Here is a 55,257-nt window from a genome sequence, read left to right as displayed (position 1 = left end):
AAGCCGAACCTCAGGACGTCCGGCGCGCGGAAGTCGCCGTGCACCCCCCGGTCGATGAGGGCCCGCATGACCGGGTAGCCGTCCGGGTGGTGGAAGCAGACCTGGCTGCCGCGCGCGTCCGGCTCGGCGGGCGAGACCAGCTTGAGCGCGTCGCCGACCAGGTCGACGAAGAGCGAGGTCAGGGCGACGCTCTTGGCCCGCACCTGCGCCATCGGCACCCGCTCCCAGATGTCCAGCGCCGCCTCCAGCGCGGCGAAGGACACCACGTGCGGCGTGCTGACCGCGAAGCGCCGGACGCCCTCGGCCGGGCGGTAGCCGGTCTCGAAGGCGAACGGCTCGGCGTGGCCGTGCCAGCCGGACAGCACGTTCTCGGCGGTGGCGTGGTGGCGCGGGTTGACGTAGAGGAAGGCGGGCGCGCCGGGTCCGGCGTTGAGGTACTTGTACGTGCACCCGACCGCGAAGTCGGCCTGCGACACGTCCACCTCCATGGCGCCCACGCTGTGGCACACGTCCCAGACCATGAGCGCCCCGGCCGCCTGGACCTGGGCGGTCACCGAGGGCACGTGCCGCCGGGCGCCGGTGCGGTAGTTCACCTCCGACAGCAGCACCACGGCCGCGTCGTCGAGGCGGCCCTCGGCCCAGTCGCGCACCTCGTAGTCGCCGAGCAGCCGGGCCAGGCCCTGGGCGATGTAGTGGTCGGTCGGGAAGTTCCGCGGGTCGGAGACGATCACCTTGCGGCCGGGGCGCAGCCGTACGGCGGCGGCCAGCGCCTGGTAGGCGGCGATCGTGGTGGTGTTGCCCACGACGACCTGGCCGGGGCCGGCCCCGATCAGCGGCGCGAGCCGGTCGCCGGCGGTCAGCGGCTGGTCGTACCAGCCGGCCGCGTTCCAACCGCCGACCAGCTGGCCGCCCCACTCGTCCTCGACCGTGCGGCGCACCCGTTCCGCGGCGCGGCGGGGCATCGCGCCGAGCGAGTTGCCCACGAGGTAGACGACCCCTTCGGGCAGGACGAACTCGTCCTTGAACGGCCGCAGCGGATCGTCGGCGTCGAGGGCGAGGCAGGCGTCGCGGTCCAGCACCGGTTGTGCTCCTTACGGGGGTGAGATGGTGGCAATTATCCGGTTTACACCATTCTGGTACTCGCGGACGTACCAGTTCTGCACCGGATTGTGCGCCGCGTCCAGGCGGAGCGATCCTCGTGGGCCGTCCAGCTCGCCCACCCCGGCCAGCGCCTTCGTCAGGTCGCCGCCCGCGGCCGCCGCCCGGTCGATCAGCCGCATCGCGTCCCAGCTCTGCAGCGCGACCGCGGACGGGTTCCGCCCGGTGCGCGCCCGCCACCCCGCCACGAACGCGGCGTTGGCCGGGTTCCGCAGCGCGGGCGACCAGAGCCCGACGCTGACCATGCCCTCGGCGTCCCGGCCGACCGCGCGCAGGACGTCCTCGTCGGCCAGGTTCTGGCAGGCCAGCAGCTTGATCCTGGCATCGTAGCCGAACCGCTTGAACGCCTTGACGAACGCGACCGCCTCCCCGCCCGCGTAGAAGGCGTACAGAAGCCGCGCCTCGCGCGGTATGCGCGCCAGGTACGGCTCCAGGTCGGCCTGCCCGCCGAACGGCGTCAGGATGCGCTTGAGCGGCCCGGCGCCGTATCCCTCGGCGAAGCCGGTCAGGGTCTCGGTGCCCGCGGAGTAGTCGGAGGCCATGAGCACCACGTCCTGGCCGGCGTAGTGCTCGGCGGCGTACCGGCCGGCCGCGTAGCCGTGGGCGCGGTTGGTGTAGGACACCCGGAAGACGCCGGGCCCGCCGAGCTGGTCGGCGCCCGCGTTCGCGATCACCACCGGGGTGCCGGCCGCCTCCTTGACCACCGAGACGGCGACCGGGGAGGCGAGCAGGCCGGTGAGCACGTCGGCCCCGCCGTCGATCAGCTTCCTGGCCTGCTCCGCGCCGATCTCCGGGCTGCTGCCGTCGTCAGCCACGACCAGCCGGGCCGGCCGGCCGCCGAGCAGGCCGTGGTGGTCGTCCAGGTAGAGCCGCATGGCGGTCTCCATGTCGTCGCCGAGGGGGGCGTACACGCCGGTCTGCGAGATGATCGCGCCGACCCGTACGGGCTCGTCCTCCGCGGCGAGGGGCACCGAGCCGCCGCAGCCGGCGACCATCAGCGCGACCAGCCCCAGCACGGCAACGCGCATGGGAGCCCCCTTCAGCCCTCGCCCGACGCCCCGGGCACGCGCGGCACGCGGGCGTCGGTGGCCAGCTAGCCCTTGCCGGGGTGCAGCGCCCCGCACCGGTCACACGTGCGGGCCTTCTCGTCGCCGTAGAACGCCTCGAAGACCGGCGGCAGGTCCTTGACGATGTCGCGCACCTGGAGCTCGACCTCGTGCACCTTGGCGCCGCACTCCGCGCAGTACCACTGGAACTTCTCCAGCTCGCCCTCGGGCCGGACGCGCTCCACCACCAGCCCGACGGACCCGGCCTCCGGGCGCTGCGGCGAGTGCGGCATGCGCGCCGGCAGCAGCCACATCTGCCCCTCGCGGACGTGCACGGTCTCGGGGCCGTTCTCGGTCACCACGTTGACGTGCATGTTGCCGCGCACCTGGTAGAACAGCTCCTCGTACGGATCGACGTGGAAGTCGGTCCTGGAGTTGGGCCCGCCGACCACCATCACGATGAAGTCGCCGGCCCCCTCGAAGACCACCTTGTTGCCGACCGGCGGCTTGAGCAGGTGGGCGTGCTCGTCGATCCACTTGGTGAAGTCAATGGGGGGAATCATGGTCGCTCCTGTGGATGGTAGGCGACGGCCTGCATCTCGATGAGCAGGTGCGGGTGCGGGAGCTGGTGCACCGCCACCGTGGTCCTGGTCGGACCCTCCTCGTCGAAGAATTCGGCGTACACCTCGTTGTAGCCCTTGAAGTCGTTCATGTTTACCAGGTACGTGGTGATCTGTACGAGATCCGCCAGCGACCCTCCGGCGGCCATGAGCAGGTCGCCGACGTTCTCGATGACCGCCCGCGTCTGGGCGCGGATGTCCAGGTCGGTGACGCCGAACCGGTCGGCGCGGGCGCCCGCGAAGGTGCCGTCGGGCCTGCGGGAGCTGGTGCCGGAGACGTACAGGAAGTCGCCCGCGCGCTTGACGTGCGGGAACCGTCCACGGGGCACGGCCTTGCCGGGGACGCGGATGGCCTCGCGGCTCACGTGCCGAACACCGCCCGGACCGAGCCGAGCCCCTCGATCCTGGCCTCGAACACGTTGCCCGCCTCGACCGGCACGACCGGGCCGAGCGCGCCGGTCAGGACGACGTCCCCGGCGCGCAGCGGGTGGCCGGTGGCGGCCAGCGCGCCGGCCAGCCAGAGTGCGGCGTTCAGCGGGTTGCCCATGCACGCGGCTCCGGACCCGGCCGAGACCTCCTCGCCGTCGCGGGTCATCGTCATCGCCGCCGCGCCGAGGTCGAGGTCGGTCAGCCGCTTCGGCGTGGCGCCCAGCACGTACGCGCCTGAGGAGGCGTTGTCGGCGACCGTGTCGGTGATCGTGATGTCCCAGTCGGCGATGCGCGAGTCGGCGATCTCGATGGCGGGCAGCGCGAACTCCACCGCCCTGAGCACGTCCACCAGCGTGAACGGCCCCTCGCTCAGGTCCTTGCCGAACACGAGCGCGACCTCGGCCTCGGCGCGCGGCTGCAGGAACCGCTCCACCCGGATGGGCCGGCCGTCGAGCTCGGCCATGTCGGCGAAGAGCATGCCGTGGTCGGGCTGGTCGATGCCGAACTTGCGCTGCAGCAGCGGGTTGGTGGCGCCGATCTTCCGGCCGACCGGCCGCCGGCCCTCGTCCAGCGCCCGCCGGGTGTTGATGTCCTGCACCGCGTAGGCGTCGGCCACCGTGGTGATGAGATCCCTGAGCGGCGCGCAGGGCTTGCCGGTACGCGCGGCCTCGACGAGCCGCTCGGCGGCCTGCCCCCGGGTGTCGACGGCCAGGGACCATTCGTCATGCATCGGGTTGCTCCAGTTTGATGGTGATCGTGGTGGGCTCGGAGTAGAAGTCGAGCGACTGCGTGCCGCCCTCCCTGCCGATGCCCGACAGCTTCACGCCGCCGAACGGGGTGCGCAGGTCGCGCAGGTACCAGGTGTTGACCCAGACCAGCCCCGCCTCCAGGCGCTGGGCCACGCGATGGGCGCGGTCGAGGTTGGTGGTCCAGAGGGTGGCGGCCAGGCCGTACTCGCTGCCGTTGGCCAGGTCGATCGCCTCGGCCTCGCTGTCGAAAGGAGCCACGTGGCACACGGGACCGAAGATCTCCTCTCGATTGAAACGGGACCACTCCGACAACCCTGTCATTACCGTCGGTTCCACGAAATATCCGGAATCGCGGTGGTCGCCGAACGTCGGGACGCCGCCCCCCGTGAGCACCTTGGCCCCCTCCGAGCGGGCCAGGGCGTAGTAGGACAGCACCTTCTCCCGATGCCCGGCCGAGATCATCGGCTGTAGCTCGACTTCCTGGGCGCGCGCGGCCAGCCGGCCGCAGAAGTCCTCGAAGATCGACCGCTCGACGTACAGCCGCTCGGTGCACAGGCACACCTGGCCGCCGTTGGTGAAGACCGACTTCACCGTGCCCTCGACGGCCCGGCCCAGGTCGCAGTCCTCGAAGACCAGGCCGGCGTTCTTGCCGCCCAGCTCGAACGAGATCGGCTTGACACGGTCGGCGGCCGTCTTCATGATCTGCGTCCCGGTCGCGGTCGAGCCGGTGAACGTCACGCCGTCCACGCCCGGGTGCTCGACGAGGAGCTGGCCCGCCGGGCCGTGCCCGAAGATGATGTTGACCACGCCCGGCGGCAGGCCCGCGTCGGCGCAGATCTCGGCGAAGACCGCGGCCGAGCCGGGCGTGTGCTCCGACGGCTTGACGACCACGGTGTTGCCGGCGACGAGGGCGGGGGCCAGCTTCCACGTCATGAGCAGGAACGGCAGGTTCCACGGCACGATCACGGCGACCACGCCGAGCGGCCTGCGCACGGTGTAGCTGAGCACGCCGGCGAGATGGAAGGCGTCGTCGGGGCGCTGGGAGGCGATCTCGGCGAACGCGCGGAAGTTCGCGATGCCGCGCGGCACGTCGAGCGTGCGGGTCTGGCCGAGCGGCTTGCCGGTGTCGGCGATCTCGGCCGTGACCAGGTCGTCGAAGCGGACCTCGATGCCCTCGGCGAGGCGGCGCAGCCATCCGGCCCGCTCGGCCACCGGCAGCCCCGCCCAGTCGCGCGCCGCCTCCCTGGCCGCGCGCACCGCCCGGTCGACCACCTCCGGGTCGGCCTCGTGCACCTGCCTGATCACCCCGCCCGTCACCGGGTCGTGGACCGGGAACGCGTTGCCCGCCGCCACCGGCAGCCCGCCGATGAAATGGGTCAGCACAGCAGCCTCCTCTAGCCTCACTCCCGGTATAGATCGTCGGGCGACGGTCAGACAACAGTCGGGCGGGGGCGGGAACCGCGCGCGCCCGTCATGCCTCGGTGGCGCCGGTGACGCTGAGCCACCCCTGGGCCGGCCCCTGACGGACCTGTCCATACAGACATCTTCCGGTACCCCTCGGCCGCCCGGGATGATGACCAAATGGCGCGCACATGGGAATTGTGGGGAAATATCATTATTGCTGGGGTTTTTGCGCTTCCAGTGGCCTTCCTGGTGATCATCCTGCTCGCCCGCCGCCGGGCCCGCGCCGGGCATCCGGCGCCGCTGCGCACCTCGCTCGCCGACGTCGGCGTCGTCGTCGGGACCGCGCCGTGGGTGTGGATGATCCTCACGCCGTCCACCGGCCGGCCGGGGGTCGGCCTCGTCCCGTTCATGGACCTCGCCGATCTCGCCGGGGCCTCGTGGGAGACGGTGACGGTGCAGGTCGGGGGCAATCTGCTGGTGTTCGCCGCGCTGGGCGCCCTGCTGCCCGTACGGACCGCCGCGATGGCCTCCTACGGCCGGGTTGCGGCCGTCGCGGCGGCCTTTTCGGTCACGGTCGAGTTCCTCCAGTACGCCCTGCGACTGGGCCGGTTCTCCTCCGTGGACGACGTGATCATGAACACCGCGGGCGCGGTGCTCGCCGCGGCGGTTACTCGCCGCTGGTGGGCCCCGCGAATAGCGGCCGGGACCGTTCCACGATAACGGTCTGCATAAACGTCCTCGCATTCATCACACAGGCACGATCAGCTCAAAAGAAGCTCGGGACCAACCTCTGTATCTGTGCGATCGTGGACAAGACGGGGCAAGTTCTCTGGAGACGCCACAACCTGGTTGGTGACAGAGGGTGATCGAAACGTGTCTGAATCCCCGGTACCCCACGAGCCCCCTATTTATCGCCGCATCGCCGACGGCCTCCGCGCCCGGATCCTGTCCGGCGAACTGCGCGACGGGGACCGCCTACCGGGCGAGAACGCGCTCATGGCCGACTACGCAGTCGCACGCGCCACCGCCAGGCAGGCGCTTGCCGTACTGATCAACGAAGGGCTGGCGGTGCCCAAACGAGGTTCGGGGGTCTACGTGCGCCTGTTCAAACCGATCCGCAGACACGGCTCGCGCCGCCTGTCACGAGAGCAGTGGGGTCAGGGGCGTGCCATCTGGGACGCCGACACCCGGGGCCGTCCCTTCACCGTGGACCAGGTGGAGGTGGTGCTGGAGCGCGCGTCGGAGGAGGTGGCGGGCGTCCTGGAGAGCGGCGAGGTATGGGTGCGTCGGCGCCGCTACTCCGTGGACGGCCGGCCCGTGCAGCTGGCGACCTCCTCCTTCCCCGCCCGCCTGGTCCAGGGCAGCGCCATCACCCTGCCCGACACCGGGCCGGGCGGCGTCTACGCCAGACTCGGCGACCTGGGCCTGCCCCCGGCCCACTTCACCGAGGAGGTGCGGGCCCGCATGCCCGGCCCCCGCGAGACCGGGCTGCTCGACCTGCCCGGCGGAACCCCCGTCATCGTCATCGCCCGCACCGCGTACACGGCGGGCGGCAGACCCGTCGAGCTCAACGAGATGGTCCTGGACTCGGCGGCATACGTACTCCAGTACGACTTCGACGCCTAGTTCAACCCGATCTGTCAAGCGATAGGTTGACCTGTCCATCACGATCATTGATTTCTCTAGAGAGGTCCCTCATCTTCTAAGGAGATGGAACCGTTCAGGAGATGGAACCTTCGCCTGGGGCCCGGGAGAGGTGCGCGGATGTCCGTTGACCGGCATCTTGCCGAGATCGCCCGGGAGTACCCCAGGTGGACCATCTGGCGGAGCGACGCGGGCCGCTGGTGGGCCACGCGGCACCATCCGCTCGACGCGGCGCAGCGCGCGGCCGGAGGTGCGATGACCATCGACGCGGACGACCCGGACGGCCTGCGCGACCAGCTCCGGGACCAGGAGGAACGGACCGGCCGGCAGCCCCGCTGGTGGGCCGGCCCCGCTCCTCCCTGACGCGGGCCGTGGAGCGTTCCGCGGCTCGCACGCGAGCAGCCCGGTGCCGGGTCCAGCGTCTCGGCGGCCCCGGCACCGGGCCCCCAACGGGGCCACGAACGCGGAAGTCTCCGACCCTATCGGGGGCGGGGGCTTCCGCTCCCCGCCCCTTCACCCTCTAGCTGTGGTACTCGCCCAGCCGCAGGATGTGCACGTCGGTGTCGTCGGAGACGCTCTCCCTCGGCTTCTCCTCGTCCTCGACGATGACCCGCACGTCATCCTGCGTGAAGCGCTGCGTCGCGTCCTCATCGGCGTGCGGCGGGGCGGGCGCGGCCTCGATGGCGGGCTCCGGCGCGGGCGCCGGGACGGCCACCGGCTGCTGAGCGGCCACCGGCTGCTGGGCGGCGACCGGCGCGGGCGGCAGCGCCGACTCCGGCACGAGCTGCCCGGCCGCCGCCTCGGTGCGCATCAGGTCGCCGAGCACCGAGCCGATCTCGGTCAGCCGCCGCACGACCTCGGTGTGGGTGTTGGTCAGGTACTCCACCCGGCGCCCGGCGTGCTCGTCGAGCGAGGCCGTGCGCTGACGCGCCGCCGCCAGCATCGACTCGGCCTCCGCGTGCGCCCCCGACACCAGCTGCTCGGCCTGCGCGTGGGCGGCCGCCATCATGCGCTCCGCCTCGGCCTGCGCCCCGCCGAGCACCCGCTCGGCCTCGGCGTGCGCGTCGCGCAGCAGGCTCTCGGCCTCGCTGCGGGCCGACCCGAGCTGCTCCTCGGCGTCCGCGCCCGCCTGGGCCAGCATGCGCTCGGCCGCCTGCGTGGCCTCGGCCACCCGCCGCTCGGCCTCCGCCTGCGCCGAGGTCAGCATCTTGTCGGACGTCTCGCGCGACGTCGTCACCAGCCGCTCGGCCTCGGCCCTGGCGCTCTCCCGCACGGCGGTCGCCTCGGCCTCCGCGTCGGCGCGCTTGGCCGCGGCCTCCTCCTCGCCCAGCTTGAGGATCTGCGCGAGCCGCGGGCTGAGGTCCTCGTAGCTCTGGGGCGCCTCGACCATCCGCCGCCTGGCCTCCGCCAGCTCGACCCGGCCCTGCTCCGCCTGGTCGATCGCCCGTGCCAGCCGCTCTTCCAGATCCCGGATCTGGTTCCGGGTACGGATCATGTAGTCGTGCACCTGACGGCGGTTGTAGCCGCGCATCACGACTTCGAAGGTGTCCTCTTGCATCAGATCGGGAATGCTCTCGTGCTGGTTTGTCATGGGGGTTACCTAAGGGTTTGCGTGAGGCGGGGGAAAACTGCGGGTTGTGAGGGTCTGACGACGAGACGTCAGGAAACGACTTTCCTGCCATCTGCCCACGTCCGCAACCGGAACGCCACACCTGGGGCGGGAATTACGATTGGACGAATGTACATAGCAGCGTTGGACGACGGGGCAGTGCCGGACATCCACCCGGAGGCGTACATCGCGCCCGGCGCCGTCGTGGTCGGGAGCGTACGGGTGGGCCGGATGTCCAGCATCTGGTACGGCTCCGTTCTCCGAGGTGACGACGAGCGGATCGAGATCGGCGAGGAGTGCAACGTACAGGATCTGTGCTGCCTGCACGCCGACGCCGGCCAGCCCGCGATCCTGGAGGACCGGGTCAGCCTGGGCCACAAGGCCATGGTCCACGGCGCGCACGTCGAGACCGGCGCGCTGGTCGGCATCGGCGCGATCGTGCTCGGCGGCGCCCGGGTGGGCGCGGGCACGCTGGTCGCCGCGGGAGCGCTGGTCGGGCCGGGCAAGAAGATCCCGTCCGGGGTGCTGGTCGCCGGCGTGCCCGGCAGGATCGTGCGTGAGCTCACCGACGACGACCGGGCCTCCTTCGCCCGCACGCCGGACAACTACATGGCCAAGGCGGTCAGGCACCGGCAGGCGTCAGCAGTTTGATCAGGACCTGGTCCGACACCGAGGCGGTGTTGAGCGGGTCGGCGTAGTCCGGCAGCTCCGGGCGGAGGAAGCGGACGAAGTCGACGGTCAGCTTGAGGTCGGGGACACCCTTGATCTGCTTGGCGTTGGCCTTGGCGGCGTCCTTCTTCAGCGGGCCGTAGCTGTCCCAGTCGGTGTAGGCGGTGACACCCCATTGCAGCACCTCGGGGAGGTTCGAGGGCCAGCGTCTGGCGACCTTCCAGGCGCCGCCGTCCTCCTTGTAGAGCGCGACGGCGACCCGGCCCAGCCTGGCCAGGACGAGGTCCACCCAGCCGTCCTTGACCGCCACCTCCAGCGGCTTGGAGCTGCCGTCCTGGGTGAACTTGGCCTCGACCTGCCCGGCCGCGTCGGCGGTGCCGGTGGTGACGGACATCCACACGGGCTTGTCGTACGTGCCGGGCTGGCGGGCCATGAGCCCGCCGAGCGAGAACTTGCGCGCGGGCCTGCCGCCCTTCTTGCCGGTGACCTTGACCCGGGCGTGCATGACGATGTCCCCGGCCAGCTCCTGGTAGACGAAGGGGCCGCGGAAGGCGTCGTACCAGGTGGAGGTCTTCGGCTCCAGGTAGAGCGCGCCCTTGGCGGTCTTGTTCACGTCGAGCTTGGCGATCCTGTCGACGTCCTTCTCGGTGTCGCTCAGCTTGCTCCACACGGCCAGCTCCGCGGCGTCGGCGAACTCGCTGGAGGCCGATCCGACCTCGCCGCCGGGCGCGGGCGCCTGGGCGTTCTGGACGGTGAGCACGCCGGGTCCGGTGGGAGTGGGCGGCGCCGCGGCGGTCCCGCAGCCGCTCACCACACCCGCCACTGCCAACACCCCTGCCACCTTTGCCCTCATAGCGGACATTCTGCCGTGAAATGCCGACGGGTGACGTCGGGCGGCCCAGTACGATGACGGCCGTGCGCCCCTGGGATGCGTTCACCTCGGCAGAGGCGGAGGTCCGCGCGATGGTCGCGGACCCGCGCTGGCAGGGCCTGTCCGTGCCCGACCGCGCGCACGTCCTGGCGGCCAGGGTCCTGGTGACCCAGGACGGCGACCGCTGGCTCTACGGCGCGTACGCGCGCTGGCACCTGCACGACCCCGGCGACGGCCGCTGGCACCCCGCGCCGCCGCCCAGGGGCGAACGGGCGCGCAAGGTGGGGCACGCCACGGCCGCGCTGCCGGACCAGGTGGTGCCCACCGGGCCTGACTTCGCCGCCGAGCCCGGCTCGACCCAGGCGTTCATCGGGCCCGACGTGCTGCCGGTGGTGACCGAGCAGATCGCGGAGATCGTCCGTGGCGCCGGGCGCAAGTCGGAGCTGGACTACCCGCTGACCGCCTTCGGGGAGATCTTCGCCGCCGACGTGCCGAGCACGGTCGCCGCCGTCTGGGGGACGGTCATGTGGTGCGCGTACGCGCCGGCCTTCGACGGCAACGAGCGCCTGATCACCCTGTTCGGCGAGTACCTGCGCCGCTCGCTGCCCGGCGACGAATGGGTGCGCTGGCTGCCCGCCCCGCCGCTGCTCGACCTGGTCACGCTGGTGTCCGAGCGCACCCGCGCCGGCCGTCCGCGGGCCGCGCTGCGGCTGGCCGCGCTGATCGCCGACACCGCCCAGGTGCTGCTGTCGGACATCCGGTTCAGGCCGCGGGCGCTGGCGCTGCTCACGATGGTGGAGCCGGTGCTGCGCCGGCCCGGCCGCGACGACGCCACGGCCGCGCGGGGCGACGACGCCGTGCGCCGGGCCTGGCTCGACCGCTGCCCGCCGCGGCTGGCCCTGGCCCTGCTGCCGGAGACCTATCCCGGCGCGTACTTCGCCCACTCGGTGTACGACCTGGTCGAGGCGCTGGGCTTCGTCGAGGACGCGTCCGGGGCGGCGGCGGCGTACCTGGCCGACCTGTCGGACTCCAGGAGGATGTTGCCCGAGCGGCTGAACCACCGGTTGCGGCGGGCGTACGTGGAGTTGGAGCGTGCCGGGCTGACGGGCACGTCGGCGGCCGAGCGCACCGAGCCGGAGGGCTTCGCCGTGCGTCCGGGCGGTGCGCCCGCGCCGCAGGCGGCGGTGGTGACGCCGCCCGACCGGGAGAGCAAGGCGGCCGTGCTGGGCGCCGCGTACGCCACGTGCCTGGCGTGGGGCCGGCTGACCGGCGCCAAGGTGCCGCAGCACGGCCTGGCCGGCCAGAGCGCGCTGGTCCGTGAGCTGATCCACGAACGGGACGACCACCACATCGGTCACCCGTAACGCACTATTACCGTTATTTCACCCTTACTCCGCCTATATCCCTCTATCACTTCAGTGACCGGGCAATTCGCTGAATTGTGATCTCGGCCTCGGGAAATGATCCCTGTGGGGCCCCCGTGACACCGAAAGGAATGACTCCGATGGGCCATGTCGCGAGAAGGTCCCCCGCCGTAACCTCGTAGAGGGTGTGGGCTGCGGAAGGAAGGACGACGCGGTGGGGCACGACGACCTGGACTCTCGGGTCCACGACCGTGTCGCGTTGGACGAGATTGCGCTCTACGCCGAGGTGCTCACTGCCGTGGCTGTCAGCGAGCGGCGGCTGACCTTGGACGAACTCGACGACGCGCTCGGATTGCGGACTTCGGCGAGTCGCTGAAGACCATCGAAAATTACCTGTCCCGGGCTCCTGTGGGGTCCGGGACAGTGGTTCCCGGCTATTACAGGTAACTAGTCAATCGAGGGTGCGCCTCTCCTACGTATGGAGGAGGCGACCCCCTACGACTTGACCAGGCGGGCGATGGCGGCCGACGCCTCCTTCACCTTCGCCTCGGCCTCCGGGCCGCCCGTGTTGATCGCGTCGGCGACGCAGTGGGAGATGTGCTCCTCCAGCAGCCCGAGCGCCACGGCCTGAAGGGCCCGCGTGGCCGCGGAGACCTGGGTGAGCACGTCGATGCAGTAGGCATCGTCGTCGACCATGCGCTGCAGGCCCCTGATCTGGCCCTCGATTCGCCGGAGGCGCGTCAGATATGCCTGCTTGTCTCCGCTGTACCCATGCATGCTTCTACGGTACCCGTAACCCGTATGAGCTAGCGGAGATCTGACAGCAGCTTCTCCCACTGTTCGGCGACTTCTTCGGCCGAATGGCGGACGGCGGTGTCGAGGGCGCCCGCCGCGAGCGAGCGCCGGCGGCGTTCGTCGTCGATGAGCGCGAGCAGCGCGCCCGCGAAGTGCTGCGCCTCGCTCTCGCTCTCGGGCACCAGCACGCCGTTGTAGCCGGTCGCCACGAACTCCCTGGGGCCCCTGGCGCCCTCGAAGGCCACCACCGGCACCCCGCAGCCCATGGCCTCCAGCACGGTCATGCCCAGGTCCTCGCTGCGGGAGGGGTTGGCCACGATCGACGCCTTGGCGAACTCCCCCGCCAGGTCGGGCGTGACGCCCATGAAGTAGACGTGGTTGTGCAGGTTGAGCTCGCTCACCAGCGACCGCAGCCGCCGCTCCTCGGGGCCGCCGCCGTAGAGCCGCAGCCGCCAGTCGGGACGCTTGTCCGCCACGATCGCGAACGCCCTGATCAGCCGGTCGTACGCCTTGACCGACACCCACCGGCCCCCGGCCGCCACGATCCGGTTGTCCATCCGCGAGCGCGGCCACGGGCCGCCCGGCAGCGCGTCCGGCACGGAGTGGACGGCGGACCCGTCGCCGAGCAGCCTGCCCCACTCCTCCTGGGCCGACTCCGTGGCCGTCACGACCGCGTCGAGGCGCGGGTAGAGCCGCTGCACCGGCCCGGGGACGGCGGGCCGCCCCCACTCTCTGGCGATCTTGAGGGTTTCACGTGGAGCATGCCGCGCCACCTGGACGCCGATGCCCGGCCTGGTGGTGATCAGCACGTCGGACCTGAGCCCGCGCAGCAGCCGCCAGAGCGCCATCTCGGTGCGCATCTGGCCGCGCGGCAGCAGGTGGCGCACCCCCGGACGGGCGTCGACCAGGCTGCGCATGGCCACCTTGGAGCCGATGGGGAAGAACGGCTTCTCCTTCTGCCGCCGGACGCTGATGACCTCGACCTCGTGCCGCTCGGACAGGGCGGTGGCGAGGTTGAGCGTCGCGCGCACGTCGCCGCGCATGCCGTACGCCGAGGCGAGGACCAGGCTGACCTTCATCCGCCCACCTCGATGCGCAGCTCGTCGTCGGCGGTGTAACAGGGCCGGACGGGCACGCCGTCGATCTCGGCCGAGGGATAGTGCAGCCGTCTTCGTTTGCCGTCGACGTCGTCGAGCCAGGCGCCCAGCCGCAGCGGCGTGGGCACGCCCTCGACCTCCAGCGCGGGCTCCCAGGTGCCGGCCGTGTCGGGGTCGGCCTCGACCACGTTCACCAGCGACACCGCCGCGTGGAAGCGCACCCCCTGGACGGTGGCGTTGGCCGACACCCGTTCCCTGGTCGTCCTGCGGTCGAGGGTGAGCGTGGCCTCGCGGCGCGCGTCGTCGTCCTCCAGCCCGGTGTACGCCAGCAGCCCCGTCACCTCGAACCGGCCCTCCCTGAACCAGATCGCCCGCACCTCGGCCACCGGCGCGGCGTCGGCTATCTTCAGGGCCAGAAACCCGTTCCGCGTCCGGTACGACCGGTAGGCCAGCGTCCGCCGGCACAGCGCGTACGCGTCGAGGTGGTCGAGCGAGAACCCCGGGTCGACGCTGCGCAGCCTGCTGCGGCTGCCCTCGTGCCGCAGGTAGGCGTCCCAGCGGCCGGCGGTCAGCTCCAGCGGCGCCAGCGAGACGGCCAGCGTGGCCTCCCGCGTCCGGCTTCCGGTGCGGCCCAGGCGCACGTCGCGCTCGACCCCCGTGGCGCGATGGCGCAGCACGAGCTCGGTGCCGTCACGCAGGGGCTCATCGATGGCGAGTCGCAGGGAGAGCACGTCGGCCAGGGTGACTTCGGCGTCCGTGACCACGACGCGCATCACTAGCCCCCTCCCCGTCGAATAAGGCCATGCGACGTTGAGGTTACCGTGATTTTCCCGTTATGTGGATGGGAGATTTCCAGCGAGTAGGCCCGTGACGTGCGGAACTCCTCTACAGGCTCTGTAGAGGAGTCCGACTTTCCGTGGTCAGGAAGCGCCCTTGACCGATTTGATCAACAGCTGCGCGACGTCCACGACTTCCAGCGATTCCTTGGCCTCGCCGTTGTTCTTCTTCTCGTTGATCGCGTCGCCGAGCATCACCATGCAGAACGGGCACGCGGTCGAGACGGTGTCGGGATTCGTGGTGAGCGCCTCGTCGACCCGCTCGGTGTTGATGCGCTTGCCGATGCGCTCCTCCATCCACATGCGCGCGCCGCCCGCGCCGCAGCAGAAGCCGCGGTCCTTGTGGCGGTGCATCTCCTGGGTCTGCACGCCGGGCACCTTCGACATGATGTCGCGGGGCTGGGAGTAGACCTTGTTGTGGCGGCCGAGGAAGCACGGGTCGTGGTAGGTGATCTTCTCCTCGATCGGCGTGACCGGGGTGAGCAGGCCCTCGTCCACCAGCTTCGACAGCAGCTGCGTGTGGTGCACGACCTCGTAGGTGCCGCCGAGCTGCGGGTATTCGTTGGCCAGCGTGTTGAAGCAGTGGGGGCAGGTCGCGACGATCTTCTTGACGCCGGCCTCGTTCAGCGTCTCGATGTTCTGCTGGGCGAGCATGTTGAACAGGTACTCCATGCCCAGGCGGCGGGCCGGGTCACCGGTGCACGCCTCCATCGGGCCGAGCACCGCGAACTTCACGCCCGCGATGTGCAGCAGCTCGGCGACCGCCTTGGTGGTCTTCTTGGCGCGGTCCTCCAGGGCGCCCGCGCAGCCCACCCAGAACAGGTACTCGGCGTCCTCGGGCATCTTCTCCTCGACCAGCTCGACCTCGAAGTCGAGCTCCTCGATCCAGTCGGCCCGCTTCATCTCGGACATGCCCCACGGGTTGCCCTTGTTCTCCAGGTTCTTCACCATCACCCCCGCCTCGGACGGGAACGACGACTCCACCATGACCTGGTAGCGGCGCATGTCGAGGATGTGGTCGATGTGCTCGATGTCCACCGGGCACTGCTCGACGCAGGCGCCGCAGTTGGTGCACGACCACAGCACGTCGGGGTGGATGACGCCGTCCTCGCCGACGAGCGGCTTCTCCAGCAGCGCGAGCACGTCGGTGTCGGCGTGCTCGGTGCTCGCGGCCATCAGGTACGGGGCCACCTTGAAGGCGTGGTCGCGCTGGTCGAGGATGAGCATCTTCGGCGAGAGCGGCTTGTCGGTGTTCCAGGCCGGACACTGCGACTGGCAGCGGCCGCACTCGGTGCAGGAGTAGAAGTCGAGGAAGCCCTTCCAGGTGGTGTCGCCGATCTTGCCGCGGCCCAGGCGCTCGGCGTCGAGCTCCTCGTCCTCGAAGTCGACGAGCTTGCCGTCGACGCGCAGCTCGGACGCGGCCCCGAGCCCGTTGGGACGCCGGGAGAACAGCACGTTGAGCGGCGCGGTGAAGATGTGCAGGTGCTTGGAGTTCACCACGATGACCAGGAACACCAGCATGAAGCCGATGTGCAGGAGCAGCGCGATCTCCTCCAGCAGCGGGCTGGCCGGCAGCGCGTCGCCGAGCGCCAGGGAGACGAACGCGCCGGAGGAGTAGGGGAAGTTGCCGTTGGCCGCCGAGGCGCCGCGGGCCAGGAACAGCGTCCAGATGATGTTGAAGATCATGAACAGGACGAGCCAGGCGCCGCCGAGGTGCGAGCCGGAGAAACGCGACTTGCGGCCCAGCGTCTTGGGCGAGTTCTTGACCCGGATGATCGCGAAGGCGACCAGGCCGAGCAGACACGCGACCGCGATGAAGTCCTGGAGGAAGCCGAGCACGCCCCAGGTGCCGATGAGCGGGATGTGGAAGTCGGGCTCACCGGTGATCGCGCCCTGGATGATCGCGCCGTACGCCTCGATGTAGACGGTCAGCAGGATGAAGAACGCCCACATGACGAAGAAGTGGGCGGTGCCGGACGGCGTCCACTTCAGCAGCTTCTTCTGGCCGAAGACCTCGACGAGCTGGGCCTTGAGCTCGTCGGCGGCGTGCTCCTTGGCGTACTCGACGCGTTCGGGCGCGGGTGGCCCGGAGGTCGCCAGCCTGAACAGGAACAACACCCTGCGGCCGGCGACGGCCACCGCCAGGACGGTCATGACCAGCCCGATGATCGCTACCCAGAGCACGGGGTCCTCCCACAGACGACGATGGCTGCCAGCATACGGACACGTGTTTCCAGGAAGCTTACCGGCCAGTAACTTCCCGGGATGACATCCATACCCTATGGTCAGTGCCCTATACAGAACAATGCTCTACGCCGTGAAGTACCTCTGTATGGTCGGGGCGATCAGCTCGACCAGCTCCTCCGGATCGGCGCTGGCCAGCGGCTCCAATTTGATCACGTGACGGCCCATGATCACTCCGTACATCTGGCCAAAAGCCGCCTCGATGCGTAGGTGCGGAACACCAAGGCGGTCGGCCACCTGGAAGAGCAGCGCGTTGGTGATGAACTCCCGGAACATCGCCGCCGCCTGCTCGTTCGTGAGCGCCGAACGCATCAGGGCGATCATCGGCTCGCGGGTCTCCGGCTCGGCGGTCACCCGCAGGATCATCCGCACCAGCCGCTCGCCGATCTCCTCGCGCGGGCCGTCCAGCAACAGCGGGATGACCTCGTCGGGGGTGATCGGCAGCTGCATGGCCGCCGCGAACATGCCCTCCTTGGTCTCGAAGTAGTGGTGGACCAGAGCCGGGTCGACCTTGGCCTCCCGCGCGATCCCGCGCACCGTGGCCTTGTCGAAGCCCTTCTCGGCGAACACCCGCCGCGCCGCCGTCAGGATCTCGCCGCGCGTGTCGGCCGACCCGGGCCTGCGGCCGGGCCGGCGTCGTACGTTGTTCATGGCCGCGCCCCGCCGGTCACCGGCCCACCGCCAGGTACACCCGCATCGGCACCGACAGCACGCCCTCGGGGAAGGCCTTCCTGAGCTCCCCGCGCTGCCGCCCGACCAGCTCGTCGGCCGCGTCCGGCGACAGGGCCGCCATGTACGAGTGGGAGCGCAGGTCGAGCAGGAAGTCCTCGATGCCGACCAGCCTCGTCCACGGGATCCAGCGCTCCTGGACCACCTCGAAGGCCGCGGCGATCGGCGGCACCGACCACTCCTCGACCGCCGGCCCCCAGTACGTGGGCACCGCCTCGGCCAGCCGCGCCTCGTAGGCGGCCAGCCACTCGGCCTGCGCCGCGTGGTGCAGGTTCCAGCAGCCCACGATCGCGCCGCCGGGCCGCAGCACCCGCCTGGCCTCGGCGATCGAGACGACGGGGTCGAGCCAGTGCCACGACTGGGCGTACGTCACCAGGTCGGCCACCCCGTCGGCCAGCGGCAGCGCGTTGCCGTCGGCGATCACCGCGGCGACCGCCGGCGGCTCGCCGTCGATCCGCGTGACCAGCCGGGCCAGCATCTCCGCCCCCGGATCGACCGCGATCACCTGGGAGCCGCGGGCCCGCAGCGCGTGCGTCAGGATGCCCGTGCCCGCGCCCACGTCGATCGTGGTGGCGCCGTCGAGCTCGATCCCGGTCACCTCGGTGAGCGCGCGGTACATCTCGTCGGGATAGGTCGGGCGGCCCGCGTCGTAGGCGTCGGCCACGCTGTCGAAGACCCGCGCGAGGTCTCTGGTCGGCCCCACGTTCCTGGTCGGTCCCACGTTCATCGGGACGCCGCCAGGTGCAGGCGGGCGAAGGCCAGCGCCTCGGCCAGGTCGTCGACGCGCTCGGTGCGGCTGGCCGCCTTGCGGGTGTTGATCTCCAGCACCACCAGGCCGCCGTAGCCCGAGTTCGCCAGGCGTTCCAGCATCTGGGCGCACGGCTGGTTGCCCCTGCCGGGGACCAGGTGCTCGTCCTTGTTGGTCACGCCCATGCCGTCGGCCAGGTGGAGGTGGGCGAGCCGGTCGCCGAGCTTGGTGGCCATCTCCATGGCGTCGGAGCCGGACACCGCGGTGTGCGACAGGTCGAGGGTGACCTGCGGGAAGTCGTAGTCGATCGGGTTCCAGTCGGGCGAGTACGGCACCACGTCGTTGCCCCTGGCGCGCAGCGGGAACATGTTCTCGACCGCGAACGTGACATTCGTCTCGTCACGCATGCGGGCCAGGCCGTTCTCGAAGTCGCGGGCGTAGTCGCGCTGCCAGCGGAACGGCGGGTGGACCACGACGGTCGAGGCGCCGAGGCGCTCAGCGGCCTTCTGCGCCCTGACCAGCTTGGCCCAGGGGTCTCTGCCCCACACCCGCTGCGTCACGAGCAGACAGGGCGCGTGGATCGCCAGGACGGGCACCTGATAGTGCTCCGACAGCCGCTCGATCACGTCGATGTCCTGGCTCACCGGATCGGCGCCGACCATGATCTCGACACCGTCGTAGCCCAGGCGCGCGGCCAGTTCGAACGCGTCGGGAGTGCGTTCTGGATATACCGAGGCGGTGGACAATGCGATCTTCGCATTGGGCACGCGGATGACATCAGCCACGTTGCCAGCCTAAGCCGGAGAAGCGCCTCTGGCGCGTGAGCCCCACCAGATAGCCCTACCCAACCCCCCATCCCACCTCAAAGACACTCCCTGAAACCCCGCTACGGTTGGGGCCATGCCACGGATAGCCAGAGGCGCGATCCCCAGCCCGAACATCTGGAACGCTCCCCAGGTCTACGAGCTGGAGAACCGCGCCGTGGACCCGGAGGGGGCGGCCGACGCCGCGATGCGCGAACTGCGCCCCTGGGCCGGCGCCACCGTGCTCGACATCGGCTGCGGCACCGGCTTCCACCTGCCCGTCCTGGCCGCCGACGCGGCCGCCGTGATCGGCGTCGAGCCGCACGGCGACCTGGCCGGACTGGCCCGCCGCCGCTGCGCGAACCTGCCCAACGTCTCGGTGCACGCCGCCGCCGCCCAGGACCTCCCGCTGCCCGACGCCAGCGTCGACGTGGCCATGGCCCGCTGGGCCTACTTCTTCGGCCCCGGCTGCGAGCCCGGCCTGCGCGAGCTGTCCCGCGTCGTACGCCGCGGCGGCGCCGCGTTCGTCATCGACCTCGACGCCACCCGCGGCTCGTTCGGCCGCTGGTTCTCCCGCACGGTGCCGACGTACTCGGCGCGCGAGGTGGAGGCGTTCTGGGTCCGCCAGGGCTGGCAGCGGCGGCCGCTCGACCTCACGATGACCTTCGAGCGCCGGGCCGACCTGGAGGCCGTGCTGCGCATCGAGTTCACCCCCGAGGTGGCCGAGCAGGCCGTCGCGGAGACCCCGGGCCTGGAGCTCTTCTACCCGAACGTACTGCGCTGGCGCTACTTCTGAGCTCACGGCCTCACCCCGTTCGGCGGGCTCGGTCGCCATACGCCGCTCTGCTCGCTCCGCTCCCGCCGCTCCCTCGCGCGGGCTTGACCTTGACGTCGGCGTCAACGTTTACCGTGGGGGCATGCGCATCGGGGAGCTGGCGGAACGCACCGGGGTGAGCACCCGTTCACTTCGCTACTACGAGCAGCACGGCCTGCTCTCGGCCAGACGCGGCCCCAACGGCTACCGCGAGTACGCCGAGGAGGACGTCAAGCTGGTGGCCGAGATCCGGTCGCTGCTCTCGGTCGGCTTCACGCTGGAGGACACCCGTCCCTTCGTCGACTGCCTGCGCTCGGGCCATAGCTCGGGCGGTTCCTGCCGGGAGTCCGTCGAGGTCTACCAGCGCAAGATCATGCAGATCGACGAGGAGATCCGGGTGCTGCTCGCCCGCCGCGCCGAGGTCGCCGCCCAGCTCGCCCAGTCGTGTCCCGGCTGTTTCGTAAGGGGAGACAAATGATCACTTTGACCACCGACAACTTCGAGAAACAGGTGCTCAAGAGCGACAAGCCGGTGCTGGTCGACTTCTGGGCCGAGTGGTGCCCGCCGTGCCGCATGGTGGCCCCCGTCCTGGACGAGATCGAGGCCGAGCACGGCCTGGCCATCGGCAAGCTCAACACCGACGAGAACCCCGAGATCATGTCCCGCTACGGCGTGATGGGCCTGCCCACGCTGCTGCTGTTCGAGAACGGCGAGCCCGTCAGGCAGATCGTCGGCGCCCGGCCCAAGCGCCTGCTGGTGCAGGAACTGGGCCTCACGCGGTAGTCGAGGATTGTCGGCACGGGCCGCTAGCCTGCTCGACATGGCCAAGACAGCGCAGAAGCCCGGTTACCGCTGTGCCGAGTGCGGCTGGCGCACCGGCAAGTGGGTCGGCAGGTGCGGCGAGTGCCAGGCGTGGGGCACTGTCGACGAGGAGGGCGCGCGCGCCGGGGTCAACGTCGTCCAGGGCGGCGCGACCACCGGGCCCGCGCTGCCCATCGGCCAGGTCAAGGCCGAGGTGGCCGCGGCCCGCACCACCGGGGTGAGCGAGCTCGACCGGGTGCTCGGCGGCGGCCTGGTGCCCGGCGCGGTGGTGCTGCTGGCCGGCGAGCCCGGCATCGGCAAGTCCACGCTGCTGCTGGAGGCCGCGGCCCGCATCGCCGAGCGCACCACCGTCCTCTACGTGACGGGTGAGGAGTCGGCGGCCCAGGTGCGCCTGCGGGCCGACCGCATCGGCGCCATCCAGGACAACCTCTACCTCGCCGCCGAGACCGAGCTGTCGGCGCTGATCACCCACGTCGACAAGGTCGAGCCCAGCCTGCTGGTGGTCGACTCGGTCCAGACGGTCGGCTCGGCCCAGACCACCGGCGTGCCGGGCGGCGTGACCCAGGTGCGCGAGGTGGCCGCCAACCTGGTGCGCATGGCCAAGGAGCGCAACCTCGCCACGGTCCTCGTGGGTCACGTCACCAAAGAGGGCTCGATCGCCGGCCCCCGCACCCTCGAACACCTGGTCGACGTCGTGCTCAACTTCGAGGGCGACCGCCACTCCAGGCTGCGCATGGTCCGCGCGATCAAGAACAGATTCGGCCCCACCGACGAGGTCGGCTGCTTCGACCTGCACGAGCGCGGCATCGAGGGCATCACCGACCCGAGCGGGCTGTTCGTCTCGCGGCGCAGCGAGCCGGTCGCCGGCACCTGCGTCACCGTCACCGTCGAGGGCACCCGCCCGCTGCCCGCCGAGGTGCAGGCGCTCGTGGCCCGCACCGAGGCCCAGCAGCCGCGGCGCACGTCCTCGGGGCTCGACACCTACCGCGTCCAGATGATCCTCGCCGTGCTGGAGCGCCGGCTCAACGCCCGGCTCGGCGGCTGCGACGTGTTCACCGCCACCGTGGGCGGCATCAAGCTGGCCGATCCGGCCGTCGACCTGGCGGTCATGCTCGCCGTCGCGAGCGCCGCGGGCGACAAGCCGCTGCCGCCCGGTCTGGTGGCGCTCGGCGAGGTGGGCCTGGCGGGCGAGTTGCGCCCGGTCAAAGACGTGCGCAGGCGGCTGACGGAGGCGTCCAGGCTGGGGTTCAAGCGGGCGCTCGTGCCCGCCGGGTCCCTGGAGACGGGCGCCGGGAAGCGCACCGGGCAGCGGGCTCTGGTGCCCGTCGGGCCCGTGGCGTTCGCCCCCGGGTTCGAGGTCGTCCAGGCGGAGAACGTCTGGGACGCACTCACGCACGTCACATAGCACGGCTAAGCTGGGCGTGACCAATCGACACGGGGGTCAGGTGGACAGGAGTCTTGACGACCGCCGTCGCGACGCTTTGGCCGCCGTGGCGCCGGGCACTCCGCTGCGCGACGGCCTGGAGCGCATCCTGCGCGGGCAGACCGGCGGCCTGATCGTGCTCGGCCACAACAGGACCGTCGAAGAGGTCTGCAGCGGCGGCTTCGAGCTCGACGTCGAGTTCTCGGCCACCCGCCTGCGCGAGCTGGCCAAGATGGACGGCGCGATCGTGGTGAGCAACGACCAGAAGATCGTGCGCGCCGCCGTGCACCTCGTCCCCGATCCCGCGATCCCCACCGACGAGTCGGGCACCCGCCACCGCACCGCCCAGCGCGTGGCCAGGCAGACGGGCCTGCCCATCATCGCGATCAGCAAGTCCATGCGGATCATCGCCCTCTACCTCGACGGCATCCGCTACGTGCTGGAGGAGTCCGCGGCCATCCTGTCCAAGGCCAACCAGGCCCTGGCCACCCTTGAGCGCTACAAGCACCGGCTCGACGAGGTCTCCGGCACCCTGTCGGCGCTGGAGATCGAAGACCTCGTCACCGTGCGCGACGTGTCGGCGGTGGCCCAGCGCCTGGAGATGGTCCGGCGCATCTCCGACGAGATCAAGGGCTACGTGGTCGAGCTCGGCACCGACGGCCGGCTGCTGTCGCTGCAGCTCGACGAGCTGGTGGCGGGCGTCGACTCCGAGCGCGAGCTGGTCGTGCGCGACTACCTGCCGGCCCCCGCGAGCCGCCGCCAGAAGCGCCTGGTCGAGGCCCTGCACGACCTCGACCACCTGTCGGGTGCCGAGCTGCTCGACCTGTCGGCCGTCGCGCACGTGCTGGGCCACGGCGGCGCCGAGCGGCTCGACAGCCCGGTGAGCCCGCGCGGCTTCCGGCTGCTGGCCAAGGTGCCCCGGCTGCCCGCCACGGTGGTCGACCGGCTGGTCAACCACTTCGGCGGCCTGCAGAAGCTGCTGGCCGCCAGCATCGACGACCTGCAGGAGGTGGGCGGCGTCGGGGAGTCGCGCGCCCGCAGCGTCCGCGAGGGCCTGTCCCGCCTGGCGGAGTCGTCGATACTCGAACGTTACGTCTGAGGCCGCTCACCGCAGGTGGAAGACGCCCTTGCCGCTGCGGAGCGCGCCCATGCGGGCGGTGGCCACGTACGTGCCGGGCAGCGCGGAGGCCGGGGTCGTGCGGCAGTCGGTGCTCGACCGGCGGCGGTCCCACTCCAGGGTGCGCACGTACGGGATCCCGCGCTGCAGCTCCCTGACCTCGGTGCCCACCCCGCTGACGCAGTCGGCGGTGGACCAGATGCGGTCGGCGCCGGAGGTGATGCGGATCTCCATGGCCCGCGGCCCGACGTCGGCCGTGCACATCACCGGCCCGGTGTTGACCAGCGTGACGATGAAGGTCGGACGCGCCGCGCCGGTGTAGATCGGCTCCTTGCCGCCCTGGAGGCTCAGCACCAGGCTGTCCTGCGGGCACGGCTCCCCCGGCCGCCTCGGCTTGGCGGCCGGGCTCTCCTTGGGCGCGGGGGTGGGCGACGGGCTGGCCGTCCCCATGGCGAGCGTGCGCAGGCCCGCGAGCAGCGGATCGGCGGCGGGCGTCGCGCTCGGTGAGCTCTGCGCGCTGGACGAGCGTTCCGGCCCGGAGCCCCCGCTGGAGCATGCCCACGCCACCACGGCCACCACGACGAGGACGGCCACCAGCACGCTCATGCGACGCCGCCAGTAGACGTCACCGCCGTCGCCACCCATCGAATCCGGATCCATAGGCACAGCATGGTAATTGATCGGCTACCAACAGTGACGACACGCCGAGCGAGCATGTTTACGAATACGCTTGACCGCGTGGTTGAGCCGAACCTCCTGCACGCCCCCGTTCTGGAGTGGTACGAGGACAACGCCCGAGACCTCCCCTGGCGCGCCGACGACGCGACGCCGTGGGGAGTGCTGGTCAGCGAGATCATGCTGCAGCAGACCCCGGTCGTCCGCGTCCTGCCGGTGTGGCTGGAGTGGATGGCGCGCTGGCCCACTCCCAAGTCGCTGGCCGCCGAGCCGCCGGGTGAGGCCGTACGGCATTGGGGCCGGCTCGGTTATCCGCGCCGGGCGCTGCGCCTGCACGCCTGCGCCCGCGCCATCGCCGACGAGCACGGCGGCGAGGTGCCCGCCGACCACGCGACGCTGCTGGCCCTGCCGGGCATCGGGGAGTACACCGCCGCCGCGGTCGCCAGCTTCGCGTACGGCGGCCGGCACGCCGTCCTGGACACCAATGTGCGGCGGGTGTTCGCGCGGGCCGTACGGGCCGAGGAGTACCCGCCCACGGCCACCTCGGCGGCCGAGCGGCGGCTGGCCGAGGCGCTGCTGCCGGAGCTGGGGGCGGCCCGCTGGGGGGTGGCCGTGATGGAGCTGGGCGCGCTGGTCTGCACGGCCCGCGCGCCGCGCTGCGCCGACTGCCCGATCGCCGACCTGTGCGCGTGGCGATTGGCCGGCAAACCACCCCACACCGGTCCCGCCCGCAAGGGCCAGACGTACGCCGGCACCGACCGCCAGTGCCGCGGCCGCCTGCTCGCGGTGCTCCGCGCGGCCCACGGCCCGGTGCCGAAGGCGGCCCTCGACGTGGTGTGGGACGACGCGACCCAGCGCGAACGCGCCCTCGACGGCCTGGTCGCCGACGGCCTGGCCGAGGTGCTCGACGACGGCACGTACCGGCTGCCGCACTCCTGAGCGCCCGCTAGGCCATCCACGGGGGCACGGTGCGGTCCGTGCCCTTCGGGGCCAGGTCGCAGGCGTCGGGCGCGGACTCGCCGCTCGGGTTGTAGACCTCCACCCCCGGCGGCGCGACCACGATCGAGACGAACCCGTGCTCGGCGTCGGCGAACATCTGCCGGCTCACGTCGGCCGGCAGGACCATGGTGTCCCCCGCCCCGACCTCGAACCGCTCCCCGCCCAGCTCGACGACCGCGCCGCCGGCCAGCCAGGTCCACACCAGCTCGCGGTCGGCGGCGTGCACCGGGCCCTCCATGCCGGGGTTGGCGTCCACCCGCCACATGACCTGCCCGGCCCGGCCCTGGGTGGGCGAGGCGAGCGTGGTCATCAGGCCGTTGGGCGTGCGGACTTGACGGGCGTCGGCGGACATGACGACAGGCATCAGACAAACTCCTTCTCTGCGGTGGGCACGGCTGCGCGCCGCGCGTCCTCGGTGGCGATCAGGCGATCCACGGCGGGGTGCCGAGGTCGCCACCCTCTGCGCTGATGGCCCTGGCGCCCGCGGCCGCGGTGACGACGGCCGCGTAACCGGCCTCCGCGTCGGCCAGCACCCTGCGCACCACGTGGGCGGGCATGACGACGGTGTCGCCCGGCCCGACCTTGAAGCGCTCGTCGCCCAGCTCGACGGTGGCGCCGCCGGAGAGCCAGCTCCACACCTGCTCGCTGTCGAAGTCGTGCCGGGGGCCCTGCGCACCCGGCTTGGCGTCGACCCGCCAGAGCGAGCGGGCGGCCCCGCCCTGCGTCGGCGAGGCGAAAGTGGTCATGACCCCGGAGGGGGTCTCGGAACGCCGGGAATCCGCGTCACGAATGACAGACACGCTCTGACCCCTTAAGATAGGCAACTACGTTGTCTATATAGTTAACCAGGTTGTCTATCTTGTCAAGCGACACCCCAGGCTTCGAACTGCCTCTACGACTTCTGCTGGCCTTCCGCACGCTCATCGACGAGCTGCACACCGAGCTGGCCCGACAGGGCTATCCGGACCTCCGTCCGAACCACGGGTTCGTCATGCAGGCGATCGGCACGCGCGGCACGACCGCCGTCGACCTGGGCCGTACCCTGGGCGTGTCGAAACAGGCCGCGGGCAAGACGATCGAGACCCTCGAACGCGCCGGCTACGTCGAGCGCACCAGGGACGACTACGACACCCGGCGCAAGATCGTGCGCCTCACGCCCCGCGGCGTCGAAGCGCTCGACCGCTCAGCCCGCATCTTCGACGAGCTGCGCGCCCGATGGGCCGCGGAGCTGGGCGAGGACCGTCTGCGGGCCCTGGAGTCGGACCTGCGCAGGATGACGCCGGCGAACATGTGGCGGCTGGACACGCCAGGCTGGTTCGCCGGCCTCTGAGTGGATCCGCTGAGCCTCGACCGGCCCTGGCTTCCTGATCAGGCGGCCAGTTGCAGGCCGAGGCTGGTCAGGTTCGTACGGGCCCAGGCCAGCTCCTCGGCCAGCAGCGACACCAGCGCGCCCGGCCCCTTCGCGCGCCCCGGCACGAACAGGTTGTGCGTCTCGACCTCAATGTGCGCGCTCCCGCTGACCGCGCCCGACAACATCGCGGTCAGCGTGTCGTGCAGCACCGCGCCGGTGCTCGGCGTCTCGCCCGTGTGGTTGTGCACGTGCCCCAGCTTGACGACGGGCGCACCGGCCTCCGCCAGGCCCTTCAGCGCCGCGCCGGGCTCCTCGGCCCCGCAGGCGAGGTGACAGGCGTCCAGGCACACGCCCAGATGCTCGGAGTCGATGCCGCCCACCCGCACCAGCGCCTGCTCGGTCGTCTCCAGGACGCACCCCGGCCACGGCTCGAAGCCGACCCTGATGGTCTTCCCGGTCACGCTGTAGATGCCGCGCAGCTCGCGGGCCAGCCGCTCCAGGCGGCGCGTGGCGATGGCGTGCAGGTCGGCGGGCCAGTCGCGACGCCAGCCGATCGGGATCGTCGAGATGCTGCCGAACCGTACGTCGTCGGGCAGCAGGAAGGCCAGGATCTTGGCCAGCGCCATGGTGTAGCGGTAGCGCTCGGGCTTGGCCCAGTCGGGGCCGGGGACCTCCTGGTTGCGTCCGCCGGTGCCGTTGAGGCTGACGACCTCCAGGCCGCGCTCCTCCAGGGAGCGGCGCAGCCGTACGAGCTCGATGCGGTCGGCCGTGAGGTGGTCGGCGACGCCGGGCGACAACCACAGCCCGATGCCCATCCGCTCCACGCCCAGCCTCTTGCGCACCGGCACCGCGTAGCGGGTCAGGTGCGCGATCAGGTTCTCCAGGTCCTCGGCAGGGTGGATGCCTGCGTTGTAGGCGAGGTGAACGAGCGTTCCGTCGTTGTGACGCAGGCGCATCGGTTCCTCCACGGCTTGCTTGAGTGTTCCCGTCGCCCGCCTCAGACGCGCGAACCCTGTGAGCATGCCTGCTTCCGGGTGGCGCACGCGTCCGCCCTGAGTTGATTCCTTACTACTCCCCAGGGAGCAGCTCCGACTCTAGGAACACGCTCTTGCGGATCACTTGGATGAGACTTGGCGATGCTCTACGCAGTGTAGTACTACTACCGGTGGCGGCGTACCCACCCATCCAACAATTAAGCAACAACCCACCCCCCCTCGAACCCAACCCAGAGACAGCCCTGCCGGGAACCAAACAAGACGCCCACCCCCCTCATCGACCTCCAAAACGGACCCCGCCCCCGGAACACGCACCACACAACGACAACCGCCCACGTACAGGCCCAGCCCCCACCCCCTACAGGCCCTCAGCCATGTACGGCACCCGCACCAGCCCAAGCCCTCCGCCCTGCGGACGCCCAGCCCCGTACGGCACTTGGGCCCACCCGGCCCCGCCGCAAGGAGCCAACACCCGAAGCCGGTAACCGCGCCACAGAAGCCAGCGGCCAGCCACATACGGGCCCGAACCCCTCCCCTGCAGGCCCCCAGCCCCGTACGGCCCCCGGCCCCACCCGCCCCCGCCACAAAGAACCACACCCGAAGCCGGCAACAGCGCCACGGACAGCCGCCAGCCGCCCCAAGCCCCGCCCTCTACAGGCCCCCAGCCACGTACGGCACCTGCGCCAGCCCGACCCCGCCGCAAGGAACCAACACCCGAAGCCGGTAACTGCGCCACAAAAGCCAGCGGCCAGCCACATGCGGGCTCTACTCCCGCCTCTCTGGAGGCCCTCACCCGTGTACGGGCGCCAGGGCCCCCGCCACGCCGCAAGGACCACCCCCCGAACCCAATCAACGGCGCCGCAGAGAACCAGCGCCCAGAGAAAGGGCCGCAGAATGCTGGCACCCCGAAGACGTGCGGCGCTGCAACACCAGCGCCCGGTCGCAGGCCGCGGCCGGGCGTCGGGCGTCGGGCGTCGGGCGTCGGGCGTCGGGCGTCGGGCGTCGGGCGTCGGGCGTCGGGCGTCGGGCGTCGGGCGTCGGGCGTCGGGGGTCGGGCGTCGGGCGTCGGGCGTCGGGCGTCGGGCGTCGGGGGTCGGGCGTCGGGGGTCGGGGGTCGGGGGTCGGGGGTCGGGGGTCGGGGGTCGGGGGTCAATGGACGGCGGGCCAGGGTCGCTGGTCACTGGTCGGCGGCCGGGGGTCGCTGGTCGGGCGCCGCAGGGCGGGGGTCAGTGGACAAGGGTCGGCCCTCGGCGGTCGGCGGTCGGCGGTCAGTGGACGGGGATCAGTGGACGGCGGCCCAGGGTCGCTGGTCACTGGTCGGCGGCCGGGGGCCGCTGGTCGGGCACCGGCCACCGAGGGGCGGCGGTCAGTGGACGAGGGTCGGCCCTCGGCCCTCGGCCGTGGGCGGTCGGCGGTCGGCGGTCGGCGGTCGGCGGTCGAGGGTCAGGCGTCAGGCGTCAGGCGTCAGGCGTCAGGGTGATGGAACGCGAAAACCCCCGCCGGGGCGGGGGTTTTCGGTGGTGGTCGGTCAGTGCTGGATCGGTGCGGCGATCGCCGCCGCCGAGTCCGGGACCGTCGAGGCGGACTCGCCCTTGAAGACGAACGTGGCGTTGTCGCCTTCGCCCTCGATCGTCACCTTCACGACCTGCCCCGGACGGAGCTCGCCGTAGAGGATCTTCTCGGACAGGGAGTCCTCCAGCTCGCGCTGGATCGTACGGCGCAGCGGCCGGGCGCCCATGACCGGGTCGTAACCGCGGTCGGCGAGCAGCTGCTTGGCCTCCGGCGAGACCTCGAGACCCATGTCGCGGTCCTTCAGCCTGGCGTCGACCTGGGCGAGCATCAGATCGACGATCTTGATGATCTCGTTCGGCGTCAGCTGGTGGAAGACCACGATGTCGTCGACACGGTTGAGGAACTCGGGCCGGAAGTGCTGCTTGAGCTCCTCCTGGACCTTCGCCTTCATCCGCTCGTAGTTGGACTCGGTGTCGTTGGACTTCGCGAACCCGACCCCGATGCCCTTGGAGATGTCGCGGGTGCCGAGGTTGGTGGTCATGATGATGACCGTGTTCTTGAAGTCGACCACGCGGCCCTGGGCGTCGGTCAGGCGACCGTCCTCCAGGATCTGCAGCAGCGAGTTGAAGATGTCGGGGTGGGCCTTCTCGATCTCGTCGAACAGGACCACGGAGAACGGCTTGCGCCGCACCTTCTCGGTGAGCTGGCCGCCCTCCTCGTAGCCGACGTAGCCGGGAGGCGAGCCGAACAGCCTGGAGACGGTGTGCTTCTCCATGAACTCCGACATGTCCAGGCTGATCAGAGCGTCTTCGTCGCCGAAGAGGAACTCCGCCAGAGCCTTGGACAGCTCGGTCTTACCGACACCGGACGGACCCGCGAAGATGAACGAGCCACCGGGACGGCGCGGGTCCTTCAGACCGGCGCGGGTACGCCGGATGGACCGCGACAGGCCCTTGATGGCGTCGTCCTGGCCGATGATCCGCTTGTGGAGCTCGTCCTCCATGCGGAGCAGGCGCTGGGACTCCTCCTCGGTCAGCTTGAAGACCGGGATGCCGGTGGCGGTCGCCAGGACCTCGGCGATGAGCTCCTGGGTGACCTCGGCCACGACGTCCATGTCGCCGGCCTTCCACTCCTTCTCCCGCCGCTCGCGCTTGAGCTGGAGCTGCTTCTCCTGGTCGCGGAGCGCAGCGGCCTTCTCGAAGTCCTGCGCGTCGATCGCGGACTCCTTGTCGCGACGGACGTTGGCGATCTTCTCGTCGTACTCGCGCAGGTCCGGCGGAGCGGTCATCCGGCGGATGCGCATCCGGGAACCGGCCTCGTCGATGAGGTCGATCGCCTTGTCGGGCAGGTAGCGGTCGCTGATGTAGCGGTCGGCCAGCTGCGCGGCGGCCACCAGGGCGTCGTCGGTGATGGAGACGCGGTGGTGGGCCTCGTAGCGGTCGCGCAGACCCTTGAGGATCTCGATCGTGTGGCTGAGAGAGGGCTCGGCCACCTGGATCGGCTGGAAGCGGCGCTCCAGCGCGGCGTCCTTCTCGAGGTACTTGCGGTACTCGTCGAGGGTGGTGGCGCCGATCGTCTGCAGCTCGCCACGGGCCAGCATCGGCTTGAGGATGCTGGCGGCGTCGATCGCGCCCTCGGCGGCGCCCGCGCCGACGAGCGTGTGCAGCTCGTCGATGAACAGGATGATGTCGCCGCGCGTGCGGATCTCCTTGAGCACCTTCTTCAGGCGCTCTTCGAAGTCACCGCGGTAGCGAGAGCCGGCGACCAGGGCGCCGAGGTCAAGCGTGTAGAGCTGCTTGTCCTTCAGCGTCTCGGGCACCTCGCCCCTGACGATCTTCTGCGACAGGCCCTCGACGACGGCGGTCTTGCCGACGCCGGGCTCGCCGATCAGCACCGGGTTGTTCTTGGTCCTCCGGGAGAGGACCTGCATGACCCGCTCGATCTCCTTCTCACGGCCGATGACCGGGTCGAGCTTGCCCTCACGGGCCGCCTGGGTCAGGTTGCGGCCGAACTGGTCGAGCACCAGGGACGTGGACGGCGCCGACTCCTGGGGACCGCCCGCGGCGGCCGGCTCCTTGCCCTGGTAACCGTGGAGCAACTGGATGACCTGCTGCCGGACACGGTTGAGATCAGCTCCAAGCTTGACCAGCACCTGGGCGGCCACACCCTCACCCTCGCGGATGAGCCCGAGCAGGATGTGCTCGGTGCCGATGTAGTTGTGACCCAGCTGCAAAGCCTCACGGAGCGACAGCTCGAGGACCTTCTTGGCCCGCGGGGTGAACGGAATGTGCCCCGACGGAGCCGACTGGCCCTGGCCGATGATCTCCTCGACCTGCTGGCGCACACCCTCAAGGCTGATGCCGAGGCTCTCCAGAGCCTTGGCGGCTACGCCCTCACCTTCATGGATCAAACCAAGAAGAATGTGCTCAGTGCCGATGTAGTTGTGGTTGAGCATCCTGGCCTCTTCTTGGGCCAAGACGACAACACGCCTCGCTCGGTCGGTGAACCTCTCGAACATCTCGTCGCTCCTCACAGAGCGGTCAGTCAGGCCGGTAAATCCGGTCCCGTCATCCCGCATGCTAGCCCTGGCTCGGCGAACCGTGCCCACTGCCGCTGACACGCTCTATAGCAGAGACGTTCCCCGAGAGCAGGGCGTTCACCCTCTATCCAACTACTGTTCGGGGGTGACGTGTTCCCGATACGCCGCAAGCGAACGATGTTTAGGCGCTTCCCGGAAGCGCCTGGAATTCGACGCCCGCGGCCCAGGGCGGACCAACACGGATCGGCCGTCGGACGCCGGGGCGAAGCCGGCCTTGGGGTGCCCGCCGGCCACGCATCTCCGATGCCCGCGCCCGTATCTGTTACGTAATCATCGTATGTGCTGCTCCAAACCGCGTCCAAGCGCGGGCGCTACGCCCTGAGCACAACTCGGCACCCACCGCACCGCCACACGTATTCCCCATCGGGTCAGCCGGGTTACCGATCGCCGGTGCGCACGAGGGTCCTGCGACGGGACAATGCGCGGCACACAGGAGAGGCCACCGGTTTTCCGTCGCCCCCCACCGGCCGCACGCCCGCGTTTTGCCGGCCATCCGCGGCCCGGCCCACCGAGAGGCCCGAAGAGGGACCCGACAAGCCCCGAGAACCCCGCACAAGGCCGTAAGAAGACGGAAGTACCCGGTACCGGAAGAAGGCTTGCGACGACGCTTCGGGAAGGACCGCGCTGCCCGATTGTGCGGCGGAGCGTCACCGCTTTGCGCGTACGCCGCAGGAGCCGGGATGGGGAACATTGCGGCGAGTGACGGCATTGGCCCGTTCCCGCCGCGGGTGACGAAGACGACGGCGAGCCCGGCGGCGCCCGGGAATTGACACGGACGCCGGCCGCAAAGCCCGGCACGTTCCACTCCCGCGCGGCGCCTTGCCCGCGCGACACGAGTGAGCAATACGCCCACATTTGGGCGAATTAGAAGATCAACAAGAGGTCCGGGGATTCACGAACTCCCCACAAAAACGATCATGCGCTTATGGCGCTCGCCGGGGTCCTAGGCGAACGGCATAAGCGCATGGTCAGGAGATGGCTCTCTCGACGAGGCTCAGTGAGCCGCTTCGTACTTCTCCACGACGGTGGAGGCGATCCTGCCGCGCTCGCTGACCGGCAGGCCGTGAGCCTTGGCCCACTGCCGGATCTCCGAGCTCTTCTCGCGGCTCATCGCACGGTTGCCGCCGCGACCACGGCGACGGGCGGACACGGCTCCTGCCCTGCGGGCGTGCTGCACGAAAGGCGTGAGTGCGTCCCTCAGCTTCTTGGCGTTAACGTCGCTGAGGTCAATCTCATAGGAGGAGCCGTCAATAGCGAAGCTGACCGTCTCATTGGCCTCGCCCCCATCGAGGTCATCGATGAGAATCTCCTGGATCTGCTTGGCCATCTACGCAATCCTTTCCCGGAGCATTGTTTCATTCGCTCGCCCAAACATATACCCGGAAAGGCGCGGAGACAATTCAGCGCTACGGGGATTCGGCTGACCGGCAGATCAGTTCTGGTTCTCGGCCTGATCCTGGTGGTTTGCCCGTCGCCCGGCGACCTCCGATCGCAGCAACTTCACCGCGCCAAAGATGAAGGCGCCGCCGACCACGACCGGGGGGATGAGCGCTGACAATACGTCTGTTACGGCTTCCATTCGTCCTCGCCTCCAGGGCTAGCAGGGTTTCGGGGGCGCTAAATACGCATCCCGGCGCGACCTGCGGGACCTGCGGGAGCACGCCGGACGCTCATGACGCCTAGGTGACAACTCACCCGGAACCGACCATAGCCACACACAGTCGCCCTCAGGGAGCAGGGGCACCGACATCCGGCAACCCGGACGTCCCATAGCCTAATGCCAGTCTCTCCAGGCTCCTTACCGGATCAAGGGAAAATTTTGCGAAAAGGCATCTTCCCAGGTGCGGATGCCTCAACGAAGATCTTTTACCACCCGCGTTCCGGCCAGCCTGTCATGCGGCCCGCGCTCCAACGGCTTGTCGATCAGGATGAGCAGCCCGACGCCGAACAGCAGCATTCCGGCCAGCAGATTGACCACCGGAATGCCCATCAGCATGACAGGCCCGGGATAGACCAGGGCCCGTTTCAGCAGGGCGCCACGCGGAAGGTCGTCCGGCGCCAGGCGAATCTTCATGATCGCCTGGCCGAAGGTCCGCCGGCGCAGGCAATGGGCCCGCCAGTCATAGGCCGTATAACACAGGCCGGCCAGGAACCAGGCAAGGAGCCCGGGGAGCCGCCCGTCGAACGCCTCGACCATCCCGACAGTCCGGAAGACGCCCCACAGCGCGATGAACAGAATGTAATAGAAGACCCCGAAGACCAGCGCCTCAATGAAGCGGGCGGCGAGGCGTTCCCACCATTCCGCGGGCACGGCGCCCGGCCACGACGGTGTCCCGCCCATATCCCACCTCACGCGGTCGGCGGTCGTACCCCCCATTTTGGTACGCCCCGCACACACAAAACAGAGGCCGGCGGGAAGCCGGCCCCTGTTTTACGCTGACGCGGGATTACTTGATCTTCACGACCACCGTGCCCGCGAACTTGTCCGCGAACGTCTGCTGCAGCGGCTTGTCCCACAGCTGCGAGGCGCCGTTGACCGCGACGCACGCCCAGGCGAGCAGCGGGCCGAGGAACGGGATGAGGCTGAGGACGTAGCCGCCCCAGGTGACGCCGGCGCGCTTGATCGCCAGGTCGGACGCGAGCCCGCCCGGAGGCAGGGCCTGACCCACCGGCACGACCTTGATCCCCATGACCATCTTGCCGACCGTCTGGCCGTTCATCTTCGTCAGGAAGAACTCGTAGCAGACCCAGACGGCGGTCGTCACGATCGCCGACAGGAGGCCGATGGTGAAGGCGGACAGGATGCCGGAGGTCGAGCCGGTCGCCGAGTCGTAACCGATCGCGAGCAGGCCCAGGATGAGGCTGACCACGAAGTTCACGACGCCGAGGATGACGCCGTCGATGATCCTCGCGACCAGACGCTGCCACCACTCCGCCAGGGGGGCCGGAGCGCCCGGAGGCTGCACGCCGACGGGCTGACCGTAGGGCTGGCCGTAACCGGGCTGGCCGTAGGGCTGCGACTGCTGCTGCTGGCCGTATGCCTGGCCGTACTGCTGCTGGTCGCCGTACTGCTGGCCGTAACCCTGCTGCTGGTCGCCGTACTGCTGCTGGGCGTAGCCGCCCTGCTGGCCGTACTGGGCGTCCTGGCCGTAGCCCTGCTGCTGGCCGTAGCCCTGCTGGCCGTACTGGGCCTCCTGGCCGTAACCCTGTTGCCCCGAGGCGGCCTGCTGGCCGTAGCCGGGCTGGGCGTACTGCTGGCCCGAGGACTGCGGCTGCTGGCCGTAGCCCTGCTGGCCCGAGGCGGCCTGCTGGCCGTACTGGGCGTCCTGGCCGTAGCCCTGCTGCTGGCCGTAGTCGGGTAGCGACTGCGGCTGCTGCCCGTACTGCGGCTGCTGGCCGTAGCCCTGCTGGCCCGAGGCGGCCTGCTGACCGTACTGGGCCTCCTGGCCGTAACCCTGCTGACCCGGAGCGGCCTGCTGGCCGTAGCCGGGCTGGGCGTACTGCTGGCCGGAGGCGGGCTGCTGGCCGTAACCCTGCTGGCCGTACTGGGCCTCCTGGCCGTAGCCGGGCTGCGTGTACTGCTGGCCCGAGGACTGCGGCTGCTGGCCGTAACCCTGCTGGCCCGAGGCGGCCTGCTGGCCGTACTGGGCCTCCTGGCCGTAGCCGGGCTGCGTGTACTGCTGGCCCGAGGACTGCGGCTGCTGACCGTAGCCCTGCTGCTGGCCGTAGCCCTGCTGACCCGGGGCGGCCTGCTGGCCGTACTGGGGCTGCTGGCCGTAGCCCTGCTGCTGGCCGTACTGCTGCTGTTGCTGGCCGTACTGCTGTTGCTGGCCATAGCCCTGTTGCTGCTGCTGACCGTACGGGGGCTGGCCGAAGGCATCGTCCGCCCGGTAGCCGACCACAGTCACGTCCGGGTCGGGCTCACCGGGCCGACGGCCGTGGTGCTGACCGTACTCGGGGTTCTCGCCGGAATCGTCCTGTGGGTACGGCGGCTGTCCGGTGCTCACCGTGTCACCTCGCTTCGAGTGCGCATGTGGCACGTGTCAGGACACATGCCTGTGCTGCCCAACGTATCGACATAGGTATCAACAATCACCTTTCCAAGTGGTCAAGGTCCGCGTCACCCGATGTCAGATGCAGCAGCATGCGGGTGTTGCCAAGGGTGTTCGGTTTGACGTGTTCCAGATCAAGGAACTCCGCCACACCCTCGTCGTACGAGGCCAGCAACTCGGCGTAGACCTCGGGTGAGACCGGTGTGCCCTGGATGGGGCGGAAACCGTGCCTCGCGAAGAAGTCGACCTCAAAAGTCAGACAGAATACACGCCGCAGCCCCAGATCCTTCGCCTGCCGGACGAGTGCCGAGACGATCCGCCGCCCCACACCCAGCCCCCGGCACGCGGGATCGACGGCCACCGTACGGACCTCGGCGAGGTCCTCCCAGAGCACGTGGAGCGCGCCGCAGCCGACGACCTCCCCGTCCCGCTCGGCCACCCAGAACTCCTGGACGTCCTCGTACAGCGTGACCGTGGCCTTCTCCAGGAGCCGCGGCCCCGCGCCCGCGTAGGTGTCCACGAGACGCCTGATCGCACGCACGTCGGGCGTGCGCGCACGCCTGACCACGACCGCGGTCTCGGGGACTGCCACTTCGGCCACCTGCTCCATGGCTCTCCAGGGTACAGATCTCATTACGGCTCGGCCCTAAATCCCACGTCTCGGGCATCTCATCACATCCCGTGGTCAGGTGAACACGCGCCGACTTGGAGCTTTCCTCCAGACCTCAGCACCCCGAATGCTGGACAAAAGGTGCAGAAGCCCGCTTCCGTACGGCTACCCACGAGATCACCTTGTGACCCTTCAGTTGTGAAACCTCTACAGACTCGGCAGTTCCGGTTGAGCGTGAACCCGGAGTGCATTAGTGTCCAGCGACGATGTTCTCCGCGTAATGCGCGCGGAAAGACACGCCCAATTCCCGCAAGGGAAGCCGGGGAACCAACGGCGGCGAGCACTTGGCGCCACCACTTGGGGTGAATCCGACCATCTCGGTAGGGCTGCTCCGGCCCGAACCCGTCAGCTAACCCGGCCGGCGTCGATGAGAGGAGCTCGGTTGGTGAAGCGGACGTTCGACCGCTCGGGGAGGTCCGGGGGCAGGCACGCCCGCCCCCAGGAGCAGGCCGGGCGCGCACGCCGCCTCGGCGTCATCGGCGTCACCGTCGCCGCGATGCTGTTCGCCGTCCCCGTCGGTTCCGCCGCCGCCGACCCGAAGCCGTCGCTCTCCGAGCTCTCCGACCAGGTGGAGAAGCTGCACGAAGAGATCGAGACGCTGGCCGAGCAGTACAACGAGCAGCGCGAACGGCTGAAGGCCGCCCAGAAGGCCAACGACTCCGCCCAGAAGATCCTGGCCACCAGCGAGTCCGACCTGGCCGCCAAGCGCGCCAGGGCCTCGCTGCTCGCCCAGAACGCCTACATCACCGGCGGCCTGGACAAGGCCCTGGCCTTCGCCCAGTCCGGCGACCCCGAGACCTTCCTCGACCGGGCCGCGACCACGTACGCGCTCGAACAGCAGCAGGGCGAGGAGGTCAACCAGCTCGCCAGGGCCATGGAGGCCGCCGAGCGGGCCAGGGCCGGCGCCAAGACCCGCATCGCCGAGGTCCAGAAGATCGTCACCGATCTGGAGGGCAAGCGCTCGAAGATCACCAAGCTGGTCACCAAGGTCGAGAGCAACCTCTACCGGCGGGCCGTCGGCGAGGCGGGCCGTCCCGGCACCCGGGCCGTACGCGTCAACCTGCCGGTCATCGGCTCCGGCAAGGCCGCCCAGGCCGTCAAGTGGGCCCTGACCCAGCAGCTCAAGCCGTACGTGTGGGGCGCCGAGGGGCCGCGCTCCTACGACTGCTCCGGCCTGGTGATGGCCGCCTACCAGCGTGTGGGCATCTCGCTCCCCCACTACACCGGCGACCAGTGGACGGCCGGCACGCACATCACCAGCCGCGACCAGCTGCGCCCCGGCGACCTGGTGTTCTTCTACACCGACCTGCACCACGTCGGCATCTACATCGGCGGCGGCATGATGGTCCACGCCCCGCGCACGGGTGACGTCGTGCGGGTCGCCCCGATCGGCGGGCGGCCGTTCGCCGGCGGCGTGCGCATCGCGGACTGACCGGCGCCCCACTTCACCCAGCGCCGCTAGATGAGCTGGCGGCGCGCCGCCCATGCCACGGCCTCGATCGCCGTGGCCACGCCGATGCGGTCGCAGATGCCCCTCAGCCTGCGCCGTACGGTCCGTCCGCTGATGTCCAGCCGCCTGCCGACCCGATCGACGGTCACCCCCCTGGCCAGCTCGGCCAGTAACGCCAAATCCGCGTGGCTCAGCTCGACGCCTTCTGTGAGCACATCCACCGGGAGCCCTCCCCCCAACAGCAGAACTCGGACCTTTCAGGCGAAGCAAAGCCGCTCGTCTCGGTGAAGGTAAACGCATCGCGGAAAGGTCGTCAAGCGCCACAATCGGCGCCCTTGACCAGTGCTATTGACATGATCACTTATATGTGACGTACTCCGCATATGTTGGCACGCCGTGGTCCGCTATGAACGGTCCAAACGATCAATTCGGCGGCCCGGTTCCACCTCCGATGAGCGCCACCGACGTGCTGGGTTTTGATCCCTCGGATCCGCAATTTGTGCGCGATCCGTACGTCCGATATCGCGAGCTGCGAGCCGCCGGGCCGATCTTCAGAACGCGCGGCGGGCTGCTCGTCGTGACCACGTACGAGTTGTGCGCGGCCGTGCTGCGCGACCCCGGGTTCGGTCACGGAACGTCCCCGCCGGCGCAGGAAGAGGCAGGTCAGCCCGGCAGGTCGTTCCTGCTCATGGACCCGCCCGAGCACACCCGGTTGCGTGCTCTGGTCAGCCGCGCGTTCACGCCGCGCATGGTGGCCCGCCTCAGGCCGCGGATCGAGGAGATCACCGCCGACCTGATCGGGCGGCTGCCGGAGGAGCCGGAGCTGATTTCCGGCTTCGCGTACCCGCTGCCGGTGATGGTGATCAGCGAGATGCTCGGGGTGCCGCCGGAGGACCACGACCGCTTCCGCGGATGGAGCGAGGCCCTTGCCCGCGGACTTGACCCGATGCTGACAGACGCCCTCATGTCGGAAACGGAGCGTTCCAGGAACGAGTTCCGCGACTACTTCCGCCACCTGATCGCGCGGCGGCGCGAGCGTCCCGGCGAGGACCTCCTGAGCGCCCTCGCACACGTCGAGGAGCTCACCGAGGCCGAGTTGCTGGCGACCTGCGTGCTGCTGCTCGTGGCCGGCCACGAGACCACCGTCAACCTCATCGCGAACGGCGTGCTGAACCTGCTGCGGCACGGCCTGCTGCACCTCGCCGCCGAGCGGCCGAGGGAGGTGGTGGAGGAGGTGCTGCGCTTCGATCCGCCGGTCCAGCTCACCTCCAGGATCGCGCTGGAGGACCGGGAACTGGGCGGGACGCCGGTGCCCGCGGGCTCGGCCGTGCTCGTGCCGATCGGCGCGGCCAATCGCGACCCGGCCGCGTTCGCCGATCCCGACCGGTTCGACCCCTGCCGCGAGCCCGGCCGGCACCTGGCTTTCGGGCTCGGCCTGCACTTCTGCCTGGGCGCGACGCTGGCCAGGATGGAGGGCGAGATCGCGCTGTCGGCGCTGGCCGCGGCGGCGCCGAAGATGGAGGCCGCCGACCCGGAACCGCCGTACAAGGAGAACGTGGTGCTGCGCGGGCTGGCCCGGCTGCCGGTGCGGCTCAGACGGTAGCGTCGTAGCGTTCCCTGGCGGCCTCGACGTCCTCGATGTGCTCCTCGGCCCACGCCTTGATGGCGATGACCAGCGGCATCAGGCTCTGGCCCAGCGGGGTGAGCGCGTAGTCGACGCGCACCGGCACCTGCGGCGTGACCCGGCGCGTCACCAGGCCGTCGCGCTCCAGGCCGCGCAGGGTCTGGGTGAGCATCTTCTGGCTGACCCCCGCGATGTGCCTGGCCAGGTCGCTGTAGCGGCGTTCGCCGGAGGCCAGCGAGCTGAGCACCAGCGTGACCCATTTGTCGCTGAGCCGGGCGAGCAGCTTGCGGGAAGGGCATTCGGCGAAGTAGGCGTCGAAGGCGAGTCTCGCCTGGTCACGCCGCTGCGCCGCCGTCGTGGTCGCCACCGTTTCACTCCTCGCTGTGTGTTACGCACTTCCAGGTGCCTACTTACTGAAAGAGAGTAACTCTTCCTAGGGTCGCGGCATGACGAACATGCGTGCACTCATCGGCGGCTCCGGCGCTCCCCGGCTGGTGTCCGCGCCGCTGCCCGATGCGGGGCCCGGCCAGGTGCGGATCAAGGTGGCCGCGGCCGGGGTCAACCCCTTCGACCTGGCCGTGGCGTCCGGGGCCCTGGCCTCGTACGGGCTGGCCAGGAAGCTCGACTCGTACGGGATCGGCTTCGACGCCGCGGGGACCGTGGACCAGGTGGGCCCGGGGGCCTCCTTCAGCGTGGGAGAGGAGGTCGTGGGGCTCTGCGCGCGGCTGGAGCTGCCGTACAAGGCGCAGGCCGAGTACGTCGTGCTGGACGCCCCGGCGGTGGCCCGCGCCCCGCGTGACGTGAGCCCCGTGCACGCGGCCACGCTGCCGCTGAACGGGCTCACCGCCTGGCAGGCGCTCGACCGGACCGGCGTCGGGCCGGGCGGCACGCTGCTGGTCACGGGGGCGGCTGGAGCCGTCGGAGGCTACCTGGTGGAGCTGGCCGCCGTGCGCGGCGTCAGGGTGGTGGCCGCCGCCGGCGCCGCGGACGAGGAGCTGGTACGCGGCTTCGGGGCGGAATGGTTCGTCCGCCGCGAGGAGGACCTGGCCGAGGCCGTACGGGCCCATGTGCCCGGCGGTGTGGACGCCGTGGTGGACGCGGCCGTGCTGGGCCTGCCCGCGCTCGACGCCGTACGGGACGGCGGAGCGTTCGTGGCGCTCGCGTCGGGGGTCGCGCCGGTGCCGCTGCGCGGGACGGACGTGGCCACCGTGCTGTTCCGCTCGGACGCCCGGCAGCTCGCGGAGCTGGTGCGCCTGGTCGAGGCCGGACGCCTGACGCTACGGGTGGCCGGGACGTACCCGCTGGAGAAGGCCGCCGACGCCCACGCCCGCCTGGCCGAGGGCGGCCTGCGCGGACGGCTGGTGCTGCTGCCCTGACCGCCCTGACCGGCGCCCCGCACCTGCGCGGGGCGCCGTACGGCGGCTCAGTGGGTGGGCTTGACCAACGGGAACAGGATGGTCTCGCGGATGTTCTTGCCGGTGAAGGCCATGATCATCCGGTCGATGCCGGCGCCCATGCCACCCGTGGGCGGCATCGCGTACTCAAGGGCCTGCAGGAAGTCCTCGTCGAGCTGCATCGCCTCAAGGTCGCCGCCCGCGGCCAGCAGCGACTGCTCCACCAGGCGGTGGCGCTGGTCGATCGGGTCGTTGAGCTCGGAGTAGCCGGTGCCGAGCTCGGTGCCGAACCCGATCAGGTCCCACTTCTCGGTCAGCAGCGGGTTGTCGCGGTGGAGACGGGCCAGCGGCGAGGTCTCCAGCGGGTAGTCCATGACGAACGTCGGCTGCACGAGCGTGTGCTCGACCAGCGCCTCGAACAGCTCCTGGACGAGCTTGCCCGACCCCCACTTGGCGTCCCAGTGGACCTCGCGGCGGTCGGCGATCTTCCGCAGCTCCTCAAGCGTGGTCTCGGTGGTGATCTCCTCGCCCACGGCGTCGGACACCAGGTCGTAGAGCCGGACTCGCGGCCACTTCTCCAGGCCGAGGTCGATCTCGACGCCGTCGTGCACGACCACGGTGGTGTCCAGGGCGGCCACGACGGCCTTCTGGTACATGCGCTGCGTCAGGTCGGCGATGTCGTTGTAGTCGAGGTAGGTGCCGTAGGCCTCGAGCATGGTGAACTCGGGGTTGTGCGTGGAGTCGGCGCCCTCGTTGCGGAAGTTGCGGTTGATCTCGAAGACCTTCTCGACGCCGCCGACCACCAGCCGCTTGAGGTAGAGCTCGATCGCGATGCGGAGGTAGAGCTCCATGTCGTAGGCGTTGATGTGGGTCTTGAACGGCCGGGCCGTCGCGCCGCCGTGGATGGGCTGCAACATCGGGGTCTCGACCTCGAGGTAGCCCTCCTCGTGCCAGAAGTCGCGCACCGCGCGCACGGTCGCGCTGCGCACCCGCGCCATCTTCCTGGCCTCGTCGTTGACGATGAGGTCGACGTAGCGCTGGCGCACCCGCGCCTCGGGGTCGGTGAGGCCGACGTGCTTCTCCGGCAGCGGGCGCAGGCACTTGGCGGTGATCTGCCAGCTGTCGGCGAGGATCGACAGCTCGCCGCGGCGCGAGGTGATGACCTCGCCGGTCACGCCGACGTGGTCGCCCAGGTCGACGTCGCGCTTCCAGGCGGCCAGCGACTCCTCGCCGACCTTGTCGAGCGAGATCATGACCTGCAGGTCGGCGCCGCCGTCGCGGAGTGTGGCGAAGCAGAGCTTGCCGCCCACGCGGTTGAGCATGACGCGGCCCGCGACCCCGACCGTCTCACCGGTGGCGGTGTCGGGCTCCAGGCCCTGGTGTTTCTCCTTGACCTCGGCGTTGGTCGCCGTGCGTGGGAAGTTCACCGGGTAAGGGTCGACGCCCTCGCTGCGGAGGCGGTCGAGCTTTTCCCTCCGGATGCGCATCTGCTCTGGAAGTTCCTCGCTCACAACAACAAAGCGTAGGGGATACGGCGAACTGCAAGCGCTCGTGACGGTTCCCTGCAGGGGCGCTGCAAGGACCCTTTTGTACCAATGACTCACGAGCTCCGGGGGGAGCCGGCAAGGAGCCGGCCCGAGGGGAGCTCCGGGAGAGATCATGATGAAGAAGATCGCGACGGGCATCCTCGCCATCGCCGCCACCAGCGCCGTGGCCCTGTCGCTTCCTTCGGCCGCCAGCGCCACCACCGCCGACTTCGACGACTACTCCGACTACTGGGGCCCGGTGTACGCCAAGCAGCACCTGGCCAAGGCCCAGGGTCACGTCAGCGTCGAGTGGGACGAGGAGGACTCCAACGACGTCCACGTCACCGGCCGGCTGTACGACCTGGACGACCGCGACTACGACGAGGGCGGCAAGTGCGCGTACGTGAAGTTCCAGGCCGAGGACTCCGACGGCGACTGGTCCACGGTCTACACCAGGAAGTACTGCGGGTCCCCGGGCTACAAGAAGTTCCACTTCGAGGAGAACGACGTCTTCACCCTGCGCGTCAAGGTCTGCCAGGTTCCCGAGCAGGGCACCTTCGCCACCAGGTGCGGCCCGTGGAGCGAGCTCTACAGCGCCGAGGACGCGTGACCCTCATAGGTGACATCACGACCGACAGGCGGCCCCCTTCTCGAACGGGGGCCGCTTGTCACGTTCTAAGCGGTATTGCGGTGATAAATCAGGCGCAAGCCGATGAGGGTCAGCCACGGCTCGTGCACGTCGATCGAGCGCGACTCGCCGACCACCAGCGCCGCGTGGCCGCCGGTCGCCACGACGGTCACCTCGTCGGGGTCGTCGGCCAGCTCGGCGGCCATGCGCTCGACGATGCCGTCGACCTGGCCGGCGAAGCCGTAGATGATGCCGGCCTGCAACGCCTCGACCGTGTTCTTGGCGATCACCGAGCGCGGCCTGACCAGCTCGACCTTGTGCAACTGGGCGCCGGCGGCGGCCAGGGCGTCGACCGAGATCTCGATGCCGGGGGCGGTGACCGCCCCGACGTACTCGCCCTTGGCCGACACCGCGTCGAAGGAGGTGGCGGTGCCGAAGTCGACGATGATGCACGGGCCGCCGTACTGGTCGATGGCGGCCAGGGCGTTCACGATGCGGTCGCTGCCCACCTCTTTGGGGTTGTCCATGCGCACCGGCACGCCCGTGCGCACGCCGGGCTCCACGATGACGGCGGTGACGTCGCCGTAGTAGCGGCGGCACATCTCCCGCATCTCGTTGAGCACGCTCGGCACGGTCGAGCAGATGGCGATGCCGCTGATGTCGGCGCCCTTGAGCAGGGGTGACTGGGCCAGCAGCCCCTGGAGGACGACGGCGATCTCGTCGGCGGTGCGGCGGGCGTCGGTGGCCAGCCTCCAATGCTCGATGACGTCCTCGCCCTCGAACAGCCCCAGCACCGTGTGCGTGTTGCCGACGTCGATCGTGAGCAGCATCAATTACCCCCGCAAATCCAGTGCGATGTCCAGGGCCGGCGCCGAGTGGGTGAGCGCTCCCACCGCAAGGTAGTCAACGCCAGTTTCAGCCACATCACGAGCCGATTCCAAGGTCAATCCCCCACTCGCTTCAAGCGCAACCCTGTTTTTCGCCCGACTTTTCACGATTTGTACGGCATGTACGGTGTCCTCGACCGTGAAGTTGTCCAGCAGGATCTCCTCCGCGCCTTCGTCCAGCAGGGGCTCCAGCTGGTCGAGCCGGTCGATCTCGACCTCGATCGGCACCTCGGGGAAGCGCTCCCGCACCGCGCGGTACGCCTCGGCCACGCCGCCGGCCGCCACCACGTGGTTGTCCTTGATCAGGGCCGCGTCCGACAGCGACATGCGGTGGTTGACGCCGCCGCCGCAGCGCACGGCGTACTTCTCCAGGGACCGCAGACCCGGCAGGGTCTTGCGGCTGTCGCGCACCCGCGCCCGCGTGCCCTCGATCGCGGCCACCCACCTGGCGGTCAGCGTGGCCACCCCGGACAGGTGCGTGAGCAGGTTGAGCGCGGTGCGCTCGGCGGTCAGCACGGCCCGCGTGGGGCCCTCGACCGTCATCAGCACGTCGCCGGCCGCCACCCGCTCGCCGTCCTTGGCCCGCCGCTCGGTCCGGCCGGCGCCCAGCCGGAGGAAGACCGCCTCGGCCACGGCCAGCCCGGCCACCACGCCGTCCTTGCGGGCCACCACGTCGGCGGCCGAACGCTGCTCGGCCGGGATCGTGGCCAGGCTGGTGACGTCGCCCGCCTCCTGCAGGTCCTCTTCGAGCGCGCGGTCGATCAGCGCGTCGACCTCGGCCGGGTCGAGCCCGGCGGCGGTCAGCTCCTGCGCCAGCCGCGGCGGCATCGCCTCGCCGTGCGGGGTGTACGTCATGCGAAGGCCCTCCTCGGTCAGGGTCACGTCCAGGTGACCCAGCCACTCATTGTCGTCCCGGCTCTCGTGGTCCTCGCGCCAGTGGGAGCCGCGCGTCTCCAGCCTGGCCGCCGCCACGCCGGTCAGGACGGCGGCGACGGTGAGGAGGTTGCTCGCCTCCCATGACTCGGTGCAGGCGGGCACCTCGACCGGCGTCCAGAGGGCGTCGCGCAGCGCCTTCGACGTGGCCTGCAGCGACGCGCGGCTGCGCAGCACCCCGGCGCCGGCGCTCATGTGCGCCTGGATCCTGGGCCTGACCCTGGGGTCCACCAGGCCCGTCGCGGCCCGCCCGGCGACCGGCTCGCCCGGCTCGGGACGCGTCCGGTGGATGTCCTCGGCGATGCGCTCGGCGAAGACCAGGCCCTCAAGGAGCGAGTTCGAGGCCAGCCGGTTGGCGCCGTGGACGCCGGTGCAGGCCACCTCGCCGCAGGCGTACAGACCCTCGATCGAGGTACGGCCGGACAGGTCGGCGCGGACGCCGCCGCTGGCGTAGTGGGCGGCCGGGGAGACGGGGATCGGCTCGGTCACCGGGTCGATGCCGTGCTCCCGGCAGACGGCGTAGATGGTGGGGAAGCGGCTCTCCCACTTGTCCCTGCCGAAGTGGCGGCCGTCGAGGAAGACGTGGTCGCGGCAGGTCTCGCTCATGACCCTGGTGATCGCCTTGGCCACGACGTCGCGCGGGGCCAGGTCGGCCAGCTCGTGCACGCCCTGCATGAACCGGTTGCCCTCGTGGTCGACGAGGAAGGCGCCCTCGCCCCTGACCGCCTCGGAGATCAGCGGCTGCTGGCCGGTCGAGCCCTCCCCCAGCCACAACACGGTCGGGTGGAACTGCACGAACTCGATGTCGCGCACGACCGCCCCCGCCCTGAGCGCGAGCGCCACGCCGTCGCCGGTGGACACCACCGGGTTGGTGGTCGCGGCGTAGACCTGGCCCATGCCGCCGGTGGCCAGCACCACCGCCCGCGCCAGGACCGCCCCGACGCCGTCACGCGCGCCCTCGCCCATGACGTGCAGGGTCACGCCCCTGGCCCGGCCGCGGGCGTCCTTGAGCAGGTCGAGCACGAGCGCGTGCTCGATCACCTCGATCGATCTCGCGCGCACCGCCTCGACCAGCGCCCGCTGCACCTCGGCGCCCGTGGCGTCGCCGCCGGCGTGCACGATCCGGTGGCGACGGTGGCCGCCTTCCCTGGTGAGCTGGAGCTCGCCGTCGGGGGTGCGGTCGAATCGGGCGCCGCGCTCGATGAGCCGCCGCAGCGCGCCCGGCCCCTCGGTCACCAGGGTTCGCACGGCTCTGGTGTCGCACAGCCCGACCCCGGCGAGCAACGTGTCGCTCAGGTGCTCGTCGGGGGTGTCGCGTGGGTCCAGCACGGCGGCGATGCCCCCCTGGGCCCACTTGGTGGACCCGGCGGACAGCACGTCCTTGGTGACGACCAGGACCTTGGCCGCCGGATCCAGCTCGGCATGGCGCAGCGCCACGGTCAGGCCCGCGACGCCGGAGCCGACGACGACCACGTCCGCTTCGACCGTCCAGCCGGGTTCGGGGGCCGTCAGACGCCGGGGAATCGCCGGTGCACTCATGGGGGTCTCCTCACTGAGGCGATTTCGTCACTATGACGATAACGCCTGCCGCAGCGTGGACATGCCCCGGGGGCACCGTACGGATCAGGGACGAAGGCTCAGGACGACGTTGTCGATCAACCGGGTGCCGCCCACCCGGGCCGCCACGGCGAGCACGGCCGAGCCCTCGTAGGCGTCGTCGACCTCCTTGAACGTGGCCGGATCGACCAGCGCCAGGTAGTCGAGGTCGAGGTCGGGGCCGGCCTCGTCGAGCACCGCGCGGGCGGTGGACCGGATCGCGCCGGCGGTGAGCTCGGCCGCGCCCGCCCGCAGGGCGCGGGACAGGGCCAGCGCGACCGTGCGGTCACGCGCCGACAGGTAGCGGTTGCGGCTGGACATGGCCAGGCCGTCGGGCTCGCGCACGGTGGGCGCGCCGACGATCTCGACGGCCAGGTCGAGGTCGGCCACCATGCGGCGGATGACGGCGAGCTGCTGGGCGTCCTTCTGGCCGAAGATCGCCACGTCGGGGCGGACCAGGTTGAACAGCTTGAGCACCACCGTCAGCACGCCGTCGAAGTGGCCCGGTCTGGAGGCGCCCTCGACGATCGTGCCCATCTCGCCCGCGCAGACGCTCACCTGCCGGTCGGGGCGGTACATGTCCTCCGGCGAGGGCGCGAACACGACGTGCACGCCCTCCTCCCGGCACACGTCCAGGTCGGCGTCGAACGTACGGGGATAGCGTGAAAAATCCTCGTTAGGACCGAATTGCAGCGGGTTGACGAAGATGCTGACCACGACCTGGTCGGCGCGTACCCGGGCGGCCCTGATCAGCGACCGGTGGCCCTCGTGCAGCGCGCCCATGGTCGGGACCAGCGCCACGCTGCCCGTGCCACGGACCTTCGCCAGGTCGTCCCGGTTGCCGGCCACGATCAGATCCATTGCTGCCCTCCACACCCGACGGTCAGGTCCATATATTGCCCCCAAGCGCGTCGAGCAGCCGCTCCGCCTCCTCCGGTTTGAGCAGCCCCGCGGCCAGCGCCCGGTCGGCGGTGAGCCGGGCCAGCGCGATGTAGGCGTCGGCGGCCTCGGGGGCGGCCAGGATCAGCGCGTCGACGTGTTTGCGCACCGTGCCGGCGTCGCCGCGGACGACCGGCCCGGTCAGCCCGGCGATGCCCAGCCGCAGCACGTTGTCGAGCGCCGCGCCGAGCAGCGGGCCCAGCATCCGGCCCGGGTGCTCGACGCCGATGCGCCCGAGCAGCTCCTCGGACTCGGCGATGAGCGTGACCATGTGGTTGGCGGCGTTGGCCAGGGCCGCGTGGTAGAGCGCGCGGTCGCTCTCGGCGATCCAGACCGGCTCGCCGCCCATCTCGATCACCAGCGCCTCGGCGACCGGCCGCAGCATGTCGGGCGCGGTGACGCCGAACGAGATGCCGGTGATCTTGTTGAGGTCGTCGTCGCGGCCGGTGAAGGTCATGACCGGGTGGAGCGCGAGCGGCAGCGCGCCCACCCCGGCGGCGGGTTCGAGCACCGACAGGCCGTACGCGCCGCTGGTGTGGACGAGCAGCTTGCCCTGCAGGTCGGCGCCCGTACGGGCCAGGCCGGCCACGAGGTCGGGCAGCGCGTCGTCGGGGACGGTCAGCAGGATGAGCTGGGCGGCGGCCACCACCTCGTCGGGCCGCGTCAGCTCCACCCCGAGCCGCTCGGCGGCCCACCTCCGCGACCTGTCGGAGACCCCGCTCGCGGCGACGATCCGGTGGCCCGCCTGCGCCAGCGCGGCGCCGAGCGCGGAGCCGACCTTGCCCGCGCCGAGCACGCCGACGGTCAGCCGTGCCGGGCGATCACCTGCGTCCATGACGTCTCACCCCTGTCGACCGTGATGGCACTGCCGACCAGCGTAACCGGCGGGCGGCGGCGCACATGTCAGGGGCCGACGAACGCGGTCAGGCATGTCCGCCGCTTTACCGCGCGTTGAGTTAACGACAAATGCGACAGGGGCATACGAATCGTGCACCCCCTGTCGAAAGAGATGAGGAGAGGGGTCCACGCACGACGACGGGCGCCGAGTCCTGACAACCCGACGCCCGCCTGGATGCGACCTCTTGGAGGTGCACTGACCGGTCATCCGCCGACTGACCGGCCGGGATCAGAGCCCGGACCGCGCGCGAGCGGTCCGGGCTCTCCCTGACTCAGCGGCTGTAGACCGCGGTGTTGGGGCTCCCCTGGCAGCCGTTGATCGGCACGGCCTGGATGCCGATGTTGTTGCCGCAGACGGGCACGACGGCGGTGATGGGGAGGTGGATCGGGCTGCCGCTCAGGATGCCGTTGTTGCCGTGGGTGACGTCGTCGGCGTACGCGGGGGCCGCCAGCGCCAGCAGGGCAATGGCACCTGCCATGACCAGAGTCTTCTTCACGGGGGGCTCCTCTCAGTATGCGGCCGGGGCGGCCGCAATGCTTTGGTGGAGCGAACCGGCTCGCCGCTTACCGCGGATGGGCGAAACGCAGTCGCTCGGTGACAGTACGTAAACGTTAGCGCAATGTAGCGACCAAGTGTAGTCAATCAATGACTTAGCGTGTTGATGGCTTGAGTCATGAGATAGTCAGCGTCATGTGGCTCACCTGGCGCGCCGCCACAGAGCGCGCGCTCTACGGCGAGGAGGGTTTCTACCTCCGCGAACGTCCTTCGGGCCACTTCCGCACCTCGGTCGGGGCCTCCGCCGTGTTCGCGGAGGCGGTCCTGGCCCTGCTGACGGAGGTCGACTCCGACCTCGGCTGCCCCGAGTGGCTCGACCTGGTCGACATCGGCTCGGGCGAGGGCGTGCTGGTCCGCCGCGTCCTCGACCTGGCCGAGCCCGCTCTGCGCGACCGGCTCCGGGTCACGTGCGTCGACCTGTCACCCAGGCCCCCTGGCCTGCCCGACGAGGTCGAGTGGCGCCGCTGCCTGCCGTCCAGCATCACCGGCCTGGCCGTCGCCAACGAGTGGCTCGACAACATCCCGCTCGACGTGGCCGAGCAGACCTCCGGCGGCCCGCGGCTGGTCATGGTCAACACCCGCACCGGGGAGGAGCGCCTCGGCGGCCCGCTGCGGCCCGCCGACCGCGAATGGCTCGACCGCTGGTGGCCGCTGCCGCACGTGGGCACCCGCGCCGAGATCGGCCGCCCCCGTGACGACGCCTGGGCCTCCGTTCTGGTACGCCTCGCCCGCGGCCGGGCGATAGCCGTGGATTATGCACACCCTGTGGATAACCGACCGCTCTGTGGCACGCTGACCGGTTACCGCGACGGCGCGGTCGTCGCCCCCGTCCCCGACGGGACCTGCGACATCACCGCCCACGTCGCGCTCGACGCGTGCGCCGAGGCCGGGCGGCGGGCCGGCGCGATATCCACAACCTTGTCCACACAGCGTGACATGTTGCGGGCGCTGGGCCTCACCGGCGCCCGGCCGCCGGTCGACCTCGCCCGCACCGATCCGCGCGGCTACGTGCGCGCGTTGGCGAGGGCGTCGGAGGAGGGCGAGCTGATCGATCCGGCCGGGCTCGGCGGGTTCGGCTGGCTCACCCAGAGCCGGTGACGTCGAGGTCGAGCGAGCGCAGGCCGCGGATGACGAAGCCCGGCTTGTAGACCGGCTCCGCGCGCAGCTCGATCGTCCCGACCCGGTCCAGCAGGGCGGTGAACGACTCCGTCAGCTCGATCCTGGCCAGCGGCGCGCCCAGGCAGAAGTGGATGCCGGCGCCGAAGGAGATGTGCGGGTTGTCCGGACGGCCCAGGTCGAGCCGGTCCGGGTCCTCGAACACCTCGGGGTCCCTGTTGGCCGAGCCGAACAGGCAGGCGACCTCCGAGCCGCGCGGGATCCGCACGCCGTGCACCTCGATGTCCTCCAGCACCCAGCGCTCGAAGAGCTGCAGCGGGGTGTCGTAGCGCAGCAGCTCCTCGACGGCGGTCGGCAGCAGCGAACGGTCGGCGCGCAGCCGGGCCAGCTCGCCCGGGTTCTTCAGCAGGGCCCGCCAGCCGTTGCCGGTGACGTTGACCGTGGCCTCGTGGCCCGCGTTGAGCAGCAGCACGCAGGTGCCGGCCAGCTCGTCGAGGGTCAGCTCGGGGATCGCGGCCAGGGCGCTGACCAGGTCCTCGCCAGGGTTCGCGAGCCGGTCGCGGGCCAGGTCCTTGAGGTAGGACTCGAACTCCTCGGCGGCGCGCACCGCCTGGTGCTGGGTCTCCAGGCTGGGGTTGAGCTCGTACATGCCGCACATGTCGGCCGACCACGGGCGCAGCAGGTGACGGTCCTGCTCGGGGACGCCGAGCATCTCGGCGATGACGGTGACCGGCAGCGGCTCGGCGACCTCGGCGATCAGGTCGCCGCCGCCCTTCTCGACGTAGGCGTCGATCAGGCTCTCGGCGATGGCCCGGACGCGCGGGCGCAGCGACTCGACCATGCGCGGCGTGAACGCCTTGGACACCAGCCGGCGCAGCCTCGTGTGGTCCGGCGGCTCGACCTCCAGCATGCCGTTCCTGCTGACCCGCCAGAAGGCTTCCTGGAACTCCGGCGCGGGCTGCCGGCCGAACTCCTCGTGCGTGGCGACGTGGGTGTAGTCGCGGCCCAGCCGCCGGTCCCTGAGCAGCGCGTTCACGTCCGCGTGCCGGGAGATCAGCCACTGGTTGGACGGCTCGAAGTAGCGGACGGGCGCCTCGCGCCTCAGCTCGTCGTACGCCGGATAGGGGTCGACGACGAAATCCGGATTCCAGGGATCAAAGCGCACCATTTCATCTTATGAGACGGGTTGACCTGCTGAGCTTGCGAATCATGCCCGGGTGTCGGTTATAGTGCCGTCGTAGGTCATGAGTGCCAGCGACAAGCCCCGGCTAGCTGGCCGGCAACCCTCGCGTCCGCGGCGGGGTGCCCCGGGTGAAGACCTGGTCCGTCACGAGGTGTGGCGGGCAAGCGCGGGCTCCGTGGCTGCTCCCAGGGGTCCGACCGACCCGTGAGGAGCTGTGCCGTGTCCACGCTGACGATCTTCAACTCCGTTCCCGCCCAGGCCGCCGCCGAGGGCCCCGCCCCCGCCGCCGTCTCCGGACGGTCGATCCCCGCCGTGCTCGGCGCCGACCTCGAAGTGCCGGTCAAGGGCGGCCGGCTGGTGAGCTACGCCAACCTCGACTACGCGGCCAGCGCCCCCTGTCTTGAGCCGGTCAGCGCCGCCGTCGCCGCCGCGCTCCCGGCCTACTCCAGCGTCCACCGCGGCGCGGGCTACGCCTCCCAGCTCACCACCGCCCGGTACGAGCAGGCCCGCCACACGGTCCGGGCCTTCGTCGGCGCCCGCCCGGACGACGCCGTCATCTTCACCCGCAACACCACCGACGCCACCAACCTGCTGGCCGGCTGCCTGCCCGAGGGCACGACCGTCGTCGTCTTCGACTCCGAGCACCACGCCTCGCTGCTGCCCTGGGAGCGGTCCGTGCGCCTGGCGCCGCCCGCCTTCCCGGGCGAGGCCGTCCGCGCCGCCGACGAGGCGCTGGCCGGGATCGAGGGCCCCAAGCTGCTCGTGGTCACCGCCGCCTCCAACGTCACCGGCGAGCTGTGGCCCATCGCCGCCCTCGCCCACATCGCCCACCGGCACGGCGCCCGGATCCTGGTGGACGCGGCCCAGCTCGTCCCGCACCGCAGGCTCAACCTGACCGCGCTCGACCTGGACTACGTGGCCTTCTCCGGCCACAAGCTGTACGCGCCCTTCGGCGCCGGCGTGCTGGTCGGACGCCGTGACTGGCTGGCGGCGGGCGAGCCGTACCTGAAGGGCGGCGGCGCGGTGCGCTCGGTGGGCGAGACCACCGAGTGGCACGACGACCCCGAGCCCCGCCACGAGGCCGGCACCCCCAACGTGCTCGGCGCCATCGCCCTGGCCGCCGCCTGCGACGCGCTCACCGCCACGGGGTGGACGGAGCTGGTGCGCGAGGAGGAGCGGCTGATCGCCCGGCTGCGTACCGGTCTGGCCTCGATCGACGGGGTGCGCGAGCTGTCGTTGTGGGGCGAGGACCACCCGCGGGTGGGGATCGTGTCGTTCGTCGTGGACGGCTACTCGGCCCGGGAGGTGGCCGAGGCGCTGTCCGGCGAGTACGGCATCGGCGTGCGGGACGGGAAGTTCTGCGCACACCCGTTCGTCCGGCACCTGCTGGGCACCTCCGACGGCGGCTGCGAGGACGGCACCGCCTCTGCGGTCCGCGCCTCCATCGGCATCGGCAGCACGCAGGAGCACGTCGACCGCCTGATCGAGGCCCTGCGCGACCTGGTCAGCCGCTGACGCTCAGCGGTTGGGCGGCTTCTGCTGGTGCGGCTCGTCGGACACCAGGGCGTCGATGTCCCGCATGTCCTCGTCGTTGAGGTGCCCGGGACGCGGCGCGTTGGGCTGCCGCGGCACGTTGGGCTGCTCGGCCTCGCCCGCGGGCCGGGCCGGCGTCGTCGGGCCGCCCTCGGGCCCGACCTGCGTGGCCGGCCCCTCGGTGACGACCGTCGTCGGCTCGGCGCGGCGGGCCGGCCGGTGCGCGGCGAGGTCGTCCTCGGCGAGCTGGCGTTCCCTGCGGCGGCGGTACGTCGAGTGGAAGATGCCGTCGAGCCCGATGCGGCCGCCACCCAGCGCGGCGAGCATCAAGGACAGCGCACCCAGCGCGGCCGGCAGTTCCCATCCCCCGCCTTGCGACAACACCCCATGGCCCGCGTGCACGAAGACGATCGCGCCGATCATGTCGATGAGCAGCAGCAACGCCACCGGCCGGACCAGCAGGCCGAGGATCAGCAGGGCGCCGCCGACCAGTTCGACGATGGCGGCGAAGCCGGCCGACAACTCGGGCATGGGCACGCCCATCTCCCGGAACTGCCCCGCCGCGGCACCGAGCCCGCCCTGCCACTTCTGCCAGCCGTGCGCCACGAAGATCACCCCGAGTACCACCCGGGAGATCAGGGCCGCCACATCAAACAGGACTCTCTTCACAGTGCTTTCTCCCCCCGTTCCCGGTATTGATCCCCATGTCTGGCTTCGGGATGCGTTGCCATACGATTCCTTGACCATCCCCCACGCTGGATCACCCCGTGGGACGGTGGCAGCATGGGCCCTATGACGGAACGCGTGGTCGGGATCGGCGCCGGCGCGAAGGAGCTGGCGACCGAGGACATGATCCTCAACATCGGCCCCCAGCATCCCTCCACGCACGGCGTGCTCAGGCTCCGGCTCACCCTCGACGGCGAGCGCATCGAGGCGGCCGAGCCGATCATCGGCTACATGCACAGGGGCGCGGAGAAGCTGTTCGAGGTCCGCGACTACCGCCAGATCATCATGCTCGCCAACCGGCACGACTGGCTGTCGGGGTTCGCCAACGAGCTGGGCGTCGTGCTGGCCGCCGAACGGCTGCTCGGCATGGAGACGCCGGTCCGGGCCGTGTGGGCGCGTACGCTGCTGGCCGAGCTCAACCGGGTGCTCAACCACCTGATGTTCCTCGGCTCCTACCCCCTCGAACTGGGCGCGATCACCCCCGTCTTCTACGCCTTCAACGAGCGCGAACGCATCCAGGCCGTCATGGAGGAGATCTCCGGCGGGCGCATGCACTACATGTTCAACCGGGTCGGCGGCCTCAAGGAGGACCTGCCGCTCGGCTGGCTCGACCGGGTCGCCGCGGCCGTCGCCGAGACCCGCCGCCGGGTGCCCGACATCGAGGGCCTCATCCTGAACAACGAGATCTTCCTCGCCCGCACCAAGGGCGTCGGCGTGCTGACCCGCGAGCAGATCCTCCAGTACGGCGTCAGCGGGCCCATCGCGCGCGCCTCCGGCGTGGACCTCGACCTGCGGCGCGACGACCCGTACCTGGCCTACGGGGAGCTGCCGGTCACGGTCGTCACCCGGCGCGACGGCGACTGCCACGCCCGGTTCGAGGTGCTGTTCGAGCAGCTCAAGATCTCCCTCGACCTGGCCGACGCGTGCGTCGCCCGGCTGCGCGAGCTGCCTCCCGGGCCCGTCAACCAGCGCCTGCCGAAGGTGCTCAAGGTGCCCGAGGGCCACACGTACGCGTGGACCGAGAACCCGCTCGGCATCAACGGCTACTACCTGGTCTCCAAGGGCGACAAGACGCCGTGGCGGCTCAAGCTGCGCTCGGCGTCGTTCGGCAACGTCCAGGCGCTGCGCGAGCTGCTGCCCGGGAACCTGGTGGCCGACATGATCGCCATTCTGGGCTCGATGTTCTTCGTCGTGGGTGACATCGACAAGTGAGCACTCCCGAACGCGACAAGTACGTCGACTGGCTGCGCGCCCTCAGCCTCATCGTCGTGGTGGTCTGGCACTGGGCGTTCACGATCCTGGAGTGGAAGCCCAGCGGGCCCGAGCCCACCAGCCCGCTCGGCTTCACCTCCGGCTTGTGGATCCTGACCTGGCTGCTCCAGGTGCTGCCGCTGTTCTTCTACGTCGGCGGCCACGTGCACCTGCTGTCCTGGAACCGGGCCCAGGCGCGCGGCGTCGGCATCGGGGCGTTCGTCTGGCGGCGCATCCGCGCGCTGTCGCTGCCCGCGCTGTTCCTGTGCGGTGTGTGGATCTCCGTCGGGGCGATCGTCACCTGGGCGTTCCACGTGGAGTGGATGTGGCGGGTGGTGCTGCTCGTGCTCAGCCCGCTGTGGTTCCTCGGCGTCTACCTGGTGCTGATCGCGCTGCTGCCGGTGGCTCTGTGGCTGCACAAGCGCTACGACGTGCTGGCCCTCATCTGGCTCGGCGGCTCGGCCCTGGTGGTTGACGTCGTGCGCTTCCGCTACGGCTACGAGTGGGCCGGCTGGTTCAACATGATCATCGTCTGGGGGCTGGCCCACCAGGCGGGCTTCTTCTACGACCGGATCGTCGTCCTGCCCCGGCGGTACGACGTCGGCATCCTGTGGACCGGCCTGTTCGCCCTGATCGGCCTGGTCTACTCGGGCATCTACCCGGGCTCGATGGTGGGCGTGCCGGGCGACAAGTGGTCGAACATGGCGCCGCCCACGTTCGTCATCGTCGCCCTGCTGATCTTCCAGATCGGCCTGGTGGAAGTGCTGCGCCCGGCCATGGAACGCGTGCTCGACCGCCCCCGCTGGGCCCGCGCCAACTCCTTCATCAACCGTTACGCCCTGCCGCTGTTCCTGTTCCACACGACCGGCATGGCGATCGCCTTAGGGCTGTCGTGGTGGTTGTTCGGCAACCTCGGCACGAAGATCCCGCCCGACCTGAAGTGGTGGCTGGAACGGCCGATCGCCATCGTCGGGCCGCTGATCTGCACGCTGCCCGTCATCTACCTCTTCGGCCGCCGCCGCTAGTCGGGTTTGCGCTCGTCGGAGTCCTTCGGGATCCGGCAGCAGTGTTCCAGGTACAGGGCCGCGCAGACGAGCACCACGCAGGCCACGAACGACCCGGCCGCCACGAAGAACTCCGAGCGCGGCGTCTCCCGGTCGAAGATCTGCAGCGT

Annotated in this window: 56 protein-coding genes and 2 riboswitches (2 of these 58 running past the window's edge); of the genes, 21 read left to right on the top strand and 35 right to left on the bottom strand. The window is 70.6% G+C overall.

All coding sequences use genetic code 11. The features are described from left to right. The 6 genes from kynU to ABT158_RS29005 form a co-directional block, all read right to left on the bottom strand. Window positions 1-1,079, bottom strand: the 5' portion of a protein-coding gene (gene kynU / locus ABT158_RS29030; protein ID WP_352358651.1) for a kynureninase. Its footprint begins 118 nt before the window's first position; only the first 1,079 of its 1,197 coding nucleotides appear in the window; the start codon lies at window positions 1,077-1,079; the stop codon falls past the left edge of the window. A 12-nt stretch (window positions 1,080-1,091) separates the two neighbouring features. Continuing rightward, window positions 1,092-2,186: an ABC transporter substrate-binding protein gene (locus tag ABT158_RS29025; RefSeq protein ID WP_352358649.1), complete on the bottom strand. Its 1,095-nt coding sequence runs from the start codon at window positions 2,184-2,186 to the stop codon at window positions 1,092-1,094. A gap of 65 nt (window positions 2,187-2,251) precedes the next feature. After that, window positions 2,252-2,767 (bottom strand): 3-hydroxyanthranilate 3,4-dioxygenase, encoded by a 516-nt coding sequence (locus tag ABT158_RS29020; RefSeq protein WP_352358647.1) that lies wholly within the window; start codon window positions 2,765-2,767, stop codon window positions 2,252-2,254. Continuing rightward, window positions 2,764-3,189, bottom strand: a complete 426-nt coding sequence (locus tag ABT158_RS29015) for a RidA family protein (RefSeq protein ID WP_352358645.1) — start codon at window positions 3,187-3,189, stop codon at window positions 2,764-2,766. Before ABT158_RS29015 ends, ABT158_RS29020 begins: the two co-directional genes overlap by 4 nt. Next, window positions 3,186-3,983: a 2-keto-4-pentenoate hydratase gene (locus ABT158_RS29010; protein ID WP_352358643.1), complete on the bottom strand. Its 798-nt coding sequence runs from the start codon at window positions 3,981-3,983 to the stop codon at window positions 3,186-3,188. Before ABT158_RS29010 ends, ABT158_RS29015 begins: the two co-directional genes overlap by 4 nt. After that, window positions 3,976-5,385 carry an aldehyde dehydrogenase family protein gene (locus tag ABT158_RS29005; RefSeq protein WP_352358641.1) on the bottom strand — a complete coding sequence of 470 codons (1,410 nt, stop codon included), beginning with the start codon at window positions 5,383-5,385 and terminating at the stop codon, window positions 3,976-3,978. The genes ABT158_RS29010 and ABT158_RS29005 overlap by 8 nt, the downstream gene beginning before the upstream one ends. A 258-nt stretch (window positions 5,386-5,643) precedes the next feature. On the opposite strand from ABT158_RS29005, the gene ABT158_RS29000 reads away from it, so the two are divergent. The 3 genes from ABT158_RS29000 (at window position 5,644) to ABT158_RS28990 (ending at window position 7,413) form a co-directional block, all read left to right on the top strand. Beyond that, complete coding sequence (locus tag ABT158_RS29000; RefSeq protein WP_352358639.1) at window positions 5,644-6,126, top strand: VanZ family protein; 483 nt, start codon at window positions 5,644-5,646, stop codon at window positions 6,124-6,126. A 153-nt stretch (window positions 6,127-6,279) separates the two neighbouring features. Continuing rightward, a complete protein-coding gene (locus tag ABT158_RS28995; RefSeq protein ID WP_352322974.1) occupies window positions 6,280-7,032 on the top strand; it encodes a GntR family transcriptional regulator in 753 nt (250 codons plus the stop codon). Window positions 7,033-7,170: 138 nt separating this feature from the next. Further along, a complete protein-coding gene (locus ABT158_RS28990; protein ID WP_352358636.1) occupies window positions 7,171-7,413 on the top strand; it encodes a hypothetical protein in 243 nt (80 codons plus the stop codon). A gap of 157 nt (window positions 7,414-7,570) precedes the next feature. On the opposite strand, the gene ABT158_RS28985 is transcribed toward ABT158_RS28990, so the two are convergent. Beyond that, the gene (locus ABT158_RS28985) at window positions 7,571-8,641 is read right to left on the bottom strand and encodes a hypothetical protein (protein ID WP_352358634.1); all 1,071 of its coding nucleotides are present in this window, start codon (window positions 8,639-8,641) and stop codon (window positions 7,571-7,573) included. Window positions 8,642-8,788: 147 nt separating this feature from the next. On the opposite strand from ABT158_RS28985, the gene ABT158_RS28980 reads away from it, so the two are divergent. Continuing rightward, entirely contained in the window at window positions 8,789-9,310 is a 522-nt protein-coding gene (locus tag ABT158_RS28980; RefSeq protein WP_352358632.1) for a gamma carbonic anhydrase family protein, read from the top strand. Here ABT158_RS28980 and ABT158_RS28975 read toward each other — a convergent pair. Further along, window positions 9,282-10,160: a hypothetical protein gene (locus tag ABT158_RS28975; RefSeq protein ID WP_352358630.1), complete on the bottom strand. Its 879-nt coding sequence runs from the start codon at window positions 10,158-10,160 to the stop codon at window positions 9,282-9,284. The two genes, ABT158_RS28980 and ABT158_RS28975, sit on opposite strands and share 29 nt — an antisense overlap. Window positions 10,161-10,234: 74 nt before the next feature. On the opposite strand from ABT158_RS28975, the gene ABT158_RS28970 reads away from it, so the two are divergent. Together ABT158_RS28970 and ABT158_RS28965 are read left to right on the top strand one after the other, a co-directional pair. Continuing rightward, window positions 10,235-11,563, top strand: a complete 1,329-nt coding sequence (locus ABT158_RS28970) for a hypothetical protein (protein ID WP_352358850.1) — start codon at window positions 10,235-10,237, stop codon at window positions 11,561-11,563. A gap of 214 nt (window positions 11,564-11,777) precedes the next feature. Continuing rightward, window positions 11,778-11,939 (top strand): hypothetical protein, encoded by a 162-nt coding sequence (locus ABT158_RS28965; RefSeq protein ID WP_020540796.1) that lies wholly within the window; start codon window positions 11,778-11,780, stop codon window positions 11,937-11,939. 119 nt (window positions 11,940-12,058) lie between these two features. Here ABT158_RS28965 and ABT158_RS28960 read toward each other — a convergent pair whose 3' ends face one another. The 7 genes from ABT158_RS28960 to ABT158_RS28930 form a co-directional block, all read right to left on the bottom strand. Continuing rightward, a complete protein-coding gene (locus ABT158_RS28960; protein ID WP_352327377.1) occupies window positions 12,059-12,340 on the bottom strand; it encodes a metal-sensitive transcriptional regulator in 282 nt (93 codons plus the stop codon). A 29-nt stretch (window positions 12,341-12,369) separates the two neighbouring features. After that, window positions 12,370-13,437, bottom strand: a complete 1,068-nt coding sequence (locus tag ABT158_RS28955; protein WP_352358628.1) for a glycosyltransferase — start codon at window positions 13,435-13,437, stop codon at window positions 12,370-12,372. Next, entirely contained in the window at window positions 13,434-14,228 is a 795-nt protein-coding gene (locus ABT158_RS28950; protein ID WP_352358626.1) for a hypothetical protein, read from the bottom strand. The genes ABT158_RS28955 and ABT158_RS28950 overlap by 4 nt, the downstream gene beginning before the upstream one ends. 147 nt (window positions 14,229-14,375) lie before the next feature. Then, entirely contained in the window at window positions 14,376-16,475 is a 2,100-nt protein-coding gene (locus tag ABT158_RS28945; protein ID WP_352358624.1) for a (Fe-S)-binding protein, read from the bottom strand. Between the two features lie 126 nt (window positions 16,476-16,601). Further along, entirely contained in the window at window positions 16,602-17,186 is a 585-nt protein-coding gene (locus ABT158_RS28940; RefSeq protein ID WP_352358622.1) for a TetR/AcrR family transcriptional regulator, read from the bottom strand. 16 nt (window positions 17,187-17,202) lie between these two features. Next, entirely contained in the window at window positions 17,203-17,991 is a 789-nt protein-coding gene (locus ABT158_RS28935) for a class I SAM-dependent methyltransferase (protein WP_352358620.1), read from the bottom strand. Further along, the gene (locus tag ABT158_RS28930) at window positions 17,988-18,797 is read right to left on the bottom strand and encodes a sugar phosphate isomerase/epimerase family protein (protein ID WP_352358618.1); all 810 of its coding nucleotides are present in this window, start codon (window positions 18,795-18,797) and stop codon (window positions 17,988-17,990) included. Before ABT158_RS28930 ends, ABT158_RS28935 begins: the two co-directional genes overlap by 4 nt. A 115-nt stretch (window positions 18,798-18,912) precedes the next feature. On the opposite strand from ABT158_RS28930, the gene ABT158_RS28925 reads away from it, so the two are divergent. The 5 genes from ABT158_RS28925 to disA all read left to right on the top strand — a co-directional run bounded on the left by ABT158_RS28925 (window position 18,913) and on the right by disA (window position 22,973). Further along, the gene (locus ABT158_RS28925) at window positions 18,913-19,611 is read left to right on the top strand and encodes a class I SAM-dependent methyltransferase (protein WP_352358616.1); all 699 of its coding nucleotides are present in this window, start codon (window positions 18,913-18,915) and stop codon (window positions 19,609-19,611) included. Between the two features lie 121 nt (window positions 19,612-19,732). Next, window positions 19,733-20,107: a MerR family transcriptional regulator gene (locus ABT158_RS28920; protein ID WP_352358614.1), complete on the top strand. Its 375-nt coding sequence runs from the start codon at window positions 19,733-19,735 to the stop codon at window positions 20,105-20,107. Then, window positions 20,104-20,412, top strand: a complete 309-nt coding sequence (gene trxA, locus ABT158_RS28915; RefSeq protein ID WP_352358612.1) for a thioredoxin — start codon at window positions 20,104-20,106, stop codon at window positions 20,410-20,412. Before ABT158_RS28920 ends, trxA begins: the two co-directional genes overlap by 4 nt. A 37-nt stretch (window positions 20,413-20,449) precedes the next feature. Further along, window positions 20,450-21,856, top strand: a complete 1,407-nt coding sequence (radA, locus tag ABT158_RS28910) for a DNA repair protein RadA (RefSeq protein ID WP_352358610.1) — start codon at window positions 20,450-20,452, stop codon at window positions 21,854-21,856. Between the two features lie 40 nt (window positions 21,857-21,896). Continuing rightward, window positions 21,897-22,973, top strand: a complete 1,077-nt coding sequence (gene disA, locus ABT158_RS28905) for a DNA integrity scanning diadenylate cyclase DisA (RefSeq protein ID WP_352358608.1) — start codon at window positions 21,897-21,899, stop codon at window positions 22,971-22,973. A 6-nt stretch (window positions 22,974-22,979) separates the two neighbouring features. Here the strand turns inward: disA and ABT158_RS28900 are convergent, their stop codons facing one another. After that, entirely contained in the window at window positions 22,980-23,651 is a 672-nt protein-coding gene (locus ABT158_RS28900; RefSeq protein ID WP_352358606.1) for a hypothetical protein, read from the bottom strand. A gap of 78 nt (window positions 23,652-23,729) precedes the next feature. On the opposite strand from ABT158_RS28900, the gene ABT158_RS28895 reads away from it, so the two are divergent. Continuing rightward, a complete protein-coding gene (locus tag ABT158_RS28895; RefSeq protein ID WP_352358604.1) occupies window positions 23,730-24,605 on the top strand; it encodes an iron-sulfur binding domain-containing protein in 876 nt (291 codons plus the stop codon). 7 nt (window positions 24,606-24,612) lie between these two features. Here ABT158_RS28895 and ABT158_RS28890 read toward each other — a convergent pair whose 3' ends face one another. Together ABT158_RS28890 and ABT158_RS28885 are read right to left on the bottom strand one after the other, a co-directional pair. Beyond that, entirely contained in the window at window positions 24,613-25,029 is a 417-nt protein-coding gene (locus tag ABT158_RS28890; RefSeq protein ID WP_352358602.1) for a cupin domain-containing protein, read from the bottom strand. A 58-nt stretch (window positions 25,030-25,087) separates the two neighbouring features. Continuing rightward, a complete protein-coding gene (locus tag ABT158_RS28885) occupies window positions 25,088-25,411 on the bottom strand; it encodes a cupin domain-containing protein (RefSeq protein ID WP_352358600.1) in 324 nt (107 codons plus the stop codon). Window positions 25,412-25,524: 113 nt separating this feature from the next. Between ABT158_RS28885 and ABT158_RS28880 the strand changes: the two genes are divergently transcribed. Further along, window positions 25,525-25,995: a MarR family winged helix-turn-helix transcriptional regulator gene (locus ABT158_RS28880; protein WP_352358598.1), complete on the top strand. Its 471-nt coding sequence runs from the start codon at window positions 25,525-25,527 to the stop codon at window positions 25,993-25,995. A gap of 38 nt (window positions 25,996-26,033) precedes the next feature. Here the strand turns inward: ABT158_RS28880 and ABT158_RS28875 are convergent, their stop codons facing one another. From ABT158_RS28875 to ABT158_RS28850, 6 genes are all read right to left on the bottom strand, one after another. Next, window positions 26,034-26,972, bottom strand: a complete 939-nt coding sequence (locus ABT158_RS28875) for a sugar phosphate isomerase/epimerase family protein (RefSeq protein ID WP_352358596.1) — start codon at window positions 26,970-26,972, stop codon at window positions 26,034-26,036. A 1,567-nt stretch (window positions 26,973-28,539) separates the two neighbouring features. Further along, window positions 28,540-31,041 carry an ATP-dependent Clp protease ATP-binding subunit gene (locus tag ABT158_RS28870; RefSeq protein ID WP_352358595.1) on the bottom strand — a complete coding sequence of 834 codons (2,502 nt, stop codon included), beginning with the start codon at window positions 31,039-31,041 and terminating at the stop codon, window positions 28,540-28,542. A 1,075-nt stretch (window positions 31,042-32,116) separates the two neighbouring features. Continuing rightward, window positions 32,117-32,449 (bottom strand): histone-like nucleoid-structuring protein Lsr2, encoded by a 333-nt coding sequence (locus ABT158_RS28865; protein ID WP_125641669.1) that lies wholly within the window; start codon window positions 32,447-32,449, stop codon window positions 32,117-32,119. 525 nt (window positions 32,450-32,974) lie between these two features. Beyond that, window positions 32,975-33,463, bottom strand: coding sequence for an RDD family protein (locus tag ABT158_RS28860; RefSeq protein WP_352358593.1), 489 nt, complete (start codon window positions 33,461-33,463; stop codon window positions 32,975-32,977). Between the two features lie 106 nt (window positions 33,464-33,569). After that, on the bottom strand, window positions 33,570-35,129 hold the full coding sequence (locus tag ABT158_RS28855) for an RDD family protein (protein WP_352358591.1): 1,560 nt from the start codon (window positions 35,127-35,129) through the stop codon (window positions 33,570-33,572). A gap of 85 nt (window positions 35,130-35,214) precedes the next feature. After that, a complete protein-coding gene (locus ABT158_RS28850; protein ID WP_352325867.1) occupies window positions 35,215-35,784 on the bottom strand; it encodes an amino-acid N-acetyltransferase in 570 nt (189 codons plus the stop codon). A gap of 287 nt (window positions 35,785-36,071) precedes the next feature. After that, window positions 36,072-36,223, top strand: a riboswitch (cyclic di-AMP (ydaO/yuaA leader). 6 nt (window positions 36,224-36,229) lie between these two features. Here ABT158_RS28850 and ABT158_RS28845 point away from each other — a divergent pair. Then, window positions 36,230-37,276 carry a C40 family peptidase gene (locus tag ABT158_RS28845; protein WP_352358589.1) on the top strand — a complete coding sequence of 349 codons (1,047 nt, stop codon included), beginning with the start codon at window positions 36,230-36,232 and terminating at the stop codon, window positions 37,274-37,276. Between the two features lie 26 nt (window positions 37,277-37,302). On the opposite strand, the gene ABT158_RS28840 is transcribed toward ABT158_RS28845, so the two are convergent. After that, a complete protein-coding gene (locus tag ABT158_RS28840) occupies window positions 37,303-37,515 on the bottom strand; it encodes a helix-turn-helix domain-containing protein (protein ID WP_132597751.1) in 213 nt (70 codons plus the stop codon). Window positions 37,516-37,793: 278 nt separating this feature from the next. Here ABT158_RS28840 and ABT158_RS28835 point away from each other — a divergent pair, with 278 nt between their 5' ends. Next, window positions 37,794-38,897, top strand: coding sequence for a cytochrome P450 (locus tag ABT158_RS28835; protein WP_352358587.1), 1,104 nt, complete (start codon window positions 37,794-37,796; stop codon window positions 38,895-38,897). Here ABT158_RS28835 and ABT158_RS28830 read toward each other — a convergent pair. Then, on the bottom strand, window positions 38,887-39,285 hold the full coding sequence (locus ABT158_RS28830; protein WP_352358585.1) for a winged helix-turn-helix transcriptional regulator: 399 nt from the start codon (window positions 39,283-39,285) through the stop codon (window positions 38,887-38,889). The genes ABT158_RS28835 and ABT158_RS28830 overlap by 11 nt on opposite strands. Window positions 39,286-39,364: 79 nt before the next feature. Here ABT158_RS28830 and ABT158_RS28825 point away from each other — a divergent pair, with 79 nt between their 5' ends. After that, entirely contained in the window at window positions 39,365-40,294 is a 930-nt protein-coding gene (locus tag ABT158_RS28825; RefSeq protein WP_352358583.1) for an NADP-dependent oxidoreductase, read from the top strand. Between the two features lie 47 nt (window positions 40,295-40,341). On the opposite strand, the gene lysX is transcribed toward ABT158_RS28825, so the two are convergent. After that, complete coding sequence (gene lysX / locus ABT158_RS28820; RefSeq protein ID WP_352358581.1) at window positions 40,342-41,823, bottom strand: bifunctional lysylphosphatidylglycerol synthetase/lysine--tRNA ligase LysX; 1,482 nt, start codon at window positions 41,821-41,823, stop codon at window positions 40,342-40,344. A gap of 148 nt (window positions 41,824-41,971) precedes the next feature. Between lysX and ABT158_RS28815 the strand changes: the two genes are divergently transcribed. Beyond that, window positions 41,972-42,448 carry a hypothetical protein gene (locus tag ABT158_RS28815; protein WP_352358579.1) on the top strand — a complete coding sequence of 159 codons (477 nt, stop codon included), beginning with the start codon at window positions 41,972-41,974 and terminating at the stop codon, window positions 42,446-42,448. Between the two features lie 65 nt (window positions 42,449-42,513). Here ABT158_RS28815 and ABT158_RS28810 read toward each other — a convergent pair whose 3' ends face one another. The 5 genes from ABT158_RS28810 to ABT158_RS28790 form a co-directional block, all read right to left on the bottom strand. Continuing rightward, on the bottom strand, window positions 42,514-43,296 hold the full coding sequence (locus ABT158_RS28810) for a type III pantothenate kinase (RefSeq protein WP_352318636.1): 783 nt from the start codon (window positions 43,294-43,296) through the stop codon (window positions 42,514-42,516). Between the two features lie 3 nt (window positions 43,297-43,299). Continuing rightward, window positions 43,300-45,825, bottom strand: a complete 2,526-nt coding sequence (locus ABT158_RS28805; RefSeq protein ID WP_352358576.1) for an L-aspartate oxidase — start codon at window positions 45,823-45,825, stop codon at window positions 43,300-43,302. A gap of 84 nt (window positions 45,826-45,909) precedes the next feature. Further along, window positions 45,910-46,743: a pantoate--beta-alanine ligase gene (panC, locus tag ABT158_RS28800; RefSeq protein WP_352358574.1), complete on the bottom strand. Its 834-nt coding sequence runs from the start codon at window positions 46,741-46,743 to the stop codon at window positions 45,910-45,912. A 22-nt stretch (window positions 46,744-46,765) separates the two neighbouring features. Next, entirely contained in the window at window positions 46,766-47,656 is an 891-nt protein-coding gene (locus tag ABT158_RS28795) for a Rossmann-like and DUF2520 domain-containing protein (protein WP_352358572.1), read from the bottom strand. A gap of 334 nt (window positions 47,657-47,990) precedes the next feature. Continuing rightward, window positions 47,991-48,215 (bottom strand): chaplin family protein, encoded by a 225-nt coding sequence (locus ABT158_RS28790; RefSeq protein WP_352358570.1) that lies wholly within the window; start codon window positions 48,213-48,215, stop codon window positions 47,991-47,993. Between the two features lie 194 nt (window positions 48,216-48,409). Between ABT158_RS28790 and ABT158_RS28785 the strand changes: the two genes are divergently transcribed. Continuing rightward, window positions 48,410-49,372: an SAM-dependent methyltransferase gene (locus ABT158_RS28785; protein WP_352358568.1), complete on the top strand. Its 963-nt coding sequence runs from the start codon at window positions 48,410-48,412 to the stop codon at window positions 49,370-49,372. Here the strand turns inward: ABT158_RS28785 and ABT158_RS28780 are convergent. Continuing rightward, window positions 49,356-50,558 (bottom strand): cytochrome P450, encoded by a 1,203-nt coding sequence (locus ABT158_RS28780; RefSeq protein WP_352358566.1) that lies wholly within the window; start codon window positions 50,556-50,558, stop codon window positions 49,356-49,358. The genes ABT158_RS28785 and ABT158_RS28780 overlap by 17 nt on opposite strands. A 72-nt stretch (window positions 50,559-50,630) precedes the next feature. Then, window positions 50,631-50,746, top strand: a riboswitch (SAM riboswitch). 46 nt (window positions 50,747-50,792) lie between these two features. On the opposite strand from ABT158_RS28780, the gene ABT158_RS28775 reads away from it, so the two are divergent. Next, window positions 50,793-52,088, top strand: a complete 1,296-nt coding sequence (locus ABT158_RS28775; RefSeq protein WP_502911578.1) for an aminotransferase class V-fold PLP-dependent enzyme — start codon at window positions 50,793-50,795, stop codon at window positions 52,086-52,088. A 3-nt stretch (window positions 52,089-52,091) separates the two neighbouring features. On the opposite strand, the gene ABT158_RS28770 is transcribed toward ABT158_RS28775, so the two are convergent. Further along, the gene (locus ABT158_RS28770; RefSeq protein WP_352358564.1) at window positions 52,092-52,775 is read right to left on the bottom strand and encodes a DoxX family protein; all 684 of its coding nucleotides are present in this window, start codon (window positions 52,773-52,775) and stop codon (window positions 52,092-52,094) included. Between the two features lie 123 nt (window positions 52,776-52,898). Here ABT158_RS28770 and ABT158_RS28765 point away from each other — a divergent pair, with 123 nt between their 5' ends. After that, a complete protein-coding gene (locus ABT158_RS28765) occupies window positions 52,899-54,044 on the top strand; it encodes an NADH-quinone oxidoreductase subunit D (protein WP_352358562.1) in 1,146 nt (381 codons plus the stop codon). Beyond that, a complete protein-coding gene (locus ABT158_RS28760; protein WP_352358560.1) occupies window positions 54,041-55,108 on the top strand; it encodes an acyltransferase family protein in 1,068 nt (355 codons plus the stop codon). Before ABT158_RS28765 ends, ABT158_RS28760 begins: the two co-directional genes overlap by 4 nt. Here the strand turns inward: ABT158_RS28760 and ABT158_RS28755 are convergent. After that, window positions 55,105-55,257: the 3' portion of a DUF3180 domain-containing protein gene (locus ABT158_RS28755; RefSeq protein WP_352358558.1), read on the bottom strand. It continues 303 nt past the right edge of the window; only the last 153 of its 456 coding nucleotides appear in the window; the start codon falls outside the window, past its right edge; the stop codon is at window positions 55,105-55,107. The genes ABT158_RS28760 and ABT158_RS28755 overlap by 4 nt on opposite strands.

Origin of the sequence: Nonomuraea sp. NPDC001636, from assembly GCF_040298265.1 — a bacterium.
GTDB lineage: Bacteria > Actinomycetota > Actinomycetes > Streptosporangiales > Streptosporangiaceae > Nonomuraea.
The sequence above is the reverse complement of the archived record's forward strand: the minus strand, read 5'-3'. Positions and strand labels throughout refer to the sequence as shown.

Excerpts from the sequence above, each read along its gene's own strand:
- ABT158_RS28805 (WP_352358576.1), bottom strand. The coding sequence starts at position 45,825 with ATGAGTGCACCGGCGATTCCCCGGCGTCTGACGGCCCCCGAACCCGGC.
- ABT158_RS28950 (WP_352358626.1), bottom strand. The coding sequence starts at position 14,228 with ATGCGCGTCGTGGTCACGGACGCCGAAGTCACCCTGGCCGACGTGCTC.
- ABT158_RS29010 (WP_352358643.1), bottom strand. The coding sequence starts at position 3,983 with ATGCATGACGAATGGTCCCTGGCCGTCGACACCCGGGGGCAGGCCGCC.
- ABT158_RS28780 (WP_352358566.1), bottom strand. The coding sequence starts at position 50,558 with ATGGTGCGCTTTGATCCCTGGAATCCGGATTTCGTCGTCGACCCCTAT.
- ABT158_RS28940 (WP_352358622.1), bottom strand. The coding sequence starts at position 17,186 with ATGAACAACGTACGACGCCGGCCCGGCCGCAGGCCCGGGTCGGCCGAC.
- ABT158_RS28810 (WP_352318636.1), bottom strand. The coding sequence starts at position 43,296 with ATGCTGCTCACGATCGACGTCGGCAACACGCACACGGTGCTGGGGCTG.
- ABT158_RS29025 (WP_352358649.1), bottom strand. The coding sequence starts at position 2,186 with ATGCGCGTTGCCGTGCTGGGGCTGGTCGCGCTGATGGTCGCCGGCTGC.
- ABT158_RS28875 (WP_352358596.1), bottom strand. The coding sequence starts at position 26,972 with ATGCGCCTGCGTCACAACGACGGAACGCTCGTTCACCTCGCCTACAAC.
- ABT158_RS28935 (WP_352358620.1), bottom strand. The coding sequence starts at position 17,991 with ATGAACGTGGGACCGACCAGGAACGTGGGGCCGACCAGAGACCTCGCG.
- ABT158_RS28970 (WP_352358850.1), top strand. The coding sequence starts at position 10,235 with ATGACGGCCGTGCGCCCCTGGGATGCGTTCACCTCGGCAGAGGCGGAG.
- ABT158_RS28955 (WP_352358628.1), bottom strand. The coding sequence starts at position 13,437 with ATGAAGGTCAGCCTGGTCCTCGCCTCGGCGTACGGCATGCGCGGCGAC.
- ABT158_RS28960 (WP_352327377.1), bottom strand. The coding sequence starts at position 12,340 with ATGCATGGGTACAGCGGAGACAAGCAGGCATATCTGACGCGCCTCCGG.
- ABT158_RS28870 (WP_352358595.1), bottom strand. The coding sequence starts at position 31,041 with ATGTTCGAGAGGTTCACCGACCGAGCGAGGCGTGTTGTCGTCTTGGCC.
- ABT158_RS28860 (WP_352358593.1), bottom strand. The coding sequence starts at position 33,463 with ATGGGCGGGACACCGTCGTGGCCGGGCGCCGTGCCCGCGGAATGGTGG.
- ABT158_RS28785 (WP_352358568.1), top strand. The coding sequence starts at position 48,410 with ATGTGGCTCACCTGGCGCGCCGCCACAGAGCGCGCGCTCTACGGCGAG.
- ABT158_RS29020 (WP_352358647.1), bottom strand. The coding sequence starts at position 2,767 with ATGATTCCCCCCATTGACTTCACCAAGTGGATCGACGAGCACGCCCAC.
- ABT158_RS28980 (WP_352358632.1), top strand. The coding sequence starts at position 8,789 with ATGTACATAGCAGCGTTGGACGACGGGGCAGTGCCGGACATCCACCCG.
- ABT158_RS28795 (WP_352358572.1), bottom strand. The coding sequence starts at position 47,656 with ATGGACGCAGGTGATCGCCCGGCACGGCTGACCGTCGGCGTGCTCGGC.
- panC (WP_352358574.1), bottom strand. The coding sequence starts at position 46,743 with ATGGATCTGATCGTGGCCGGCAACCGGGACGACCTGGCGAAGGTCCGT.
- ABT158_RS28890 (WP_352358602.1), bottom strand. The coding sequence starts at position 25,029 with ATGCCTGTCGTCATGTCCGCCGACGCCCGTCAAGTCCGCACGCCCAAC.
- ABT158_RS28885 (WP_352358600.1), bottom strand. The coding sequence starts at position 25,411 with ATGACCACTTTCGCCTCGCCGACGCAGGGCGGGGCCGCCCGCTCGCTC.
- ABT158_RS28850 (WP_352325867.1), bottom strand. The coding sequence starts at position 35,784 with ATGGAGCAGGTGGCCGAAGTGGCAGTCCCCGAGACCGCGGTCGTGGTC.
- ABT158_RS28985 (WP_352358634.1), bottom strand. The coding sequence starts at position 8,641 with ATGACAAACCAGCACGAGAGCATTCCCGATCTGATGCAAGAGGACACC.
- ABT158_RS28920 (WP_352358614.1), top strand. The coding sequence starts at position 19,733 with ATGCGCATCGGGGAGCTGGCGGAACGCACCGGGGTGAGCACCCGTTCA.
- ABT158_RS28900 (WP_352358606.1), bottom strand. The coding sequence starts at position 23,651 with ATGGATCCGGATTCGATGGGTGGCGACGGCGGTGACGTCTACTGGCGG.
- radA (WP_352358610.1), top strand. The coding sequence starts at position 20,450 with ATGGCCAAGACAGCGCAGAAGCCCGGTTACCGCTGTGCCGAGTGCGGC.
- trxA (WP_352358612.1), top strand. The coding sequence starts at position 20,104 with ATGATCACTTTGACCACCGACAACTTCGAGAAACAGGTGCTCAAGAGC.
- ABT158_RS28815 (WP_352358579.1), top strand. The coding sequence starts at position 41,972 with ATGATGAAGAAGATCGCGACGGGCATCCTCGCCATCGCCGCCACCAGC.
- ABT158_RS28825 (WP_352358583.1), top strand. The coding sequence starts at position 39,365 with ATGACGAACATGCGTGCACTCATCGGCGGCTCCGGCGCTCCCCGGCTG.
- ABT158_RS28765 (WP_352358562.1), top strand. The coding sequence starts at position 52,899 with ATGACGGAACGCGTGGTCGGGATCGGCGCCGGCGCGAAGGAGCTGGCG.
- ABT158_RS28990 (WP_352358636.1), top strand. The coding sequence starts at position 7,171 with ATGTCCGTTGACCGGCATCTTGCCGAGATCGCCCGGGAGTACCCCAGG.
- ABT158_RS28865 (WP_125641669.1), bottom strand. The coding sequence starts at position 32,449 with ATGGCCAAGCAGATCCAGGAGATTCTCATCGATGACCTCGATGGGGGC.
- ABT158_RS28925 (WP_352358616.1), top strand. The coding sequence starts at position 18,913 with ATGCCACGGATAGCCAGAGGCGCGATCCCCAGCCCGAACATCTGGAAC.